The sequence below is a fragment of the Micromonospora sp. DT47 genome (assembly GCF_049844475.1).
In the GTDB taxonomy this organism is placed as follows: domain Bacteria; phylum Actinomycetota; class Actinomycetes; order Mycobacteriales; family Micromonosporaceae; genus Micromonospora.
In genome coordinates this window covers 1-55,565 of record NZ_JBNCLC010000027.1, presented here as the reverse complement: position 1 = coordinate 55,565, position 55,565 = coordinate 1, and the positions used below count along the sequence as shown (strand labels likewise).

Sequence of the window (55,565 nt, the reverse complement as noted above, 5' to 3'; positions counted from 1 at the left end):
CGTGGGTGGCCGGGTCGAGCCGGTGCACGGTGATCTTCCCTTCGCGGTCGGCCCGGTTCCATCCGCTCCGGCGGAACAGCCGCCACCGCTGCGGGAAGATCCAGGTGCCGACTCGCTCAATCTGGTCGCCGGCACTGGTGAGCCAGTAGAGGTGCTGGGCGTGGGTGATGTCGTTGGCGCCGTTGTGGAACCCGCCGAGAGCGATCAGCCAGAGCGGGGAGCGCAGCTGGGACCACAGTTCGTCCACCGCGCCGGTGGCGACCTGGGCGCCGCCGCTGTAACTGAGCAGTACCACGGGGATACCGCTGTCACGCCGGTAACCGGCGAGCCGGAGCTGAGTGGCGATCTGCGAGCCGACGGCGCGGTTGTACAGGGGACGGTACCGGTGGTCGGCGGCGACGAAGATCTGCATCACGTTGTGCAGGAACAGCACCAGCCCGATGTGGCGGCGCAGCCATGTCCACACCGGCCGGTCGGCGAGCGGAACGGCCAGCGGAGAGTAGGGCTGCACCTGGCCCAGCACCCTGAGCTCCGGCGCTCCGTCGATCAGGGACTTGACCAGTCGGCCGCCGTCACGGGTGTCGTGGAAGCGGCGTTTCCCGATGCCGTCCAGATAGACCAGGTAGGCGTCCGGAGGGCGGTCCGGGTCCGCGCCCCGGGCGTGGGGCATGCCCGTGGGGAGCGCGATGGTGGGAGTCCGCCAGCCTGCGGCATAGACCAGCACCTCGTAGCGGGCGAGCAGAGCTTCGGCGATCAGGACCAGTCCGAGCCCGCCGAGCAGCAGCAGGAGCGCAAGCTGGATCATGTGAGTGGCTCCGGTGCTCTTGGCTTGTTGAGCCTCGCGACCAGGCGGCGGACGCCCTCGACGGCGACGCCAAGCCCGACTCCCGCGACGGCTACGCAGCCGGCGGCAGGCCACCAGCCGAGCCCGGCCCCCGTGGCGAGCGCAGCGGCGAGGCCGGCCCCCACTCCCACCATGAGCACAAAGTGCAGCACCGGCCCGAGCAGCGGGAACGCGAGGACTGCGGCAAGCAGCAGCGGGGCGGCCAGGCCTGGTGTCCAGACCAGCGCGGCCTCGTCGGACGGTGAGGTGGGCAGCACCAGCTCGGCAAGGGTCCACGCGGACAGCGGCCAGAGCGCGAATACCGCGCCCTCGACCACGGCGCCGGCCAGCATCAACCCGACCACCCTGGTGTGCGACACGCCGGACAGGCGTGCCACCACGGGCAGGAGACGCCCGGCGGCCTCGGACAGCCCGGCGAACAGCAGCAGGATGACGACGGCGGGGGACATCGGTCAGCCCTGCGGTGGCAGACCGGCAGAGCCCGGCTGAGTGACGGGGCCGGTCTGCTGCACATAGCGCTCGAGTTCGTCGGCGGCGCGCGAATAGCCGCCTGCCTCACGCTGGGCGACCTGCAGGGTGCTCGCGGCGGCCTGGAATCGGGGCTCGTCGAGCAGGCGCTGGGCGAGGGCGCGCACGGCCTCCACGTTGACGTCCTCGGTGCGGATCGAGAGGCCGGCACCGAGTTCGACGATGCGGGCAGCCACCAACGGCTGGTCAGCGCCCTGCGGGACCACCAGCATCGGGACGCCGGCGTACAGGGCCTCGTTGACGCTGTTCACCCCGCCGTGGGTGATGAACAGCGCTGCGCGGGCCAGCACCTCCGGCTGCGGTACGGAGCGGTGGGCGATCACGTTGGCCGGCAGCGGACCGAGCGCGGCGGGATCGGTGTGTCCGGTGGAGACGATCACGGTGCCACCCAGCGGGGCGAGCGCGCCGGCGAAGCTGCGCAGCAGCCGCGGGCCGACGTCGAACAACGTGCCCATTGAGGCGTACAGCACCGGGTCCCGCAGCCGATCGACCGGGAACGACGAGTCGGCTGGGCGGGCACCGATGCTCGGTCCGACGAACCGGTAGGACTGGTCGAAACTGTCGGCCTCGGGGTGGAACGCCCGCGAGGTGTAGACCAGGTTGAGCGGCTGACGGATGTTCGCCAGGTCGATCAGGGGCACCGCACGCGTGTCGTACCGGCGGCGCAGCTCCCAGCGCGACCTCAGGTACCCCCCGGCGTGGCGGGGCCGGGCCGCCGCCGCGGCGAGCAGCTCCCAGGAGCCGTGGGTGGGGCTGGGCAGGTGCCGGTTGAACGCGAACGTGGTGAACGACGACGCTGCCGGCACGTCGAGTTCCCGGGCGGCCACCGGCCCCCACGGGCAGAGGGAGTCGTGCACGATCAGATCGGGCCGGGCGCCGCGCAGATCGGTGAGGACAGCGGGCAGCACGCGTACGGCGGTGCGCGCAAGCTGCTCCATCAGCGTGACCGGCGTGCCGGCGAGCGGTTGGTCATCCCCGGGGTAGAGGAGCACTCGCGCGCCGGTGGCCGCGATCTCCTCGGTGTAGGCGGGCGACGTGTGGTAGGTGACGGAGTGGCCACGACGAACAAGCTCGGCCACGACCGGCAGCGTCGGGTTGACGTGCCCGTGCATGGCGATGTTGAGGAATGCGACTGCGCTCATCGGCCGACCCCGGACAGGGAAGGAGTCAGTGCCCGGCAACATGTAGCGATCATGATCCGCCTTTCTCGCCCCGACGCAGAATCGCGTCCGTTTTCGGCAAGCGCAGCGCGGCCACCGCATGATGGCCTGTATGTTGTGGACAAACAGTCGAATGTTGCGGTAGCCGCTGGTCACAGCGTAGACGTTGCCGGATGGCAGCGCGTCGTGGACCCGGTACTCGCCTCGTTCGCGGGCAGGTTCGGGCGGGTCGAGCCGCGCCGCGACCGCGACCGGGTTCGTGACCGGCCTGCTCGCCGATCTTGAGGTCAAGACGTGCTGGCAGCTCGCCGAACAGGCCGGACATGCCCGCCCGGACGCGATGCAACGTCTGCTGTATCGGGCGGTGTGGGACGCCGACGCGGTCCGCGACGACCTGCGAACCCTGGTGGCCGAGCGGCTCGGCGACCCCGCTTCCTGCTGGTTCTCTGCCTTCCCTGCCGGTTGGTGGGGACGCATCCGCGCAGCGCTGCTGGTTCCACAAGATCGGCAACGTGTTGTCGGCGCTGCCGAAGTCCGCCCACCCGGGAGCGAAGAAGGCCCTGGCCGAGATCTGGAACGCCGAAGACCGTGACCACGCCCGCCGCGGTCGCGGCGTTTCAAGCTCGCCTACGGCGCGAACCCCCGCCGCCTGACACACCATCCCACTGCTGCCCGCCGCCCCTGGGAGGCTGAGGGGGTGGAACAGTCTGCGTGGTCCGAGATTTCGGCGGTGGTGGCAGCAGCTCCGTATCCGGTGGAGGTGCTGCCGGCCGACCCTGATCGGGCGGGAGCCTGCCTGACAGCCCTGGGGATCACGACCAGGTCGTGGCTGGGTGCGGTGGTCGCCAACAGTGGCGGGCTGGTGATCGACCGCGGTTGGCTTCGGGTGCTCGGCGGTGGGCACGAGGGGCTGCCGGATGTGGCTGCCGAGATGGATCCCAAGGCCGGTCGTCTAGTCGTCGCCTTCGACGTGATGGGCGGACAGTTTGCCTGGTTGCCAGCTCAGTCGGGCGCGAGGCCGACGGTGCATTATTTCGGCCCGGAGGACCTGGCTTGGCAGGATCTTGAGCTTGGGTATGGCGACTGGCTGGAGGCGATGCTCGCTGGTGCAGTGACTCAGTTTTATGAGGCGTTGCGCTGGCCGGGGTGGGAAGCCGAGGTGGCCAGCGTTGCCCTCGATCAGGGGATCAGCGCATTGCCACCGCCGTGGACCAGGGAGGCCAAGAATCTCTCGGCGGTGTCCCGGAAGCCGATCCGGCTTGCTGAGCTCGTTTCGGTTCATCAGGATGCGGCGCGTCAGCTCGGCTTCCTCTAGAAGGTCTGCTGCCTCTCCGGTCCTCAGGCGGTCGACCGCCCGGACACGCTGTCGTCGTTGCGCCCTTCGGGGAGGCTCGGGTTTACGGACTTCGAACCGCGCGATGTCCTTGGTGGTGGTGCGAGCGACCTCGGTGAGGAGCTGGTCGCCGTCGTGGATGCGGAAGGTGCTCCCGACGGCTTCGACGGTGAGGGTTGCTCCGGCGTGGGCGATGCCGACGTGGATGCGTTGACCGGCGATGACGAGGGCTCCTCGGCTGCTGACGCGACGTTCGACCCGCGCCGGTTCGGGCACCGGGGTGGGTGGTGGTCCGGCGGGGCGGGCGCCACGGATGCGGGCGATCTCAGCCGGTGTCAGGGGGTTGGGAGGGCTGCGCAGCAGGACGCCGTCGGCGGTGATCTGCATGAGGCCGCGGTCGAGGCGGACGGTGACCCGTTGTCCGGCGAATTGGTAGCCGACGGGGTGTTGCCGGCCGGCGAGGCTGATCAGACCGGTGGCGTTGACGAGGCGCTCGACCTCGATCGGGGCGCCGGCCTGGACGGGTCCGGTGGCGACTCGGCCGCCGCTACCCGGCCGCGGTCGCGACGTGGACCAACGCCTGGCAACGGTTCGTGCCGTTCCCAGCCTTCCCACCCGAACTCCGCAAGATCATCTACACGACCAACGCGATCGAGCCGCTGAACTTCCAACTCCGCAAAATCATCAAAAACCGGGGACACTTCCCGACCGACGACGCCGTGATCAAGCTGCTCTGGCTGGCCATCCGCGACATCGAAGACAGACGCGCCCGCGACCGGGCCAAGGAGAAAGGCCTACCCGCCGACCAACGCCGCGCCCCCGCCCGCCTCGTCGATGGCGCCGCCGTCCAAGGCTGGCGCCAAGCCCTCGGCGCCCTCGCCGTGGCCTACCCCGACCGCCTCGGCCCCTACCTGACCTGACAACCCATAGATCAACTTACACAGAAATCTCGACAGGCCCGACTTTGGCGGACCGCCTGGGCAGCTCAGGTCCGCTACTCGCCCAGCTCATCGAGTAGCGATCGTTCCATCACACGGAAGAGATCAACGTTTGGGCTTCGAGATTTGGCCGGCTTGTTGTAGGGGCGCCCAAGGTAGCGTGTCCCGCCAGCCAGGCAGATCGAAGGCCCAACACGTGATCACGGAGTGGACGAGCCGCTTGTCCTCGCTGAATGCCTGAAAATGATGGTCCGCGCCACCCTCGCGGTACTCGACCTGGTATTCACCAGCATGGGTGCGGGCAACCTGTGCGAACGTCTGCCCGGTGGCGTCGGCGAGACGATCCACGACGAGGAACTGTTCCTCGCCGCGCTCCATGTCCGACAGCAGCTCGAACAGCAGATCCTCTGAGGGGTCGTCCCAGGTCTCGCCGGACTCCATCGTGACGCGAAGCAGCGGAAGAGTCATGCCTCAATGATCCAGGAACCGAGGTCGCCGGGGCATGCCCGGTCCGTGCCCGTTGCGGCGGTCAACACCAGCCAACACCGTGCAGCCGACCGCCGAAATCTGGACGTTCGGTGCTTCTCTGTCAGCCCGGACAGCTACCCAGGGTGCGGATCAACACGATTCCCAAGCTGAGGTTAGGCACCGTCAGCCCTTGGGCTTCCACCAGGCCGCGAGGAGCTCTACGACGGCAATGAGGAAGAGGCAGCTAAGTCCCGCACAGATCAGCAGGCCGAAGCCGGCGAAGGTCCCGAGTTCCACCAGCCGACAGTAGGTGAACCAACCTCGATCCATAACGTCGGGAGACGGCCCGGCGGTGTGGGGCACACAGGGGGCACAAGACACCGTGAAGCGTCGTCAACCAGCGACCAACCATGGCAGCCCGAGACGCAGGGTGAGCACGGACGTCCGTGGACGGCGGTGGACCCTTGGGGCAGTTGAACGTGCTGCTCTGAATAACATGACCGATGGCGACCGGCAGCGCCCGGAGAAACAGCAGGCCAGCCGCTGTGACAGCGGCTGGCCTGGTTGGCGACGGACGGGTCGACCTGTACGCCGGATTCTGCGAGCATAAGGTGATGTCTCGACCGCGCCTCGCCCTGACGGCCGGCGCCCTGGCGCTCGTCTCGGCGACTCTGGCGGGGTGCTGCGCCCCCGTCTTCCTGGAGCCCCAACCGCCATTGGACGATCCAGTCGCCGACAGGGCGGCTTGGGATCGGACCATGCTGTGGCTCGTTGCGGTCGGCGGCGGCCTCCTCCTGGTCGCGTTTCCCCTCTTGGCCTACGGCTTCGTCGGGTGGCGGATGGAGCGGCGTAAGCGAGTTGCGGCGGGTCGTAGCTCTCGACAGCAACCGTGACAGCAACGGAGCCGGACGGAAGCGGCCAACGCGACGATGACCAGACCTCAGCAACAGGGATGGACACCACCGGACGGAGCGCCCAGAACTTACAAACGAGGGGTCAAGCCCGGCTCTACCATGCTCCTGCCGGCGTGGCGCCTATATTGTGCACCTCCGTCGACAGGTGACTCATGTTGGCGCGCTGTCGCGTCGGCTTGGAGGATCGAGCCGCTCAGCAATAGACACGACAACGGCCCTCTGTTCGTGTCTGATGCCGCGATAGTGAGTGCGCCCCGCATCCAGTCCCGGCGGAGACGATGAGCGCGACGCGACCCCTGGCGCTTGCCTCCGGTCCTGCTGAACCATCTCATGTGGGAGAACCCTGAGCGTTGAAGTGGACTTTAAGTCAAGACCGCGACGCGGTGCTCTGGGGGGCTGGAACGAGGCTGGGTGACCAATTGAGTGACGATCGGGGTGTACGCGGACGGACAACGGTGGACAGTGGGGGATCGCCTCCGCAGGTGAAGGCGGCGCTTGCCCCAGGTCAACGCCCCGACTTGGTTGCCTTGGGGTCAAGGGGTCGTCGGTTCGAATCCGGCCGTTCCGACAGCGAGAGGGTTTCCGCAGGTCAGAGCCTGTGGAGACGCTCTTTTCTTGATTGAGTTGGTCAAGGCGTTTGTGCGCTTGGTGCCGTAACGCTTCGACCATCGTCAACGCGCTGGTCAGGCTCGAGCTGCCCCAGTCAGCCCGTGACATGATTGCGCCCATGGGGAAGCAGCAGGACGTCGGCGGGCCCGACCGTCACAGCGGGTCAGGTACCACCGCTCACCGTGCGACCGGTGGCAGCGCCGACGCGCGGCTCGCCCTCGCGCGGGACCCCGCAACGCCACAGATGACCCTCTTCGACTTGGCGTCCGACCCTTCGGCCGTGGTCCGTAAGGCGGTCGCGGCCCGGACCGACGCACCCGCCCAGGCACTGCGACCGCTGACCCGGGACCATGATCGTGAGGTCCGGGAGGCTGTGGCGAGAAACCCTTCGGCCTCGGTCGCCAATCTCTTGCGTCTCGTCAAAGACGCCGACCGGTGGGTCCGCTGGGCGGTCGCTGGCAACCCGGCTTGCGACGAGTCGGTTCGCCGGGTGATGTCAGAGGCACCCGACAAGGAGCTTCGTGGTCTCCTCGCGGAGATGCGGGAGTTGGAGCCCGATCTGGCCGCCAGGCTGATCGACGACGTCTCACCCGAGGTACGGGAACGACTCGCCACCCACACCCACGACCCCGACGTGATCACCGCCCTGATGGCCGATCGCACCGTACGCGTACGCAAGGGGGTCGCCCGCAACCCGCGGACCACCGCCGAGCAGCGCAGGGCGCTTGCCCAGGACCCCGTGGTCGACGTCCGTGCCGCGCTGGTCCGCGCGGTCGAGCTGGACGAGGCGGATCTGGAACGCCTGGTTGACGACCGTTCGGTGCAGGTCCGACTGGCGATGGCAACATCCGAGGTCATCCCGCCGCACATCCGGCGGGCCCTCGGCCGCGATCCCGACGATATGGTGGCCGGCGCGGCGCGGGATTTCCGCCCGGCGTCTGGCAACTCCCCGGTGATAAGGGCTCCACGCGTCGGTCACCGGCGCTCCGGGACCGGCCCAGATCGACCGGGCGGCGCCGCGCGCTAAGGCCGGCGGCATGTCTGCCACGGCCCATACGGGGCGGGCACGTCCCGCCACGGCGAACCTACCCTGGTCCACCACCAGATTCCGTCGATCAACTGCCGTCGTCGACTTCGGCAGACGACCTGTCGACGCTCGTGGTTGGGCCACGGTTCAGGTGTGGTGGTCGGTGATCCGGATGACGCCAGCATGGCTGCGGCCCGCGACGCACAGGTTAAAGATCAAGCTATGCGCCCCATCGCTACACACCGAAGATGATCTCGGGTTCGTTCGGATCCGCATGTGGGGTTACGGTATCGATCGCCCCACCGACACAAACCCTCACGGCGGCGGGATGGTCCTGGCTGAAGGGGTGGGGGGCAAGCCCGATCCGCCGAGCAACGCCGACGTGCACACCGCGCCGCGGTTCACTGCCGCGGGACGGGGCCGGTCGAGTCGCGTACCACCAGCGCGTGCCCGGTCGAACGGCGCCGGGGACGCGTCGACCGGGGCTTGAGCGCGAGAGTGAGCGCCATGCGACCCATGTCGGTCATCGGCAGTCGTATGGTCGTGAGGCTGGGCGCGAGGTCGGCGGCCACGGACACGTCGTCGAAGCCGACGATCGACATCCGCTCGGGCACCGGGATGTGGTGCGCGCGCAGCGTCGACAGCACCCCGATCGCCATCGCGTCGTTGAGCGCGACGATCGCGGTGGTCTTCGGATGGTCGCGCAGGATCTGCTCGGCCGCCACCCGACCGCCGTCGCGGGTGAAGTCGCAGTGGACGACGGGGAGGCTGTCGAGGGAGAGCCCGCGCTGCTGCAGGGCCGACGACACGCCGGCGAGCCGGTCGGCGACCGTGGTGAGACCGGCGGTGCCCGCGGCGACCGCGATGTGCCGGTGCCCGAGCTCCAACAGGTGCTCGGCGAGCGCCCGGCCGCCGGCCTCGTTGTCGGGCAGGACCGCGTCGACGCCGAGCGCGTGCCGCCCGATGGCGGCTACCCGGCCGCCCTGGCTCTGGAACGCCGACAGCTCAGCCCGCGCCTCGGCCTCCACGCGCGGGTCGTTGTACCCCGACCCGGCGATCAGGATTATCCCGACCCGCTGCGCGATGAGGTTCCGGAGCTGGCGCAGCTCGTGGTCGGGGTCGCGGCCGGAGTGGCAGATCTGCACGAGGAGCCCCTCCTCGGCGGCGACCTGGATGACACCGCCGGCGATCTCCGAGAAGTAGGGGTCGTCGACCTGGTGGACGATCAGCCCGACGGTGGAGCTGGGGCCGCCGGCGAGAGTGCGGGCGTACGGGTTGGCGACGTACCCGAGTTCCTGCGACACCTGCCGGACGCGCCGGGCCACCTCTTCGCTGACGCCGTCGCGGCCGGCGAGGGCGCGGGAGGCGGTCGCCAGCGAGACGCCGGCGCGTTCCGCCACGTCGACGAGGCGCAGCCTCTGGCCAGGCTTGGGCATCCTCAACTCCCCGGAAACATCGATGTCATCTGGCTATTGCCAGTGACGTTGGGCACAGCTTAGAGTACGTAAGCGCTTTCGTAAGCGCTTCCGTTCCGACAAAGGAGCGTCACGGGATGACAACCCGTTTCAGGCGAATGCAGTGGATGACAGCCCTCGGCGCGACGATGACGCTTGCGCTGGGTGCCTGCAGTGGTGACGGCGGCGGATCGGCCGCCAGCGATGACCCGATTGTGATCGGGATCTCCCTCCCGCTGACCGGAGACTTCTCCGAACCGGGCAAGGGTGTCCAGCGCGGATACGAGGCCTGGGCCAAGATCACCAACGACAAGGGCGGCCTGCTAGGCCGGAAGGTCGAGCTGAAGATTCTCGACGACCAGTCCAACGCGGACCGTGTGGTCGCCGACTATGAGCAGCTCATCGGCAAGGACCAGGTCGACCTGGTGGTGGGTCCGTTCTCGACCCGCCTCGTCGTGCCGGCGGCCCGCGTCGCCGAGGAGTACGGCATGCTCTTCGTCGAGCCCGCGGGCGCGGCGAAGCAGGTCTTCGAGCAGGGCTTCAAGAACCTGTTCTACGCCGCTCCCGCTGTGGCGAACGACCACTACAACCACCTGGCCGAGTACCTGCTGGCGTTGCCGGCGGACCAGCGGCCGAAGACGGCGGCGTACGCGGCCATGGACGACCCGTTCGCGCAGGGCACGGCGTACGGGCTCAAGGAGAAGCTGGAGGCGGCCGGCATCCGCACGGTCGTCGACGAGGTCTACCCGCCGAACACCACCGACTTCGGCAGCATCGCCGCGAAGATCGCGGCCTCGAAGGCAGACCTCCTGGTGGGCGGCTCGCAGTACCAGGACGGCGTGAACCTGATCGTCGCCCTCCAGCAGCTCAAGTACCAGCCGAAGCTCGCCGCGTTCTCCACGGCGCCGACGAACCCGGAGTTCGCCGCGGCCATCGGCAACAAGACCGAGGGGATCATCGCGCCGACCGGCTACACGCAGAAGGCGCCTTACCCCAGCAACAAGGAGTTCGTCGAGAAGTACACGGCGCATGTCGGCTCGCCGCCCGAGGAGGACGAGGCCAACGCGTACACGACCGGCCAGGTCGTCGCCGCGGCGGTCAGCGCGGTGGGCTGTGCCGAGCAGGGCGAGTGCCAGCAGAAGCTGGTCGACTGGGTCCGCAAGAACACGGTGGAGACCGTCGTCGGCCCGCTGTCCTGGGACGAGACGGGCAAGCCGAAGGGCGCCCACATGATCCAGCAGTGGGTGGGCGGTGAGATCCAGATCGTGCTGCCCGCCGACGCCAAGGAGGCCGACCTGGTCTTCCCGAAGCCGGCCTGGTAGGTAGCGATGCCATCCGGTGCGCTGCTCTTCCAGAGCGTCATCCTGGGTCTGCTGCTGGGAGGGCTCTACGCCCTCCTGGCGGCCGGCCTGACCCTCTACTTCGGCATCATGCGGGTCGTGATGATCGCCCACTCGGCGTTCCTCATCCTCGCCGCCTATCTCGCCTGGTGGTTCCACTCCCGGCTGGGCGTCGACCCGCTGCTGTCGATGATCGTCACGGTGCCACTGTTCTTCGGCTGCGGTGTGGTGCTGCAACGGCTGCTCCTGGCCCGGCTGCGCCCGGTGACCCTCACGATGATGTCGGTGCTGCTGACGTTCGCGATCGCGGTCGGCATCGAGGGGTTGCTGGCCTACGCGTTCACCGGCACCCAGCGGCGCATCCAGCTCGGCTACAGCTCGGCGAGCTTCGGCCTCTTCGGGGCCCGCATCGCGGTCGTCAAGCTGATCGCGTTCGGCCTCGCCGCGGTCGCGCTGCTGACCCTCTACCTGCTGATGAAGAAGACGACTTTCGGCTGGGCCCTGCGCGCGACGATCCAGCACCGCGACGCCGCGCGGCTCATCGGCATCGAGACCGAACGGGTGGCCGGGTACGGCTTCGGGATCGGTCTGGCGACCGCCGCGGTCGGCGGCACCGCGCTGGCCCTCGACACCACCATCTACCCGTCGCTGCACTGGCACTGGATCGGCCCGCTGATGGCCATCATCGTGGTGGGCGGTCTCGGCAGCGTACCCGGGGCCGCCATGGCCGCGATGGTGCTCGGCCTGATGCAGAGCCTGCTCCAGATCCCGCTGGGTACGACCTGGGCGCAGACGATCTTCTACCTCGCCTTGTTCGCGACGCTGGCGTTCCGGCCACAGGGATTCTTCGGAGGTCGCCTTGCCCAGCGCTTCTGAGCCGGCGACGGTGACGGCGACCCCGGCGCCGCGGCGACCAGTCGGCCGGATCGTCCAGGCGATCGCGGTCCTCGTGCTCGCGGGTGCGGTGCTGCTGTCGTTCCCGTCCCTGGCGCCCAACCCCTACATCCTGTCGGCGGGCATCGTCGTGCTGAACTACGCGGTGCTCTCCACGTCGTGGAACTTCGTCGGCGGGTTCACCGGCTACATCTCGCTCGGCCACGGCGCCCTCGCCGGGCTGGGCGGCTACGGCACCGCCCTGCTCGTGACGAAGGCGGGCCTGCCCAGCTTCGTGGCCCTGGTGGTCGCGGCGCTTCTGGTGGCCGCGCTGGCCGTGCCGATCGGCTTCGCGGCGCTGCGGGTGCGCGGTGCCTCGTTCGTCATCGTCTCGATCGCGCTGGTGCTGATCCTGCTGCTGGTCTTCCAGAGCTGGGCCTCGGTCACCGGCGGATCGCGGGGGCTGGTCGTGCCGCGACCGTTCCCCGGGCTGCTGCGCCCGGAGCACCACCGCGTCTTCTACTTCCTCTTCGCCGGCCTGCTCGGGCTCGCGCTGCTGGCCTGGTGGCTCATCGACCGCTCGCGGTTCGGCCTCGGGCTCAAGGCGATCCGGGAGGATGAGGACAAGGCGGAGGCGCTGGGGACACCGACGTTCGCGTACAAGCTCGTGGCTTTCGTGGTCTCGGCGGGGTTCACCGCCCTGGCCGGCGGGCTCTACGCGCTCTGGTTCGGCGACCTCGACCCGGTCTTCCAGTTCTCGATCCTGACCGGCTCCTACATGGTGCTGATGGCGCTGCTCGGCGGCGTCCGGCACCTCTTCGGCCCGCTGGTCGGCGCCCTCGTGGTCGGCATCGCGCTCGAGTACTTCAAGGTGGAGTTCGGCAACACGCCGCTGCACCTGGTCGCTACCGCCCTGCTGCTCGCCCTCGTCGTGCTGTTCATGCCCGACGGCGTCCTGCCGGCGATCGGCGCGCTGCTCAACCGGGTGTTCCGGCCGGCGCAGAGCTCCATCCGCGAGGTCACGGCCGCGCAACTTCGCGACGAGCGCGCGGCGGCCGGGGGCGCGGCGGGGGCGCGGGAGCCGGTCGACGCCGCGGCGGCCACCACCGGTGGTCATCCACAGTCCACCGAGGAGCGGGCATGAGCGAGGTACGCAGCCTGGCGACCGCGGGCCTGACCAAGGCGTTCGGCGGCGTGGTGGCGCTCGACGGCGCCACCGTGACGTTCCGGCACGGCCAGGTCAACGCGCTGATCGGGCCCAACGGGTCGGGCAAGACGACCTTCTTCAACTGTGTCACCGGGATGATCCGGCCGGACAGCGGGCAGACGACCTACCGGGGGCAGGACATCACCCGCAAGGCGCCGCACGCCATCGTCCGCGCCGGCATCGGCCGCACCTTCCAGCTCTGCCGGGTGTTCCCCCGGATGTCGGCACTCGACAACCTGCTCGCGGCCGTCCGCCCCGCCGGCCTGACCGGCCAGCTGCGCGGGGCGCGCGCCCGTGCGCAGGTCGACCGGGCCCGGGGTTGGCTCACCCGCCTCGGCATCGAGCACCTCGCCGACGTGGAGGCTCGCAACATGTCGTGGGGCCAGCAGAAGCTGCTGGAACTCGCCGGCGTGCTGATGAGCGACCCGGAGACCGTGCTGCTCGACGAGCCGGCCGGCGGCGTCAACCCGGCGCTGCTGGATCGGATCGGCGCGCTGGTCCGTGAGCTCAACGCCGAGGGGAGGACGTTCGTGATCGTCGAGCACAACATGGACCTGGTGATGAGCGTCAGCGACCACATCGTGGTGTTCGACCGCGGCCGCCCGATCGCCGAGGGGCCGCCGTCGCTCATCCGTACCGACGAACGCGTGCTGGGGGCTTACCTTGGCGTCTGAAATCGAACTCGTCGACGTCCAGGCCGGGTACGGGCGCGCCGCCCCGGTGCTGCGTGGCCTCACCGTCTCCGTGCCCGCCGGCACGATCGTCTGTCTCGTCGGTCCCAACGGCGCCGGCAAGTCGACCGTCCTGAAGGTCGCCAGCGGGCTGCTCAAGCCGCGCTCCGGGCGGATCCTCGTCGGGGGTGTGGACGTGACCGGCCAGGGCCCGCAGCGGATGCTCGCCTCGGGCGTGGCGCACGTCCTGCAGGGCCACAGCGTCTTCCGCGAGATGACCGTGGCGGAGAACGTGCTCCTCGGCGGGTACACGCTCAAGGACAAGGCGGTCATCGCCGAGCGGATGGCGTTCGTCAAGGACGTCTTCCCGGTGGTCGCGCAGCGCTGGACCTCGCTCGCGGGTCTGCTCTCCGGCGGCCAGCAGAAGCAGGTGGAGTTCGCTCGATCGCTCATGGTCCACCCCAAGGTCGTGCTGCTCGACGAGCCGTCCATGGGCCTGGACCCGAAGGCGACCAGCACGGTGTTCGAACAGGTCGTGCGGATGCGCGACGCCGGCACGGCGGTGCTGCTGGTGGAGCAGAACGCCCGACGGGCGCTCGAGACCGCCGACCTCGGGTGCGTGCTCGACCTCGGGCGCGTGCACATCTCCGGGCCGGCGGCGCAGTTGCTGGCCGACCCCCAACTCGGCGAGCTCTACCTGGGCGGCCGGCCCGCCGAACCGTCGGTCTCGCCCAAGCGGTAGCAAACCCTCGATACAGCGGCACGACGAAATAGTTCAGGCGTAGGACGTAAGCGCTTGCGAAAGCGGTTACGCGTTACTCGGACGCGAAATGAGGTGTACGCGATGACCAGAGCCAGACGGGCCGCCGTCGCCACCGCCGCACTGCTGGCGGCCGGCGTCATGGCCGGCGCCGGAGCGCCCCCGGCACAGGCAGACCCGGACCACCCGCGCGATGTCCACCCCCACCTGCGATCGCACCTGGTCGCCCACTACGACTTCGACCACCCGGTGCAGGGCGACGTCGCGCTCGAGCGCGACCAGGGCCGATCCGGCACCGAGATCGAACTCGTCAACGGCGGCGCCGCCATGCGCGTGGCCGACCACGCCTACAAGGGCAGCGGCAACTCGCTGCAGACCCGGCAGGTCAACCCCGCCGAGGCCGGCAACGACGACTGGAAGGCCGGTATCTGGTCGGCCAGCGGCGTACGGACCCTGCGCGCGTTCAGCGGCGTCGAGGGCACCACGGTGATGGGCTGGTTCAAGCTGGAGATGGACAGCCCGGCGCTCAACTCCACCACTGCCAACCCGACTGACCGGTTCAACGCGATCGGGTTGGCCGGCGTGCTGACCGGCGACTCCGACGGCCACGGCGTCCGGGCCCTGCTCGAGCTCATCGACGTCAACGGGGAGCTGCGACTGGTCGCGCTCGGCCGGCGCCTCGACGGCGGCAACTCGCAGACGTTCGCCGCGAGCGAGGACTGGCGCACCCTGCTGCCGATGGGGGAGTGGGTGCACCTCGCCGCCACCTACGACTTCAGCACCGGCGCCATGGCGCTCTACCGCAACGGCGAGCCGCTGGACGGCTTCTACACCCGCACCGACGACCCGTGGCGCGTGTCGGGGCCCGGCCCGCACGTGACCACCGCCTCCGACCCCCGGGGCATCAAGATCGGCGGGAGCTTCCCGCAGGACACCCTGGAGCGGAACCCGTGCGACTGCCGCATGGACGGCCTGATGTTCCTCGACAGCGTGGTCTCGGCGAGCGACGTCGAGAAGCAGTACCGCTACATGGCTCGCTGAACACCCTCGGCACCGTCCCACCGAGAAGGAGACACGCGTGCTCATCTCCCATGGCAGTACCGGCAGCATCCGTAGATCCATGCTGACGGCCGGGCTCACCGCTGCCGCCGTCGTCCTGTCCACCCTGGTTGCGACGCCCGCCCAGGCCGCCGACCCGGTCTACGACCCCGTCCCCGAGATGCCGACCCAGTCCCGGCTCGGGCTGGTCCTCGAGGAGTACACCAGCTTCCCCCAGTCGTTCCCCAAGCCCGCACCCGTCGACCAGCGGCTCATGCGGACCGCCCGGATCAACACGATCATGGAGCTGCCCGACGGCTCCGGCCGCCGCGCCGTACCCGACCTCAACGGCAACCTCTACCTCGTCGAGGACGGCGTGCCGCACGTCTACCTCGACGTGGCCACGACGTTCGCGCCACAGTTCTTCTCCGGCCGCGGGCTCGGTCAGGGCTTCGGGTACGTCACGTTTCACCCGGAGTTCGGCACCAACGGCCGGTTCTACACCATCCACACCGAACAGGCGTCGGCGACGGCCAAGGTGCCGGACTACGCCCAGGCGGGCACCGTCTACCACGGCGTCATCACCGAGTGGACGGCGACCGATCCCGCCGCCGACACGTTCGCCGGCTCCCGGCGCGAGGTCCTGCGCATCGGCTTCGGCGGTCAGGTCCACGGCATCCAGGAGATCAACTTCAACCCGACGGCAAAGCGCCACGACAGCGACTACGGGCTGCTGTACCTCGCCGTCGGCGACGGTGGCCTCGGCGTCCGCAACACCGACCCGCAGAACCTGGGCATGCCGCACGGCAAGCTGCTGCGGATCGACCCTCGCGGCACCAACTCCGCCAACGGGCAGTACGGCATCCCGCCGTCGAACCCGTTCGTCGGGCAGGCCGGCGCGCTGGGCGAGGTCTACGCCGTGGGTTTCCGCGACCCGCACCGCTTCAGCTGGGACCGGGCCACCGGTCGGATGTACCTCGGGCACATTGGCGAGCACGCCATCGAGGCGATCTACGAGGTCCGCGCCGGCGACAACTTCGGCTGGAGTGAGCGGGAGGGGGCCTTCGCCTTCGACAAGGCGGCCACGAACCCCTGTAACCGCCTCTTCCCCCTGCCCGCCGCCGACGAGCGGTACGGCTACACGTACCCCGTGGCCGCGTACGACCACGACCCCGCTCCCGGGTGGAACTGCACCTCGGACGTCGGTGTCGCGGTGGCCGGCGGGTTCGTCTACCGTGGCCGCGACCTGCCCGCGCTGCGCGGCAAGTACGTCTTCGGTGACCTCGTCGACGGTCGCGTCCTCTACACCGAGGCGAACGAGATGCGTCGGGGTGAGGGCCTGGCCCCGATCCACCGGCTTGCCCTGTTCAACGCGGCGGGCAACCCGGTGCGGATGCAGGACCTCTCCGGCCCCGGCGCGCCCGGCAACCCGGAGCGGGTGGACCTGCGCTTCGGCACCGACGCCGCGGGCGAGCTCTACATCATCGCCAAGGCCAACGGGAAGATCTGGAAGGTCATCGACACCCGGGTCTTCGCCAGCGGCGAGGTCGGCGACACCCGATTCCACAAGACTGCGGGCGCCGAGAACTGGGCGCCGGTGACCCCGTCGAAGTGGCAGTTCACCAAGGACGAGGTCATCCTCGCCGAGGCCGGCGTCAGCCGGCCGGGTCCGCGCCGCCCGTTCGAGTACGCCGTCCTGACGGCGGGCCCGGCGTGGTCGTCGGCGGAGATCGAGGCGCGGGTGCGGCTGGACACGCCGGTGGAGGTCAGCAACCGGGACGTGATCATCGTCTTCGGCTGGCGCTCGGACACGGAGTTCTACTACGCGCACCTGTCCACCGACAACACGATCTACCCGCACAACGGCATCTTCAAGGTCAACAACGCCGACCGGCAACGCATCGACTACCAGTGGAACGGGCGGTCCCGCGGCGCCAACCCGGCCATCACCGACGCCGACTGGCACAAGGTGCGGGTGGTGCACCTGCCGGCCACCGGCGAGATCGCGGTCTACGTCGACGGCAGCAAGGACCCGCTGATGACCGCGAAGGACACCACGTTCGGCTCCGGGCGGGTCGGCTTCGGCTCGTTCGACAACATCGGCCGGCTGCGTCACCTGACGGTGACCGGAACGCCGGCCTGAACCGGCCCGGCGGGGACGCTGGCAACGCTGCTGCCGTCCCCGCCGGGAGCACCGGCACCCGGGGCGACCGGGATGAGATGTGCGGCACCCAGGGGAGGGTGCCCGTAGGAAGCGCTTACCTGGAGGATGGGGCGATGACGGCACGTATCCCGATCGGGATCGTCATGAACGGCGTGACCGGGCGGATGGGCTACCGGCAGCATCTGGTCCGGTCCCTGCTGGCGATCCGCGAGCAGGGCGGCGTCCCGCTGCGCGGCGGCGGCCGGCTGTGGCCGGAGCCCGTCCTGGTGGGGCGCAACGAGGCCAAGCTGCGCGACGTCGCGGCCCGGCACGGGCTGACCGAGTGGACCACCGACCTCGGCGCCGCGCTGGCCCGCCCGGACGTCTCGATCTACTTCGACGCCCAGGTGACCAGCGAGCGGGAGAAGGCGATCGGCCTCGCGATCGAGGCGGGCAAGCACGTCTACACCGAGAAGCCGACCGCCACCACCCTGTCCGGCGCGGTCGATCTGGCCCGCGCCGCCGACGCGGCCGGCGTGCGGCACGGCGTCGTGCAGGACAAGCTCTTCCTGCCCGGCCTGCGCAAGCTCGACCGGCTGGTGCGGAGCGGGTTCTTCGGCCGGATCCTGTCGGTGCGTGGTGAGTTCGGCTACTGGGTCTTCGAGGGTGACTGGCAGGAGGCCCAGCGCCCGAGCTGGAACTACCGAGCGGCCGACGGCGGCGGCATCGTGGTCGACATGTTCCCGCACTGGCACTACGTGCTGGAGCAGATCTTCGCGCCGGTGCGGGCGGTCACCGCACACGTCACGACCCACATCCCGCGGCGCTGGGACGAGGACGGCCAGCCCTACGAGGCGACCGCCGACGACGCCGCGTACGGCATCTTCGAGCTCGACGGCGGCATCGTCGCGCAGATCAACTCGTCCTGGGCCGTCCGGGTCAACCGCGACGAACTGGTCGAGTTCCAGGTCGACGGCACCGAGGGCAGCGCCGTCGCCGGCCTGCGCGGCTGCCGCATTCAGCACCGCGCCACGACCCCGAAGCCGGTCTGGAACCCCGACCTTTCGTCCACCGACGACTTCCGCGCCCAATGGCAGGAGGTGCCGGACAACGAGGTGTACGACAACGGCTTCAAGGCGCAGTGGGAGATGTTCCTGCGGCACGTCGCCGAGGACGCCCCGTACACCTGGGATCTGTGGTCCGGCGCGCGCGGCGTGCAACTGGCCGAGCTCGGCCTGCAGTCGGCGCGCGAGGGTCGGCGGGTTGAGGTCACGGAGTTGGCGCCGTGACCACCACCGTCACGCTGCCCGACGGGCCGTTCACCCCTTCCGGCCGGGGACGCGAGCACGCCGTGCCCGGCGCGCGCTTCACCAGCCGGATCGCCTACGCCGCCGCGCACGTGGTCGCCGACCCACGGGCGGAGAACGTCCCGGGCGCGCCGGCTGCCGTCGACTGGGACGCGACGCTCGCGTTCCGCCGGCACCTCTGGTCGCACGGGTTCGGCGTCGCCGAGGCGATGGACACCGCCCAGCGGGGCATGGGCCTCGATTACCCGACGGCCCGCGAGCTGGTGCGACGCTCGGCGCGGGCGGCCCGGGCCGAGGGCGGCGCGCTCTGCGCGGGTGTCGCGACCGATCATCTGCCGGCGGGTCCGGCCACGCTCGACGAGATCCGCAAGGCGTACGCCGAGCAGCTCGCCGACGTGCAGGACGCCGGCGCCCGGCCGGTGCTCATGTGCAGCCGCCACCTCGCCGCGACGGCCCGCTCGACCGAGGACTACCTCGACGTCTACGGCCGCTTGATCGATGAGGCGGACGAGCCCGTCGTGCTGCACTGGCTGGGCCCGGCGTTCGACCCGACACTCGCCGGCTACTGGGGCGATCCCGATCCGGCGCGAGCCGCGGACACGGTGGTCGCGCTGATCGGCGCGCACACCGGCAAGGTCGACGGCATCAAGCTGTCGCTGCTCGACGAGGACCTCGAGGTCGCGCTGCGCCGGCGCCTGCCGGCCGGGGTGCGGCTCTACACCGGCGACGACTTCAACTACCCGGCGTTGATCCGCGGCGACGGCGAGGGTCACTCCGACGCGCTGCTCGGCGTCCTGGCCGCCATCGCGCCGCCGGCCGCAGCCGCGCTACGCGCGCTCGACGTCGGCGACGTGACGACGTACGACCGGATCCTCGCGCCGACGCTGCCGTTGGCCCGGCACCTGTTCGGCAGGCCCACGTTCTACTACAAGACCGGCATCGTGTTCCTGGCGTGGCTCGCTGGCCACCAGGACCACTTCACCATGGTCGGCGGCCTCCAGTCCGGACGGTCGCCGGTCCACCTGGCACGGCTGCTCCGGCTCGCCGACGCGGCCGGGCTGCTGCCCGACGCCGAGCTGGCCGCCCGCCGGGCGCGGGCGTTCATGACGACCGTGGGGGTGGCGCAGTGAAGCGGTTCGCGCTCAATTCGGCCACCACCAAGCGGTGGCCGCTGCCGGACCTCGTCGCGGGCTGCGTCGACGCCGGGGTCTCCGGGGTGGGGCTGTGGCGCGAGGACCTGGCCGCGAACGGCATGAACGGCATCGAGGGGGCGGCGGCGCTCGTGCGCGACGCCGGCCTCACCGTCACGTCCCTGTGCAGGGGCGGGTTCTTCGACGCCCCAGGCTGGTTGGACGAGAACCGGCGGGCGATCGACGAGGCGGCAGCGGTCGGCGCACCGGTGCTGGTGCTCGTGTCCGGTGGGCTGCCGGCCGGCCGCCGCGACCTCGACGCCGCCCGCGCCCACGTCGGCGAGGCGCTCGGGAAGCTCGTGCCGCACGCGCTCGCCACAGGGGTGCGGCTTGCTGTCGAGCCGCTGCATCCGATGTTCTGCTCCGACCGGTGCGTGGTCGCGAGCCTCCGCCAAGCGCTGGACCTGGCCGGCCCGTACCCGCCGGAGGCGGTGGGCGTCGTCGTCGACACCTACCACCTCTGGTGGGACGACCAGGTGTGGGCGCAGATCGAGCGGGCTGGGCGGGAGAATCGGATCGCCTGCTTCCAGGTCGCCGACTGGGTGACGCCGCTGCCGGCCGGGGTGCTGCTGGGCCGGGGGCTGCCCGGTACCGGCTGCGTCGACCTGCGTCGCTTCCGGGAGGCCGTTGACGCCGCCGGGTACGTCGGCCCGATCGAGGTCGAGGTCTTCGCCGAGGAGGTGTGGTCACGCCCGGGCCGTGCGGTGCTCGACGAGGCGATCGCCGGCTACCTCGCACACGTGGCCTGATCGAGCAGGCGTGGTATCAGGGGTACGGTGAGGATGGCAGGAAGGGGTTGCCGGGCCACGCTTGCCCCTTCGGCCACCCCGCATAGACATGGATCCCGATTGTTGCTGTGTTGCGGTCGACCGCATCGACAGTGACGCAGTGTCCGCCCCAGTCGACGAAGCGGAGGACTCGCAGGAGACCGCCGACTGGCTCGCATTCCTTCGACCAGCCGTGGTCGTGGAGGTGTCGGCGTAGCTCGCCGACCGGATCGGCGCCAGCCCGATCAGGTGTCAGGGTCAGCGTCAGCCCATAGCAGCCGCCGCTTCCGCAACTCTGCTGCTCGTCGAGGACACTCCACCCGGCGGGCAGTGGCAGTACCTCACCACGGTAGGGCTCGACCTTCGCCTCGGGCTCGGCGCCGTCGCCGAGAGCGAGCTGGTAGGCCGCCCACGCGGAGAAGGCCGCTGTCGCCAGCACGGCGGCGGCACCAGGACGCGCAGCCCAGCGCCGGCTCCCCGCTTCTTCGTCAGCGGGCGCCGACCGGCTGTGTGCCGGCCGTAACGCACGCTCCTGCCACGCGCCGGCCACCAGGCACGTGGCGGCAGCGAGCGCCACGAACGGGATTCCCCAGTCGGCGATCGGCGGCCGGACCGGACCGGCGAGGAAGACCTGCGATGTCAGGTGCACCGCAGCCAGCATCCCGAGCAGCGCGGCTCCGACCGGTAGGCCCCACCGCCGTGTCTGTGCCAACAGCAGCCAGGCGAACAGCGGCCCACACAGCAGGGCCGCCGCTGCCAAGAGGCCGAAACAGGCTCCGGACCAACCCGTTCGATGCCAGGGTGCGACCGAGACGACCGCAGTGCAATCAGCGAGCAGTAGCCAGCCGCGCCACCGCAGCCGGGCGATCCCGCTCCCCATGCGCTCCTGGCCATCCCCTCCGCCGCCGGCGGACGAGTCGACCGGTACGCCGGATGGTAGTTGCCCTACCCGCGGCTCGATGACCGCACGTGCCGTCAGTCCCGCTCAAGACGGTGGCCCAGAGACTCTCCGAGTGCCTCGCCCAAGGCCTCGTGCGCGGGACCGACCGTCAGCCACAGCAGCTTGCGGGCTGTCGTCACGCATCGTCAGCGCCAGCCGGTCGTTTAGGAATCCGCGGTGCAGCCGGGCCTTGGCCCACGTCGTCCAGCGCCAGGACCCGTTGGCATGGATCTCCTGGAGACCCGGTCGACGTCGCACCAGCAGGTTCGGCAGCAACCACAGCTCGCCATGCTTTCATCCCGTACCGCAGCGAGGTGCCGCAGTCACTCGGGATCCTCTCCGACAACCCCGTCGACCGACTCCCGGATGAGGTCGGCATGACCGACGTGGCGTGCGTACTCCTCGATCATGTCCATGAGGAGCCTTCGCAGGCTCGGGGTCCGACCGTCGGGCCAGGTGTAGGAGGCGAGCCGGTCCAGGCCGCCGTCGGCGACCGCCTCGGCCACCCGGGTGCGGGAGCGGGCAACCGCCTCCCACCACAGCGACATGAGCTGCTCGGGGTCGTCCTCGGCAGCCGAGTGCCACTCCCAGTACCGGTCGGCGTCCCAGTCGACGGTGTTCCAGGTTGGGTGGGGAGCTCGGCCGTGCAGCTTGACGGAGAACATGTCGTCCTCGACGGCGGCCAGATGTTTGAGTAGACCACCCAAGGTCATGGTGGACGGTCCGAGGGTCGCCCGTAGCCCGGCCCGGTCCAGGTTCCCGCACTTCCATGCCACATACCTGCGCTGCCGTTCCAGGGCGCCCAGGAGCGTGTCAAGCTCACCTCCGGCCACCGGCGGTTCGCGCAGGATGGCATCGCTGTCGCTGTGCATGGGCGGCACGCTAACGTCGGTTCCGGACGATCTGGCTCCGGGTTGGGAGAGGGCGTGGCGCACGACGTGAGCCCCACCGCGAGGGCGTTGCTGGCCCTGGAGGTGATCCAGAACTGCCCCGGCATCACGGCGCACCGGCTGGGGGAGAGGCTCGGGGTGACGGAACGGGCAGCCCGTCGCTACGTCGCGATCCTGCGCGGGGCGGACCTGCCGATCGAGTCGGTCAGCGGCCCCCACGGGGGCTACCGGGTGGGACGCGGCCTGCGGCTCCCGCCATTGATGTTCACTGCCGCTCAGGCGATGGGTCTGGTCATGGCCGTACTGGAAGGCCACCGGGACGCGGCTGACCCCACGGACCTGGTGGGCAGCGCGCTGGCCAAGATCGTCAGGGTCCTGCCGGAGCGGGTCGCAGGCCCGGTCCGGGCCTTCCGTGAGGTCTCCGCTCCTCGTCCGACCCAGGAGATCTGGGCCAGCCCGGAGTTGACGACTCGGCTGATCGAGGCCTGCAACGCGGCGCGGCGAGTGCGCCTCGGGTATCGGAGGGGCAAGGCCGCGGACCGGGTGATGGAGGTCGACCCGTGGGCCGTTGTGCTGCGACACAGCCGGTGGTACCTGCTGGGCTGGTCCCACACCAGGCAGGCGCGGCGCGTGCTGCGCGTGGATCGGATCGTCACGATCGAGGCCTTGCTGGACAGGTTCACGCCCCCAGGGGAGCTCGACGCGCTGCGCACCCTTGAGGAGCACCTGTCCCAGGGCTGGACCCACCCGGTCGATGTCCTCGTCGACGCCACCATCGAACAGACATCACGATGGGTGCCGAGAAGTCTGGGAAGCCTGGAACCGGACGACGAGGGTCGAACACGCCTTCGGGCGACGACTGACGACCCGGACTGGTACGCCCGACAGCTCGCCGCCATCACGGCGCCCTTCCGCGTCATCGGGTCACCCGAACTCCAACGCGCCACCGTGGCCCTCGGTCAGCGGTTGGTGCAGGCCGGCCGGGCCGAGGTTTCCACGTGATGGTGATCCCTCGCCGCCCTGACCGGCGTCGGGCCCCGCGGTGCTCTCGATAGGATCGCTGCCCATAGACGTGGGTGCGGGAAACGAGATGACGGCGATCCCGCCAGGGCGGGTGACGCTGTCGGACCGGCGGACGCAGCGCAGCTGGTCGGTCGAGGTCGCGCCGTACCAGCTTGCGACGTTTCCGACCACCCAGGCGCGGTACGCACAGGTCGCCGGGCGACGGCCGGGCACCGCGCACGGCGACCAGGTGCCCGTCGAGGGTGTTTCCTGGTGGGACGCGGTCGGGTTCTGCAACGCCTTGTCCCGCCGCGAGGGGTTGACGCCCGCATATCGCCTCCGGGCCGAACTCGAGGATGTCGAGTGGGACGTGTCCGCTGACGGGTACCGGCTACCGACCGAGGCCGAGTGGGAGCACGCGTGTCGCGCCGGTACGACGGGCCCACGATACGGGCGGCTCGACGAGATCGCGTGGTACCGCGGCAACTCGCACGGGCGGACTCATGACGTGGGCGGCAAGCGGCCCAACGCGTGGGGCCTGTACGACATGCTGGGCAACGTCTGGGAGTGGTGCTGGGACGTCTACGACGCCGAGGTCTACGGCACCTACCGGGTGCTGCGCGGGGGTGGGTGGTTCGATGAGCACTGGAGCTGCCGGGCCTCGGTGCGGCGTCGCAGCCACCCGACCTTCCAGATCGACGACGTGGGATTCCGCGTGGCGCGGTCCATCGTGCACTGACCCACGTCCCGTCGGGCACCCGGGCGGGAGAACCGATGATCAGGATCGGCGTCGGCGGTCAGAGCGCGGCGATCGTCCGTGGTGCGCGTTCCTGGCGGGCGAGTGCCCGCACCACGGCCAGCGGCCCGTGCCGCCAGGCGGCCACCCGGGCGAGGAGCGCGATGGTGGCCTCGGTGGCCGCCGGCGGCACGTCAGGTGTCGGCACACCCAGGCTGACCGCCAGGTCGTCGCCGTGCACGACGAGCTCCATCACCCGGGTGTGCAGGAAGTCCTCCAGGGTGAGCCCCCAGTCGCCGAGGTCGATGACGCGGTCCGCCGGTGCGCCGGGCAGCACCTGCCGCAGGGTCTCGATCGCGGCGTCCACCTCGTCAGCCAGGGTGCCCGGGGTGAGTTCAGCCGCTGCGGCCTCGCCGCGTGAACGGATCCCCACGTTCGCGTCGCTGTCGATGCCCGAGGCCACCCACGTGCTCCGCGTGTAGTGCTGCAGGACGGGAACGGCCGCCGCGCCCGGGGCGCCGGCGAGGTGGGCGGGGGTGACGGTGACCTGGTTGGCGAGGTGGCGCGCCAGGCCGCCGATGGAGAAGCCGGGCAGCGCACTGGGTTCGCGCCACCGGGCGGCCAACGCGGGTTGGCGCAGCAGAGCGGCGGCCGTCAGCGCGGTGTCGAGGTAGGTCTCACGGATCATGCCGGTCACGCTAACCGGATCCCCCACGTGGAAGCGAGCAACGGACCGGTGGTCCGGGCGTCCGCGGCTGTTCTTCACGGGTTGCAACCGGTACCCGGGTACAGGCTTACCGTCGTGGCATGAGCATCGACCAGGGATGGGTGCCGCAGGCGTGCACCCTGCCCACCAGAGAACAGCCGCTGCGACTCGCCGAGTTCGACGAGCTGTTCACCACCGCCCTGCGCGAACAGCGGCGGCGGGGACCCACCCGGCTGCGCTGGCGCCTGGACCCGGCGGCCGAGGACACCGTGCGGGACCTGACCGCCCGGGAGAGTGAATGCTGCTCCTTCTTCACCTTCGCGGTGACCCGAACCGGCAGCGCGGTGGAGGTCGACGTCCGGGTCCCGGACGCCCACGTCGAGGTCCTCGACGCGCTCGTCGCCCGCGCCGCCGCACGGATGCCGGCATGAGCGGCCTGCGCAGCAGCCAGGTCGCCGCAGCGGCCGGGCTGAACCCGCAGACCCTGCGCTACTACGAGCGGCGGGGGCTGCTCGCCGAACCGCGCCGTAGCCTCGGCGGACATCGCCTCTACCCGGCCGAGACGGTCACCGTGCTGCGGGTGATCAAGGCCGCCCAGCGGCTCGGCTTCACCCTCGACGAGGTCGCCGACCTGCTGGACACCGCCCGGCATCGGCACCGTCGTCCCGCCGACGCCGGCCTGCAGGCCCGCGCGCAGGCCAAGCTCGCCGAGGTCGAGGCGAAGATCGCCGACCTGCGGGTCATCGCCGGGACGCTGCGCGCGGCGGTCGACGCCGGCTGTGACGACCTAATGGCCTGCGCCGGCAGCGCGTGCTGCCCGATCCCGTTCGCCACCCTCGGCCAGGGAGTCCCCGATGCCGAAGCTGACTGACCTGGCGCGCCGTCTTCTCCCGCCCGGTCTGACCGGCCTGGCCGGGGCGGCATGCCTGGGCTGCTGCGCCATTCCGCTGCTGCTGGCCGCGGGCGTCCTGTCCGGCACCGGTTGGGCCGTGCTCGGCCGGTGGATGCCCGGCCTCACCGTCGCCCTCGCCGCTGCGGCCGGCGCCGCCTGGTGGTGGTGGGCCCGCAGCCGACCCGGCCACGGCTGCGCCGAGGGCGCCGACTGCGCGTGTGGCGCCGGCTGATCGCCGGCCCGGGCCTCGCTCCGGTACGGTCCGGCGGACCGCGCCGGGCGGGGCGGCGGGTTGCGCGTTGTCGCTGATCGTCAACGACGCTTCCGCATGGCCGGGCTATGGTCAGGTCGGGACGTGGCCAGCCGCGAATCGAGCCAGGGGATCTGGATGGTCGGCATCGCGTACGTGATCGGCGCCCCAGCCGGCCGGTCGGCCGCGCCGGCCGCGAGCGCCCGCCCTCGACGGGTCGTCGCCAAATGAGCGCGGCCGAGGTGCTGGTGGTCGGGGCGGGGCCGACCGGGCTCGCCATGGCCGGGCAACTGGCCGCCTTCGGTGTGCGGGTCCGGCTGGTCGATCGGGCGATGGACCGGGTCCACGAGTCCCGGGCCCTGGCGATCCAGCCCCGCACCTTGGAGGTCCTCGCCGGTCTCGGGGTCACGGACGAGCTGGTGGCCTGCGGCAACCGCGCGGTCCGGCTGTGCCTGCACGTACGCGGGCGGGAGCGGGCCGTGCCGTTGTTCGACCTGGGTCTGCCGGACACCGCGTACCCGTATCTGTTGTTCCTGTCGCAGGCGGAGACCGAACGCATCCTGGGCGCGCACCTGGCGTCGGTCGGGCTCGACGTCGAGCGTGGTGTCGAGCTGGTCGGGTTGCACCGTACCGCCGACGGCGCGGAGGCGACGCTGCGGCACCGCGACGGCCGCGAGGAACAGGTGTCGGCCCGGTACGTGGTGGGCTGCGACGGCGCGCACAGCACCGTGCGCCACCTCGCCGGGATCGGGTTCGAGGGCGGCGCGTACCCGCAGACGTTCGTCCTGGCCGATCTCGAGGCCGACGGCGTCGCGCCCGGGGCGGCGCACGCGTTCCTGTCCGGGCGGGGGATGCTGTTCCTCTTCCCGCTCGGCCACCCGGCCAGCTGGCGACTGCTGGCCATGCGCCCACCCGCCGAGACGCCGTCGCCGGACGCCCCGGTCACCCTCGACGAGGTGCAGGCCCTCGCCGACGTCTACACCGGTGCCGCCGTGCGGCTGCGCGACCCGGTGTGGATGACCAACTTCCGGCTGCACCACCGCGCCGCCGCCCACTACCGGTCCGGTCCGATGTTCCTGGCCGGCGACGCCGCGCACATCCACAGCCCGGCCGGGGCACAGGGGATGAACACCGGCATCCAGGACGCCGTCAACCTCGGCTGGAAGCTCGGCCGGGCGGTGCGGGGCGACGCCGACCCGACGCTGCTGGACACCTACGAGTCGGAGCGGGCGCCGGTCGGCCGGCTGGTGCTGCGCTTCACCGACCGCGCGTTCACCGTCGCCACCTCCACCAACCCGGTCGTCCGGTTCGCCCGTGCCCGGCTCGCCCCCGCCCTCATCCCGGTCGTGCTCGCACCCCGGTTCGTGCGGGCCGCCGCCTTCCGCACGGTGTCCGAGCTGGGCATCGGCTACCGGCGCAGCCCGTTGTCCAGGGAGGGGCCGCATCCGCCGCGCACCGGACCCCGAGCCGGCGACCGGCTGCCCGACGCCCCACTGCCCGGCAGCGGGAACGCCGGCACGCTGCACCGGCTGACGGCCACACCCGGGTGGCACCTGCTGCTCTGCGGGCCACCCGCCGCGTGGCAGGACGTTGCCACCGCGCCGCTGGGTCGCTACCCGCTCACCGCGCACCGGCTGACCGAACCCGACGCCACCGGCTCGTCGCCCACGTCCGCCGCCCCCGCGCTGCACCGGCTCGGCCTCACCCCCGGCGCCAGCGGCCTGTATCTGGTCCGCCCCGACGGGTACATCGGCTACCGGGCCGGCGGCACCGACCTGACCGGGCTGCTGGCCTACCTGGACCGCTGGCTCCGCCCCGGCGCGCGCCGTGGGGCCGGCACCTGATCGACGGAGCTCACCGTCGTCGGCTCAGACCTGGCGGGCCGTCTCGGCGGCGTGGTGGCCGCGGTCGACCACCACGAGGTAGCCCGCGCCGAAGACGACGCCGGAGCCGGCGAAGGCCCGCGGCACCCCCACCGCCGCGATGAGGAATCCCGCCATCCCCACGAACAGCAGCAGCTTCTGCGCGGGCAGCCGCGGCGGCACGTGGTTGGCCAGCCAGACGTACCCGTCGAACATCCACCACAGGATCCCGAACAGCAGCAGGACGCGGCCGAATCCGGCCAGGGACAGGTCCGCTTCGAGGATCCGGGTGAGCTGGGTGAGGGTGAAGACGAAGACGACGTCGAAGAAGACCTCGACCGGGGTCACCCGGTCGGCCGGAGCCCCGCTCGCGTCGCGCCACCGCGGGGATCTCATGAGCGCCGGCCCGGGTCGCGCAGCCGGTCGGCCAGGTCGCGGACCGCGGTGGCGAACCGTTCGTCCGACTCGCAGGGCCAGTGCCCTCTGATGGGCGGCGGGACGCTGTCGCCCGCGGATGCCACCACGTCCTCCGGGTCGCGCAGGCGCCGGTCGACGGCTGCGGTCGGGTCGTCGCGCGCCGGCGGGTCGCCGGGCCGGTGCGCGGCGAACATCCATCCGCCGATCTGGTCGGTGTCCCGCCACAGGTTCAGCCAGCGCCAGCCGATCCGGTCGCCCACCTCGTGCAGCACATCGCGACCGAGGTACGCCGGAAAGAGCCGGGCGTACAGGCGGTCCAGCGGGGACCCGTACGTCAGCAGTGCGACCCGCCGCCGCACCTGCGGTGGCAGTTGCAGCACGGTCGCGGCCAGCAGGACCGAGCCGTGACTGTGGCCGGTGAGCAGGACGCCGGCATGCCGGTCGGCCAGGTAGCAGATCCGCTTCGCCAGCTCCGGTACCGCCCGCTCGGCGTAGCAGGGCGGCGCGAACGGGTGGGCCGCCCGGGGCCAGAACGTGCCCAGGTCCCACAGCACGCCGACGTACCGGCGGAACTCCGCCGTCCGGTAGGCGAACAGTCCCCCCATGATTAGCGCGACGACGACGCCGGCGATGAGGTAGCTGCCCATGGTGAGCACGAAGCTCACGAACCCGCTCGGCACGCCGAGGAAGCGCTCCGCCAACGGGCCGGGCTGCAGACCGGACAGCCCCAGCACGCTCGCCGCCAGACCGAGCGCGGCCAGGCAGGCGTACCCGATGGCCATCGGGCCGAGCTGTTCGGTGAACCGCGCCCGGGCGATGGTCCGCTCCACGCGCTCCATCCGGGCCGCCGCGCCCGCCGGGGCGGCCGGAAAGTCCTTGGCGACGATCGCCGCGGCGGCCCGTCGGCGGCCTCGCCGGGAGAGCAGGGTCATCGCGCCGACGACCAGAATCGCCGCGATCGTGGTGAAGAAGAAGATGAAGATCGCCCACTTGTAGGCCAGCGGCGGAGGCGCCAGATCACCCGGGCGGCCCGTGATCGCGCGCCGGTTCAGGAAGTACGCCGTGCGGTAGACCAGCTCGGCCGAGAGCGCGCCCGCCAGGCCCACCGCGCCGGCCGAGAGAACCGGCGCGCCGAGGCCGCGCAGCAGCGCCGGTCGGGGGGCCCGGCCGGCCAGCGCCAGCACGGCCAGCACGACCAGCAGCACCATCTGGGTGAAGTACACCAATCCGACGACGCGGCCGTACCCGGGCAACCCGTCCGACGCCGGCCATCGGGTCCGGTCCAGGGCCACCATGGCGAGGGTCGCCACGGTCAGCCCGCACGCGACGGCGCACAACGCCGAGGTCACCCCGTCCGTCCTCCGGGCGGTCCCCGGCCGCTCCACCAGGGTGGGGGGGACGAGCAGGGCCGCACAGGCCAGCAGCACCGCCGCGGCGAGCGCGGCCAACGCGACCGTACCGACGGACGGATCGGTGGCGCCGCGCGCGGCGAGGAGGGTGAGGTCCAGCATCGCGAAGGCGGCGGCGACGTGGATCGCCCGCAACCGGCTCACCATCGGCATCGCGTCCCAGTGGCTGACGGCGCTGAGCCGGTCGCCCTCGGGATCGCCGCCGGGCACCTGGAAGGCGTCGTACGAGCGGCCGGGGCGGGCGCCCAGCAGCCAGACCAGTGCGACCGCGGCGACCGGCAGCAGGGCCAGCACCGCCAGGCGCAGCCCGACGGGGCGGCCGCCCAGCCAGGACAGCCAGGCGCGGCCGGCGAGGCACTGGGACGAGGCCATGCACTTCCAGGCGATCAGGTCCAGGGCGACGCCGGCCGCGGAGAGTACGTACAGCAGGGTGAGGTTGAGGGCGACGAGCCGGCACAGCACCTTGACGCCGGAACCGGACCGCCGCCCCGCCGGCCGCATCCAGATCGCCACGTTGCTCAGCATGAACGGCAGCAGGAACACCAGAGACAGCGTCCGGGCGGCGGCCCGAGGGCAGATCGCTCCACCGGTACGCCTCCAGCACCACCCCGCCCGGGCCGGTGGAGTCCGGGTAGCCCGGTCGAGGGCGGTAGAAGCCGCCGCTGCGGTCACCGGCCACCTGGTGGACGTGCGGCCGGTCGAGCACCTGCCCGGCCGAGGCGCCCGAGACTCCGTGGACCCGCAGCTCCACCACGTCGCTCGGCACTTCCTTGTCTCCGGACGGTGCTGACACATCCGACATCGGCCCGTGACCCCCGGAAGCGCGGCCAGCATTCGTGACGGGTCGCGGACCGACGGCGAGCGCCCGCCACCCGGCTGGCGCGGGTGACTACCCGCGCAGTCGCCCGTCAACCACCGCCCGGCGCGCCACGGCCCGGCGCTCCCGCTCGACGCGGGGCCTTCCCGGTGTGGAACCCGGGAAATTGGGAAGGCCGGGTCGTTGCACGACCGGATCGCGTGCGCCGACGGCTGGAGGGACATGGGCGCCAGGACCTTCGTGGTGGTCGGCGGGACCAGCGGACTCGGGCTGGCGGTGGCCCGCCTGCTGGTGGAGGAACACCGGGTGGCCGTCGTCGGCGACGTGCCGGACGAGGTGGCCGCGGTGACCGACGAGCTGCGCTGTGCCGGCGTCGTCTGCGACATCTCCTCCGACGACCAGGTCCGGGATGCCTTCGCTGGAGTGGTGGAGGCGTACGGGGTGATCGACGGGGTGGCGGACTGCGCGTCGATGTGGGCCGGCGGGGACCTGGCGGACCTCAGCCCGGAGCGGATCCGGCGGGCCGTCGAGGTCAACGTCCTCGGCACCACCTACGTGCTGAAGGAGGCGCTGTACCACCTGCACCGGCAGGGCTACGGCAACGTGGTGTACGTCGGCGCGATGGCGGTGACGAAGTCCCGACCCGGCATCCCGGTCTACCGGGCCACCAAGAGCTACGGCAGCAGCCTGGTCGAGTCGGTGGCCGAGGCGCAGCACAGCAACCGGATCAAGGTGATGCAGCTGCATCCCGGACCGATGCCGACCCGGTTGCAGGAGCGGGTCGGCGACCATTTCCTGGACGAGGTGTACGCCCAGCCCGACCAGGTCGCCGCGGAGGTCATCCGGCTGCTCCTGCTCGCCCCCGACGACCTCTACGTCTCCGGCGAGCGTGTGCTGCGCGCGGACGGGCGGTGGTGACGCCCGAAGGCGTCACCGCCGAGCGTCCCGTCTCGGCGTTCGCGCCGTTGAAGACGGCGGTCTACCGCAACCTATGGCTGGCCCTGCTCACCGCCAACATCGGCACCTGGATGCAGACCGTCGGCGCCCAGTGGCTGCTGATCGACGAGCCGAACGCCTCGACGCTGGTCGCCCTGGTCCAGACCGCGACCCTGTTGCCGGTGCTGCTGCTGGCGCTGCCGGCGGGAGCGCTGGCCGACACCTTCGACCGCCGGCACCTGCTCATCTCGGTGCAGCTCTTCCTGGTCACGGTGGCGGTGGCGTTGACCCTGCTCACCGCGACCGGCCGGATGCCGCCCGCGTTGCTGCTCACCCTCACCTTCGCGTTCGGCGTCGGGCAGGCACTCACCCTGCCGGCCTGGGCGGCGGTGATCCCCGAGCTGGTGCCGCGGGCCCAGCTGCGGTCGGCCTCCGCGCTCGGCTCGATCAGCGTCAACGTCGCCCGGGCCGTCGGGCCGGCCGTGGCCGGTCTGCTGATCGCCCGGGTGGGTGTCGCCCCGGTCTTCGCCCTCAACGCCGTGGCCTTCCTGGTCTTCGCGCTGGCGCTGGTCCGGTGGCGGCCGGAAAACGCGCGCGCGGTCGAGGTGCCCGAGCGGTTCACCGCCGCGCTGCGCGCTGGTGGCCGGTACGTGCGGCACTCGCCGATCGTGCGCCGGCTGCTGCGCCGCGCACTGGTCTTCGTGATACCGGCCAGCGCGCTGTGGGCACTGCTGCCGCTGGTGGCCAGCCGCCGCCTCGGCATGAACTCCAGCGGGTACGGCCTGCTTCTGGCCGCCCTCGGGGTAGGCGCCATCCTGGGCGGCCTGCTGCTGCCCTGGATCCGGACCCGGATCACGGCCAACCAGTTCCTGCTGGTGGCCGGGGCGCTCTACGGCGCGACGCTGATCGTGGTGGGATCGGTCAGGTCCGTCCCGGTGGTGCTGATCGCCCTGCTGCCGGCCGGGGTGGCCTGGGTGACCGTCCTCGCCAATGTCAACGCCGAGATCCAGCTGTTCCTGCCCGGCTGGGTACGCGCCCGCGGCCTGGCCGTCTACCAGGTGGTCCAGGGGGGTGGGCAGGCCGTCGGTGCGCTCGTCTGGGGTGTGGTCGCCGACAACACCGGGTTGGTCACCGCGTTCCTCGCCGCGGGTGCGCTGATGCTGCTCGGCGCGGTGACGTCCCAGATCTGGCCGCTGCCTGACATGCGCGGGGTGAACAAGGACCCCGCCACCTACCGGCCCCCCCTTCTCGCACTCGAGCCGGATCCCCGGGTCGGCCCGGTGCTGGTGCTGGTGACCTACACCGTCCGCCCCGACCGGGAGCAGGAGTTCCTCAACGCGATGGACCTGGTCCGTGGCTCGCGGCAGCGCACCGGAGCGATGCGCTGGGGACTGTTCCGCGTAGGCGAGACCACGAACCGCCTCGTCGAGGTCTTCCTGGTGCCCTCCTGGGACGAACACCTACGCCAACACGGCGGCCGGCTCACCGGAGCCGACCACGAGGCCGAAGAACGAGCCAAACAGTTGGCTGACGGTGAACCGGAGGTGCGTCACCTGCTGCCGGCGGCTGCCGGCCGGTCGATGGACGACGACCGGGAGAATTCCTGATCGCTCCTGCTCAGGCCGGAGTTGTCCGATCACGCACCGGCCGGCACGGTGGCGGGCCTGACGGAGAGGGAGAGTTCGCCGTCGACGACGTTGACCTTGATGGCGTCGCCCGGATTCGCGCGGTCCTCGAGCAGGTTCGACAGCCGGTCCTCCAGTTCTGGATGCTGCGTCGCAGCGGCCGAGCACCGTACCGGGCTGGTAGCCCTGGTTGGCCAGCCATTCCACGGCCTCATGGCTGACGTCCAGGTCGATGTCCTGGGCGCGCACGCGGCGGCTGGGACCACCCGACCGCCGGCCGAACCGGTAGTGGGGGGAGAGGGCGGGCCCGGGAAACCTGAGCGCCCGGGGCTCCCCACCCGCGTCGGTCGCACGTGACGACCAGTCGGGAGTGGATGTCGCCGCCCGCCTGTCGCCGGGCCCACGGGCAGCACGGACGTGGGCCCGGCGGGAACCTCCCGCGTTACTCGTACGGGTGCTCGGGAGCCGGCACCAGCGACCCTTGGCGGATCACCCGTCGGCGTTGTCGATGGCGGCCCAGACGGTCTTGCCGTCGCCGAAGGCGAAGAATCCCCAGTCGGCCGCCAGCGCGGCGACGATCGGCAGGCCGCGACCGCCCTCCGAGACCGGACCGGGGTCGCTCGCGACGGCGGGCCGTGGGGCCTCGGCGCCCCGGTCCCGGACGCTGATCCGCACCGAGCCCGCAGCGGCGGCGACGGCGATGTCGACATCGGTCCCGGCGTGCTGGACGGCGTTGCTGATCAGCTCGGAGGCGACGACCATTGCCCGGTCGACCGCCGCGTGCATGCCCCAGGCTCGGCAGTGTCCGGCGACGAGCCGACGGGCTGCGGCGGGTGACTGCCGGTCGGCGGGCAGGCACAGGTGCGCCCGCCGGGGATCGGCTGGGGTGGGCCCGGTGAGGTCGTCGACCACACCGAGGACCGCGTGCCGGCTGAGGGTGGCGCGGAGCAACCGGCCGGTGGGGGTCAGGGGGTTCGCCGAGATCATCAGTTCCGGTCCGTCGCCCCGGGCGGTGGCCCACCTGGCCAGGAACGCGGCGACGGGCGCGGCGTCCGATGTCGTCAGAGCGTCGAGGTCGACCGTGAGGGTCAGCGGAGCGTCGAGGCTGGCGCCGGTCAGCAGGGTGGCGAGGTGCGGCTCCGCCTCCGCGGTGAGGCCGCCCCCGATCGTGATCCGGGTGCTGCCGCTGCGGAAGTCGCGAAGGACCGTCCAGGTCGCTGCCACCGGGCGTCAGCCGCCGTTCAACGAGCCGTAGATCGTGCCGGTCGGTCTGGTGCCGGGACGGCCGAGTGTGGTCGCCACCCCGGTGATCCGGAGCACGTCGGCGACGATCCCGCGGGCGTTGCGCAGGATCAGCACCCGCCCCTGCCGGGCGGCGGACCGATGGACGTCGACCAGCTCCTTGACCGCGCTCGAATCGATCAGGGTGGTGTCCCGCAGGTCAACGATCACCCACTCGGTGGTGGTCGCCGCGAGAGTAGCCTCCACGACCTCGTGCAGGTGACCGGAGAAGGACATGTCCAGTTCCCCGGAGAGGAAGAGCGTCCGGGGAGCGGGCCCCTCACCGGAGGACCGGATGTCGAACATGAGGCCCTCCTTCCGACCTGGGCCTGACGGATACCTGCACTCTTGCAGGTACCTTTTGTCGGGCAACGGTACCCGCCCCGGCGATTCCGACGAGCAGAGGGATTCGTCACCCTGGCGCAGGGATTGGCCCAGCTGAGGATCGGGTATCAGGTGGGGTTTGCCGTGCACTGCTCCCAGCGCTGCCACCACTCCCGTTCGGTCGGCTCCCCGGCGGCGACCACGACGGCGTTGATCAGTTCGGTGGGGGAGTGCGGGCGGTCCGAGTCGGCGGTGCGGAGCAGGCGGCGGAGCTCCTCGGTGCGGCGTCGCATGACGTCGCCGACCAGGGCCCTGCCAGCCTCGGTGAGCATCAGCCAGGCGACCCGCCGGTCGGTGGGTCGATGGTGTCGGGCCACCAGTCCCCGTCGCACCAGGCGGTCGCAGGTCCGGGTGGCCGTGGACGGATGCACGCGCAGGGCGGCTGCCAGGTCCACCGTGCGCAGGGGTGCGCGATCGGCCAGAATGACCAGCGTCCGGAGCTGCGGCAGAGTGATCTCGACGTCCAGCGACATCAGCGTCCGGGCGGTGATCGCCACCACCGCGCGGCTGAGCGCCGAGAGGCCGTCCACCAGGTCGTCGTCACCGAGGGGCGACGGCTCGCCGTGCAGTTCCACCACGCAATGATTGCATGGATGCAAGCTAAATCTCGGCAGTGGCTGGCCCGGCTGCCCAAGCGGGCCGCGTGGCGCTCTGCTCCGCGATGAGCGCTGGCCGGGGAGCCGGGGAGCGCCCGGCCGGGCACCACGCGGGTGTGATCCGGCGCACCGCCCAGTACCCTGACGCCCGGCCGTCTCGTTGCACGGGTGCAGGTTCCGGCGGCGGGTCGCATGACGGACGGAGGGCGGGCGTGGAGTTGACGATCGACACGGCTCATGCTGGTTCCGCTGTGCGGATCCGGGTGCACGGGGAGATGGACGTCGCCACGGCCGGGCTCGTGCATGACGCCGTCATCGCGGCGTTGACCTCCGACTCGGTACGACGGGTCGTCCTCGACGTCGCCGACCTGACCTTCATCGACTCCTCCGGCATGGGCACCCTGGTGGCCTGCCAACGGGCCGTCGAGGTGCGCGGCGGCGCGCTGCGGTTGGAGAATCTCACCCCGCCGGTGCGGCGGCAGCTCTTCGCCGCGGGCCTGCTCGGCCTGCTCGGCGGCATCGACGCCGGTCCGGACGGCGCGCCCGGCTGACCGCTCTGCCGCTCGGGGCCGGGCCGACCCGACCGCCAGGCTTCGGTCAGCCCGGCGCGCGGTGGGCGCTCACGGCGTCGCCGACGGTTCGGCGGCCGGGGCGTCCCCGGTGGAGCTGGTCGGGGCGGGTTCGCCGCCGGTCTCCGTCGACTCGACGGGACCCGGGGTGTCCGGCGGTGCGGTGGTCCCGGTCGGCGAGGGCTCCCCGGCGGTCCGCGAACGCTGCGGCGCGGCCGTCGCGGCGCTCTGGGAGGACGCCGGGCCCGCCGTCGGTGCGGAGGGGACGTCGACGGGCCGGGACGGGTCGCCGGCGTAGGGGCCGTCCGCGTCCCGGCCGTCGGCCCCGGGAGCGGTGCCCCCTGATCCGCCGCCCGACACCCCGCCCGGGCCGTTCACGCCGCCCTGGTCGTCGGCCGGCAGGGAGCCCGTGGTGGTCGAGGTGATCGACGTGGACGCCCGCCCGCAGGGCAGGCCGTTGAGCGCGAAGCCCGTGGGTTCGCCCCCGGCGGCGGTGGTGTCGTAGGTGCCGCGCAGGCCGATCGTCGCGGTGCCCGCGGGAGCCGCCCGGCCGACGTCGACCGTGACGGTGCCGGCCCGCTGCCGAAGCCGGACGTCCCCGCTGCTGCCGGTCAGCCGCTGCCCGGCGGGGAGCGCGAACGAGAGGATCCACGCCTGGGGGGCCTGCGGTCCCGTGCTGGTGACGGTGAGGTCCGCCCGGAACGTGGCGTCCGGGGCCCGGTCCGCGGTGTAGCGCGCGGTGCAGCCCGCGGCCGGCGAGGCGACTCCCGTGCCCGCGCCCTCGGCGGCGTCGTTCGCGGAGGTCAGTCCGGGCAGCTGGGCCGCGAGCACCGCGGTCAGCGCGGTCAGCGCGGTGGCCGGCGCGGCCGCCAGCAGCAGTCCCCGGCGTACGCTCCGTCGCGGCGGTCCGTCGCCCGCCGCCGGTCCAATGGCGGGAACCCGGACCGGCTGGGTGGAGCGGCTCGCCGGCGCAGCGAGCCGGGTGGTGAGGACCTGCTCGGGCGCGGCGGCCCGCGGGACGGCCGGCCCGACGATTGTCGCCGGCCGCCTCCCCACCGTCTCGGCCAGGAGCGCGGCAACCTCGGCGCTGGTGGGCCGATCCACGGGCTCCGGCGCCAGGCACCGTCGGCGCAGCCGGCTGACCGGCTCCGGCAGGCCCGGCACGTCGGGCTCCGACGCGGCGTGGGCCAGGTGGTCCCGGGCGACCAGTTCCGCGACGGTGGCGCCCCTGTGCAGCGGCGCGCCCGTGAGACATTCGTGCAGCAGCAGGCCGAGGGCGTACACGTCGCTGGCGGGCACCGCCGGGTCCCCGTTCACCTGCTCGGGCGCCATGTAGCGCGGGGTGCCCAGCACCTCGCCCTGCTCGCCGACGGACCGCTGGCCGACGGCCAGGGCGATGCCGAGGTCGACCAGCTTGACGCCGGTCGGGGAGAGCAGCACGTTGTCGGGCTTCACGTCCCGGTGCACCAGGCCCTCGGCGTGCGCGGCGGCGAGTGCCGCCGCCACGTCCGCGCAGACCCGCACCGCCTCCGGCCAGTCCAGCGCACCGCCGGCGCGCAGCCGGGCGGCGAGGGTGTCGCCCCGGACGAACTCCATCACCAGGTACGGGACCCGCCGGAATCCGCGCTGGCGCGCCTCGCCGTAGTCGTAGACGTTGGCGATGTGGGGGTGGTTGAGCTGGGCCGCGGCGTACGCCTCGGCGCGGATCAGCTCCCGGGAGCGGCGATCGCTGGCCAGCTGCGGGGCGAGCAGCTTCACCGCGACGGTACGGTGCAGCAGCTCGTCGTCGGCGCGCCAGACGACCGCCATGCCACCCTGGCCGACCGGCTCGACCAGCCGGTAGCGTCCGCCCAGCAGCGGCATGTGCCCACCCCCCTCGGCGCCTCGTCGCGACGGCCCCTCGTCCCCGGGCTCAGGTACCCCGCACCTCATCAGCGGAAACGACCACCGGCCGACCACCGGCCGGGACGTTCCTGGGCCACCAGGAGGCGCCTGGGACGCCCTGACCGTGACGTTCGCCGACACCGCGGTCGTCGACACCGCCATGAGCGGGCGGGGAACCGGAGACCCTCACCGGCCGCGAGCAGGTGCAGCGGTGGCAGCGGGAGCTCGGCATGCTGGACGGGACGCACACGTGGTCACCGGCGTGCTCGTGCGGGCATCGTCGACCTGCGTCCGATGTGTCTGCCCTGTTCAGGTGCCCTACCCGCCGGTGGGCAACACCCCCGGCCTCACCAGGCGTCCGGGTCCGGCCGGGCCCGGCGCCAGGCCTGTTCGAACTCCTCCGCGTCGATCTCCCTGGCGGCCTGGTCGGGGTCGAGCAGGTCGACCGGCGGGTTGAACGGCCAGTCGTCAGTCCGCAGCGCGTCGCCGTCCGGCAGCAACTCCACCTGCCGCAGGCGTCGGCCGTCCGGACCGTGCTCGGCGAGGAAGACCACCCCCTCGTTCTCCGGCTCGTCGTCGCGCAGGTAGACGCGCTGCCGGCCGGCCAGCGCGCCGAAACCCGGCCGGTCCCGGTGTGCCGCCCGCCGGTCGCGCAACGCCACCAGGACGTCGTCGGTCAGGGCGTCCAGATCGGCCTCGTCCAGGGACCATCCCTCCGCCTGGCGGACCGTCGACCCGTCGGTCACCACCTCGACCTCGGCGAGGGTCTGGACGATCTCCTCGGGCGAGGTGGCCCGGACCCACCACCAGACGCCGCCCATCCCGTAGTCGTTCACCACCAGGTACAGGTTCCGGGACGCGGAGGTCATGCGCGACAGTATCGCCGCCGCCGCCGGGTCCCACCTCGCCGGAACCCGGGCGGTGGCCGCCCGGCAGCCCCGACGGGACGCGCGCCGGCGCGTCGCGGTCAGCGCGAGGCCAGGGTCTTCTCGGCGTACGCCCAGAGCCGGTCCGCGACGGCCGGGTCGACGGCGTGGGCCACCCCGCCGGTGGCCTCCGGGCCTCCCGGCACGACCTCCGCCTCCTGGTTGTCGTCGAAGTAGCGGCCACTCACCCCCTCGACCCAGTGATCCCTCCTCCGCCCACCGCCGGGTGATGCCGACCACGAGGAGCGCGTCCGCGGTCTTCGACTGGCCGTGGGCCGCCCACGGGTCGTACGGGCGGCGCGCGAACTGCGGGTCGTCGACGTCGAACGGCCAGGCCAGGTAGGCCCGGGCTGACCACGACGACCCGTGCCGACCCGGACGCCCGGAGGATGTCGTGCAGGCCGGTGGCGAGGGCGAAGTGGCCGGTGGTTGGTGGCGCGCTGGAGTTCCCAGCCCTCCCGGGTGAGGATCGTCATGATGTCGGCGTTGACGACGAGCGCGTCGAGCGGGCCGTGCCACGCCGCGACGAACGCGTCCACCGACGGCAGGTCGGCCAGGTCGAGCGCGGCCGCCCGGACGGTGCCCCGGCCGGCAGCGCACCTCGGGGTGGCTGCATCGCCCACGCCGTCGGCTACGGCTCGGAGAGCGCGCTGAGCGTCGCCTTCAGCCGCACCGCCGGCGTCTCACCCCGCGTCTACCGCGCGCAGGCGCCCCGCGCCGACCTGGCCGGACGCCTACCCTCCGGCTGATGACCATGCGGTCGACCGCGAGTGGCTCGAGTGCTACGGGTCCCGCGGCGCCGCTGCGGCGCTGACCGGCCGGCATCCGGTCGATGTCCGGCCGGTCCGGGCGAGGTGGCCGGCCACGCTGTGAGACAGTAGCCCGACCATGAGCCGCTACGGACTGCTGATCCTGCCCGCCACCAACCGGGTGTACGCCCAGTCCGCCGTCGACCTCACCCGGGCCGAGTTGGAGATCTTCAGCCGGTCGGTGCTCGGCGGTCGGATCGGTGGCCTCGGGACCGCCACCGTCGGCGGCGCCCGCTACGTGACGTTCGAGGCGGACGGGCTGGACGCCCGGGACGCGGCGCTGCTGGGCAACCTCTCCGCGGCCTACGCCCTCTTCGAGTTCGCCGGCGAGCTGATGCGCCCGGTGGACCTGCGCCGGCTGGACCGCTACGACGACGACCTGATCACCATCCAGAAGTACGTGGGCAAGACCAACGAGCAGTTCACCAAGCTGCTGCTCAACGTGACCCTGCTCGGCTCGGCATGGGCCGGCGAGCTGCTGGAGCGGCGATTCCGGGTGCTCGACCCGTTGTGCGGTCGCGGCACCACCCTCAACCAGGCGTTGATGTACGGCTTCGACGCGGCCGGTGTGGACCGCGACCAGAAGGACTTCGAGGCGTACCGGGCGTTCATCACGACCTGGCTCAAGCAGAAGCGGATCAAGCACCGGGTGCTGGAGTCGGGGCCGGTGCGGCGGGAGCGGAAGGTGGTCGGTCGCCGGCTGCGGGCCGAGCTCGCGCCGTCGAAGGACGCGCACAAGGCCGGCGACGTGCAGCTGCTGGACGTGGTGAACGCCGACACCACCCGGACCGGCGACTTCTTCCGGCCCGGCAGCGTCGACCTGGTGGTGGCCGACGCGCCGTACGGCGTGCAGCACGGCAGCCGGACCGCCGACGCCGGGCTGACCCGCGATCCGCTGGCGCTGCTGGAGGCCGCCGCACCGGTCTGGGCGACGGTGCTGCGACCCGGAGGCGCGCTGGGCATCTCGTGGAACACCAACGTGGCCCGCCGGGAGGACGCGGCGACGGTCCTGGCCGACACCGGCCTGACGGTCCTCGACGCCGAGCCGTACCTGGCGCTGCGGCACCGGGTGGACCAGGCGATCGTCCGCGACATCCTGGTCGCCCGCAAGCCCGACTGACCACTCAGGGCCGCGCGTCGCGGTGCCGCACCCCAGCGGGCGCCGGGTGCGCGGGTTCTGTCATAGGCCGGTGTCAGGCTCTGCGGTGTGCAGCTTCGTTACCGCTACCGCGTTTATCCGACCCGGGAGCAGCAGGTGTCGTTGGCGCAGGCGTTCGGGTGTGCCCGGGTGGTGTGGTGCGTGCTGATACTGGCCCGGTGGAACGTGTCCCGAAGGGCCAGCGACCTGCTCCCCCAGAACGGGGCCCGGCGAAGCCATAGCAGCCGGAACTGACCGGAGAGGGCGAAAGCCAGCAATAGAGGGGCGTGAGTGCGCTGCGGTCACGAGTTCGCCCTGAATCCGGCCTTCTCGGCTTTAGGCCTTCGCATACCGTCGAGGAATGACGGAAGACGCAGAGTCGTCAGATGAGGAGTTCAGAGGGTCCAAGATCGACGAGTATCTCGCGGACCTCCGGGAGCAACTGCTGGCGAACAGCTACGTGGAACCCGAAAAATACGGACTCCGCCATGCTCCATGAGAATTGCGGCGCTCTCGACGACGTTCGAGCCGGCCTTGCTGAAGAGGGTGAAGAACTTCTCGTTCCGCGGCTGCATCCGTAGGCCCATGAGAGATCCTCCTAGGCCGACGGTACGCCGTACGCGGCGCGCCGTCGCTTCGCGGGGAGGTTGTCCGTCAAGCCGACGATCAAGGGAAAGGGAAGTACCCACTCCCTTCCACTCTCAACATATACCGCACCGGGGGACTTGCGGCAAGACCCGGGTCGTGCCGCAGAATTGCCGGCCGAGGCCAGAACCTGCAGAAATGGAAGTCACGAAATGCGTGTGTTGTTGTCGACGTATGACTCGCGCGGGGGCGTCGAACCGCTGGTGGGACTCGCGGTGCGGTTGCGGGCACTCGGCGCGGAGGTGCGGGTGTGCGCGCCGCCGGACGAGGAGTTCGCGGAGCGGCTGGCCGGTGTCGGCGTGCCGCTGGTGCCATTCGGCCAATCGGTGCGCGCGATGGTGACCGGGGCGACGCCGCCGTCGGCGGCGGACGTGCCCCGGCGCGCGGCCGAGTTGATCGCCGCGCAGTTCGACGCGGTCGCCGCGGCGGCCGAGGGGTGTGATGCGCTGGTGGCGACCGGCCTGTTGCCGGCCGCGGCCGGCGCGCGGTCGGTGACCGAGAAACTGGGCATCCGCTACGTGTACGCGAGCTACCAGCCGACCACCCTGCCGTCGCCGCACCACCCGCCGCACCCGCGGCCGGGCCGGCCGTTCCCACCGGACGTGACCGACAACCGGGTGCTGTGGGACCTGGACGCCCAGAGCGCGAACGCGCTGTTCGGCGAGGCGCTCAACACCCACCGGGCGGCGATCGGCCTGCCACCGGTGGACAACGTCCGCGACTACGCCTTCACCGACCAGCCGTGGCTGGCGGCGGACTCGACCCTAGGCCCGTGGCAGGAGCCGGCGGACCTCAACGTCGTGCAGACCGGCGCGTGGATCCTGCCGGACGAACGCCCACTCCCGGCCGAGTTGGTGGCGTTCCTGGACGCCGGCACACCACCGGTGTACGTGGGCTTCGGCAGCATGCCCATGGGCGCCTCGACGGACGCCGCCCAGGTGGCCATCGAGGCGATCCGCGCGCAGGGCCGCCGCGCACTCGTCGCCCACGGCTGGGCCGACCTGGCCCTGATCGACGACCGGGACGACTGCTTTGTCGTCGGCGAGGTCAACCAGCAGGCACTGTTCGGGCGGATCGCCGCCGTCGTGCACCACGGCGGCGCGGGTACCACGACGACCGCCGCCCGGGCCGGCGCTCCGCAGGTGGTGGTACCCCAGCAGGCAGTGGACCAGACATACTGGGCCGGCCGGGTCGCCGACCTGGGCATCGGCACGGCACACGATGGTCCGACTCCGACCACCGAGTCCCTGTCAGCCGCGCTCAGGACGACCCTGACCCCCGAGACCCGCGCACGAGCGACCGCCGTGGCCGGCACGATCCGCACCGACGGGGCGACGGTGGCCGCGACGCTGCTGCTCGACGCGGTCAGCCGGGAAAGGCCGCCAGTGTCCGCGTGAACCACGCGGGATCGTCGAGCCAGGACCCGGAACGCGAGACCCTGCAAACCCTGGTGACCTGAATCGACAGCGGCAACGGGGTCCACGTCAGGCGGAGCGTTGCTCGTCATGGCCACCAGGTTCGTCACGCCGCGGTGCAGACGCCTTGCTGCGCGCAATGGTTGCAAGCGACCTCAGATCGGAACTGATGAATTGAATCCCCTTACTACCAGCGCGTTTGACCTTCCCGGCCACCTCTCTCCCAAGGCCGACCCGATGCTGATCGCCGGCGACGGGCGGCACTTCGCGGCCATCGCGGCAAGCCTGGAGCAACAGCTCGCCGACCTGTCCGACCGCCTCGACGCCGCCCGCAAGGCGCCCGGCGGCAAGGGCCGGCAGGCGGTGGACCGCGACCAGGAGGTCCGCCGGCTGGCCGCTCGCCTGCGACAACTGCGTCGCTTCGGCTTGGACCTGTGCCTGGGACGCATGGTCAGCGCGGACAACCCCGAGCCGGTGTACGTCGGACGACAGGGCCTCACGGACAGCGCTGGTCGTCGGCTGCTGGTCGACTGGCGCTCCCCGGCGGCTGAGCCGTTCTTCGGAGCGACCCACGCCAACCCGATGGGTCTGGCCAGCCGCCGCCGCTATCGCTGGACCCGCGGCCGGATCAGCGACTACTGGGACGAGGTGTTCACCGCGGACGGGTTCGAAGGGCACGCCGCCGCGCTCGACGACCAGTCGGCCTTCATCGCCAGTCTGGGCGGCAACCGGTCGAACCGCATGCGGGACGTGCTCGGCACGATCCAGGCCGACCAGGACGCCATCATCCGAGCGGGATCCCGCGGCGCTCTCGTCGTCGACGGCGGTCCGGGTACGGGGAAGACGGTCGTCGCGCTGCACCGCACCGCCTACCTCCTCTATTCCGACCCTCGCCTCGGTCACCGCCGGGGCGGCGTGCTGTTCGTCGGTCCGCACCAGCCGTACCTGGCCTACGTCGGCGACGTCCTGCCCAGCCTCGGAGAGGAGGACGTGCAGATCTGCACCCTGCGGGACCTCGTCGCCGAGGGAGCCGCCGCCGCGATCGAGACCGACCCGGAGGTGGCCCGCCTGAAGTCGTCCGCGGACCTGGTGAAGGCGATCGAGACGGCCGTCCGGTTCTACGAGGAGCCGCCGACCAAGGGGATGACGGTCACGACCGACTCGTCCGACATCCGGTTGAGCGCCGACGATTGGGCCGAGGCGTTCGAAGCACGAGAACCCGGAACCCCGCACAACGAGGCACGCGACCAGATCTGGGAGGAACTGCTCACGATCCTGGTGGACAAGCACGACGGCGAGGAACCGGCCGACCTGGTCCGCATGTCGCTGCTGCGGAACAAGGAGCTGCGCACGGCCTTCAACCGCGCGTGGCCGCTGCTCGAAGCGGCCGACCTTGTCGGAGACCTGTGGTCGGTACCCGCCTATCTGCGCAAGTGCGCTCCCTGGCTCAGCCCCGACGACGTTCGGACGTTGCAGCGCGCCGACGCCCAGGCCTGGACGGTGCCCGACCTGCCGCTCCTGGACGCGGCCCGGCAGCGGCTCGGCGACCCGGAGGCCTCCCGACGTCAGCGTCGGCACGACGCCGCGGTCGCCGCCGAACGCGAGCGCATGGCCAGGGTCGTCGACGACCTGATCGAGGCCGATGTCTATGACGACGGCGAAGGCCTGCTGACGATGCTGCGCCAGCAGGATCTGCGGGACGCCCTGGTCGACGAGTCCGGACTATCGGGCGCCGACCCGGACCTGCTCGCCGGCCCGTTCGCGCACATCGTCGTGGACGAGGCTCAGGAACTGACCGACGCGGAGTGGCAGATGTTGTTGCTCCGCTGCCCGTCGCGGAGCTTCACCATCGTCGGGGACCGCGCCCAGGCCCGGCACGGGTTCACGGAGTCGTGGTCGGAACGGCTCGAGCGGATCGGGCTCGGCCGGATCAACCTGGCCTCCCTGAGCATCAACTACCGGACGCCGGAAGAGGTCATGGCGGAAGCCGAGCCGGTCATCCGGGCCGTGCTCCCGGACGCCAACGTGCCGACCTCCATCCGCAGCGGCGGCGTCCCCGTCGTACACGGATCTGCTTCTGATCTGAGCTCGATCCTCGACACCTGGCGCGCCGCGCACGCCGACGGGATCGCCTGCGTCATCGGCGATCCCACATTCCGGACGACGTCCCGCGTCCGGTCGCTGACCCCGGAGCTGTCGAAGGGGCTCGAGTTCGACCTGGTCGTCCTCATCGACCCAGAGGCATTCGGCAAAGGCATCGAAGGAGCGGTCGACCGCTATGTCGCGATGACCCGAGCGACCCAGCAACTCGTCATCCTCACGAGCTCCTGATCCCGGCGTACTACGCGTACATGGGGGTGGCCAACGCCGCCGGTCCCGCACCGGTCGACCTCCCCCCGGTGACCCGGGCCGACGCGACGCAGCTGCGGCAGCGGATCGCCGCCGGCCAGTGGGTGGTCGACCTTCGCAACCGCAAGGCGTACGCCGCGTCCCACCTCGCCGGCACGGTCAGCCTGCCGTCTGGGTGCACTGCGGCTCCGGCTACCGCGCCACAGCGGCCGCGTCGCTGCTGGTCAACGCCGGGCGTGAGGTGGTCGTCATCGACGACATGTTCGCCCACGCCGCGGCCGCCGGGGTCGCCATGACCGGCGCCTCCTGACCCGTACGTACCCTTCCGGGCGGGCCGCCTCCGGCCGCGCCCCGATGCCTCCAGGCCCCGTGCCCAGTACAGGAATGAGAAGAGATGACCACCATCGACGCCACCAGCCTCCGCGCGCTGATCGACTCCGGCCGGGGGCCGCGCCTGCTCGACGTGCGCACCCCCGGTGAGTTCGAGACCGCGCACATCCCCGGCGCGTACAACGTCCCGCTGGACCTGCTCCGCGAGCACCGCGAGGAGCTGCGCCACCACCTCGACGAGGATGTCGTGCTGATCTGCCACTCCGGCGGACGCGCCGCCCAGGCCGGGCAGGCACTCGCCGGGGTCGGCCTGCCCCGGCTGAAGGTGCTCGACGGCGGGATGACGGCCTGGCGGGCCGTCGGGGCGCCGGTCAGGCTGGGCCGGCCGCGCTGGGACCTGGAGCGACAGGTCCGGCTGGTCGCCGGTTCCATCGTGCTGGCCAGCGTCCTCGGCTCGGTGTTCGTCCCCGGTCTGAAGTGGGTCGCCGGCGTCATCGGCGCCGGGCTCACGTTCGCCGCCGTCACCAACACCTGCGCGATGGGGATGCTCCTCGGCCGGCTGCCCTACAACCGGGGCGTCCGCTGCGACCTCGACACGATCGTCGGCCAGCTGCGCGAGGCGCCGACAAGGGGAACCCGGTCATGAGCGCGAGCCTCGTCCTCACCCTCGGGCTCGCCGTGCTGATCGGCGTCACCCGGTGGTCCCGGCCCGTCCCGACGGGGAATGATCGTGGTCATGAGCCGGCGACCGGCGGTGGACCGGCCGGCCCGCGGGTGGCGGGCCGGACGGTCCACCGGTCAGTACGCGTAGGTGACCGAGATGGTGCTGTTCGGGCAGGAGTTGGCCCAGCTGCTCAGGGCGCTCTTCTCGGCGCTGTCCACGGTGAGCCGCCAGCGGATCTTGGTGGCGACCCACTCGTTGACGTAGCGGCAGCGGGCGGAGCTGTACGACGGCATCCAGGTGGCCGGGTCCTGGTCGCCCTTGGCCTGGTTGACGTTGTCGGTGACGGCGACCAGCGGGCGGTGGTCGCCGAGGTCGTTGGCGTACGCCTGGCGTCGGCTGGTGGTCCAGTTGCGCGCGCCGGAGTCCCAGGCCTCGGCGAGCGGGACCATGTGGTCGATGTCGAGGTCGCTGGTGATGGTCCAGTAGGCATTGTCGTAGTAGGAGTACCAGCGTCCGCCGGAGAGCGTGCAGGTGCCGCTGACGGTGGGGGATGAGACGGCCTCGGCGAGCAGCACCTCGTTGCGGGTGTGGCAGCCGTCGCCGTCGGCGTCGATCCAGTGCGGGAAGAGGTCCCGGTTGTAGCCGGTGCGGACCTCCGTGGCGACCGGCAGGCCGGCGACCGCGGTCTGCAGGGAGGCCGAGTAGCTGGCGGCCCAGGCGGGCTGGACCAGGCCGAGGGTGGCGGACAGGGTCGCGGCGAGGGTGATCGCCGTCGCGCGCAGCGTACGGGTCATGGTGCTCCGTCCAGGTGAGGAGGGCTGGGCGACTGCCCGCTCCCATATAGACAGAGTTGAAACTCGTTCACAAGGTCGGATTTGTGAACGACGGGGGACGGAGTGTCTCCGAAATTCCGAACGGGGGATCAGCCCAGGTCGAGGCGAGGCGCCGGGTCGACGGCCTTCGCCAGGGCGAACGCCCGGCGCAGGCCGTTGCGGAGTTCCTCGTGCGCCGGCTGGTCCAGGCGCAGCCGGACGACCAGCCCGGTCGCCCGCAGCCCCAGGTCGGCGGCCGCCGCCGGGGTCAGCCGCAGGCGCAGCGCCCGGTCGGTCAGGCGCAGGGCGACGACTCCGCCGTAGCTCGGCGCGTGCCGCTCGGTGACCAGGCAGAGCCCCTCGTCGTCGTCCGGGTCGTAGTAGTCGTGCCCCGGGTCGACGGCCTGGAACTCCAGGCTCCGCGGCGCGTCGTCGAGCTCCCGGCCGGCCAGCGTCACGCAGAACACGCCGTTCTCCTCGACGGTGCGTACCTCGGTCGCGGTGAAGGCGGTGCGGACCCGGCGCACCAGCCCGGCGGCCGCCCGGCGCACCGGGCCCGGCGCCTCGCCGGGACCGTACAACGGGCCGGCCTCGGCCAGGATCGTGTGCCGGACCAGGTCGACGGCCAGGTCGGGGCGGCAGTAGGTGATCTCGTTGACGCCGTGCAGCCCGACGAACCGCAGGACGACCTGGCCGCCGTCCGCCGCCGTCCCGTGCCCCTGCCACCAGGCGGTGAGCGGTTCCGCCAGCACGGCGAGCGCGGCCGGGTCCTCGGCCTTGAAGAAGAGCAGCCGACCGTTGCGGTCCACCTCGATGCCGTGCGGGCCGAGCAGCGGAGCGGCCGACGCCAACATCCCGGCCGGGTCGGCCTGACCGTCGCCGACCCGCACGCTCACCAGGAAGCCCACCGGCATGTGCGTACCCTCCCCGTCGCGCCGTCGACCGCTCCGACCCGGTCGGCGGTTCCGCGCAGGATACGGGGTGGCGGACGGGTCACTCCTGCGGGAGGAAGGCCAGCGCCAGGGTCAGGTCGAGCACCGTCCCCGGGTCGTTGAGCCGGTCGCCGTACAGCTCCCGCAGCCGGCCCATCCGGTAACGGACCGTCTGCGGGTGTACGAAGAGGTCCGCGGCGACGTCGTCGCGCCGGCCCTGGTGCAGCAGCCAGGAGCGCAGCGTCTCGGCGAGCCGCTGCGCGGTCGCCGGGGGCAGCGCCGACAGCGGCTGGAGCACCTGGGCGCGCAGGTCGGCCAGAGCCTCCGGGTCGGTGCTGAGGACGAGCCGGGCCAGGTGCTGCTCGGTGTCCAGCGGCACGTCCCCCTCCGGCCGGGCCAGCCCGAGCGCCAGCGCGCGCGCCACCCGCTGGTACGACTGGGCGACCCGGGTCCACACCCGGGCCGGCCCGAGCACCGCCCGGTGCCCGTGCAGCACCCCGGCGAGCTGCCGGCGGCGACCGCCGTGCATGTCCGGGACCAGCAGCACGGCCGGCTCCTCGGCCAGCTCCACGCCGGGCAGGTCCTCGCCGCTCTCCAGGGTGTACGGGCTCAGCACGGCGAGCACACCGCGCAGGTTGCTGCGGGGGAGCACGGCGACGGTCAGCGTCTGCGGCGTCGGCCACTCCGCCCGCTCGGCGCTGCGGCGCAGCACGTCCTCCGGCTCGCCGGCGAGCAGCTGCTGGGTCAGCCGTTCCAGGTAGCGGTGGCGGACCCGGCCCGCGCTGGCCAGCTCGTCGGCGTGCCCGGCCACGCTGGCCGCCGACAGCTCGTCGATGTACGCGAACATCAGCTCGGCGAACTCGGCCACCGTCTCCGCGGAGAGCCCGCTCTGCACCGTGGTGGTCGAGACCTCCCGCCAGGCGACCCGGGCCCCCACCCGGTACGCGGCCAGCAGCGCGTCCATGCTCCGTCCGGAGCGGGCCTCGCCGCTGCCCAGGGCGTACGCTGCCTCCAGCGCCCGGCTCAGCGGCGTGCTCGGGTCGGCGGCCTCCGCCCGCTCGATGAGCTGGAGGAACGTGCCGAGCGCGATACGTACCGCGTTCTCGATCTTGTCGCGCATCTGGCCGGTGAGGGTGCCGGAGTAGTCGGGCACCTCGCCGGTGATCGCGGAGACCGTCCGCTCGGCGACCACGGGCAGCCGGACCCGCAACCGGTCGGCCACCCGCTCGTCCAGCTTCAGGTGGGCCGCGCGGTGGCTGGCGGCCCCGGAGCCGTCCGACATGTTGTTCCCTCCGAACAAAAACCTATGCTCAATTCACCTTCGCTGGTCAAGATGTTATGCGAACGGGCGGCCAGGCTGGTCATATGACCACCACCGTCCCGCGTCCCCCGGCAAAGGTGACCGTCCGGGACCGGCTCCTCAGGCTGGCCGAGACGGTCACCACCCCGCTGCTGCCGGGGGACTACCTCGACCTGGTCGCGCCGCTGCGCTCCGGCACCGCCCTGCGCGGCCGGATCATCGCCGTCGACCCGGAGACCCCCGACGCCGCCACGCTGACCATCCAGCCCGGCCGGGACTGGCGCGGCCACGTCCCTGGGCAGTACGTCCGCGTCGGCGTCGACGTCGACGGGGTCCGGCAGTGGCGGGCGTACTCCGTCACCTCGGCGCCGGACCGCGCCGACGGCCGCTTCTCGGTCACCGTGAAGGCGATCCCCGACGGCAAGGTGAGCAATCACCTGGTCCGGCGGGTCCGGCCCGGCACCATCGTCCAGCTCGACCAGGCGCAGGGGGACTTCGTCCTGCCCGACCCGGCCTCGGACCGGATCCTGTTCCTCACCGCCGGCAGCGGCGTCACCCCGGTCATGGGGATGCTGCGCGCCGGCGCGCACACCCGCTCGGACGTCGTGGTGGTGCACTCCGCGCCCACCCCGGCCGACGTGGTCTTCGGCGCCGAGCTGCGGGCACTGGCCGCTCAGGGCGCGATCCGGCTGGTCGAGCGGCACACCGACACCGCGGGGCTGCTCGGCGTCGACGAGCTCGGCGGGCTGGTCCCCGACCACCTGGAGCGGCAGACCTGGGCCTGCGGCCCGATCGGCATGCTGGACGCGGTGGAGGAGCACTGGCGGTCGGCCGACGTCGCGGACCGGCTGCACACCGAGCGGTTCCGGCCGACCGTGATCTCGCCCGGCGAGGGCGGCACCGTCACCTTCACCCGCGCCGGCCTCAGCGTGCGGGCCGACGGCGCCACCCCCATCCTGGACGCGGGGGAGGCGGCCGGGGCGCTGATGCCGTCCGGCTGCCGGATGGGCATCTGCTACGGCTGCGTCCTGCCGCTGCGCCAGGGCGCCGTCCGGGACCTGCGCAACGGGGAGATCACCACCGCCGTCCCCGGTGACGGCGTACTCATCCAGACCTGCGTGTCGGCGGCGGCCGGTACCTGCGACATCGATCTCTGACAGGAGGCCGGACGTGACCGTGATCCAGAAGAAGTCCGACAACCCGATCGCCCACCTGAGCGCCGAGGACATCGAGATCATCGGCAAGGAGCTCGACGCCATCCGCGACCGGGTGATCGCCGACCGGGGCGAGCGCGACGCGAAGTACATCCGCAGGGTGATCAAGACCCAGCGGACGCTGGAGCTGAGCAGCCGCGCCGTGCTGCTCTTCTCGCTCTTCCCGCCCGCCTGGGTGATCGGCACCGCCGGCCTGTCGGTGGCCAAGATCCTGGACAACATGGAGATCGGCCACAACATCCTGCACGGCCAGTGGGACTGGATGCGCGACCCGAAGATCCACTCCACCACCTGGGAGTGGGACCACGTCTCCCCGGCCGAGCAGTGGAAGCACTCGCACAACCAGCTGCACCACACGTACACCAACGTGGTCGGCAAGGACAACGACCTCGGGTACGGCATCATGCGCGTCGACGAGGACCAGCCGTGGCACCCGATCTACCTTGGACAGCCGCTGTGGAACCTCCTCAACGCCTGCTTCTTCGAGTACGGCATCGCCGCGTACGACCTGGATCTGGGACGCAATCTGCGCAATGGCCGGCACAAGGCCCCGGAGTTCCGGGCCCGCGCCCGGGCCGTCGGCCGCAAGATCCGCCGTCAGGTGCTCAAGGACTACGTCGTGCACCCGCTGCTGTCCGGCCCGTCGTTCCTCAGCACCCTGGCCGCCACCTTCACCGCCAACCTGGTCCGCAACCTGTGGAGCCACTCGGTGATCATGTGTGGGCACTTCCCGGAGGGCGTGGAGACCTTCGAGAAGTCGTCCATCGAGGGCGAGACCCGCGGCGAGTGGTACCTGCGGCAGATGCTCGGCTCGGCCAACATCAGCGGCAGCAAGCTGATGCACATCATGACCGGCAACCTGTCCTTCCAGATCGAGCACCACCTCTTCCCCGACCTGCCCAGCAACCGTTACCAGGAGATCGCCCCGCAGGTGCGGGCGCTGTTCGACCGGTACGGGCTGAAGTACACCACCGGCCCGCTGCCCAAGCAGGTCGCCTCCGCCTGGTGGAAGGTCATCCGGCTCTCTCTGCCCACCCGGGACTCGGCGCGGTCGGCGCCGGCCGAGGACCTGTCCACCCGTACCCTGGCCCCGTCCGGAGCCTGACCGGCGACGACGGCGACCGCCGCCCCCACCACGGGTAAAGCGGTGGGCGGCGGCGCCGCGCCCCGGGTACTGTCGGGACATGCAGATCTGGCGCACCACCGCCGCCGCCGCGCGAGCTTCCCGCTCGCCGGCCGCCGCCGCCTGATCTCCCGACCCACGCCGGCGACCGGAAACGGTCCGCCGGCGTCCTGTCATCCCGCGACGCCGCGCTCGCGGCGGACCCTTTCCCGGTCGCACCGACCCGGAAGGCCACCGCCATGACACCCGACCAGATCGTCCACACCTTCGTCGACCACTACCGCCGTCGCGGCCACCGGTACGCGCCGGAGAGCTCACTCGTCCCGCCACCGGGTGACCCGGTGCTCTTCACCACCTCCGGGATGCACCCGCTCACCCCCTACCTGGCGGGCCACCCCCACCCCGCCGGCCGGCGCCTGGCCAACGTGCAGCGCTGCCTGCGCACCACCGACCTGGACGAGGTCGGCGACCGCACCCACCTGACCGTCTTCGACATGCTCGGCTCCTGGTCGCTCGGCGACTACGACATCGCGCAGAGCATCCGCTGGGGCCACGAGCTGCTCTGCGACGGCTTCGGCGTCGACCCCGGCCGGCTGTACGCGACGGTCTTCGGCGGCGACGACCAGCTCGGACCGGACGAGACCGCGTGGCGGACCTGGACCGCGCTGGGCGTGCCGGTCGAGGCGAACCGGGAGGAGAACTGGTGGTCCAACGGCCCGACCGGGCCGTGCGGGCCGGACTCGGAGATCTTCGTCTGGACGGGCGACGGGCCGCCCACCGGGACGCCCGGCACCGACCACCGGTGGACCGAGGTCTGGAACCACGTACGGATGGGCTGGCACCGGCACGACGACGGCCGGCTGGAGCCGCTGCCGCAGCCCAACATCGACACCGGGATGGGCCTGGAACGGCTGGAGATGGTCCTGCGCGGTGACCGCTCGGTGTTCACCGGCGACGGCCTGCGGCCCTGGGTCGAGAGCGTCTCGGACCGCTGGCGGCTGGACGAGGAGCCGCTGCGCCGGGTCTGCGACCACCTGCGGTCCGCGGTCGTGGTCGTCGGTGACGGGACCCGACCGTCGAACACCGGACGGGGGTACGTGCTGCGCCGGCTGGTCCGTCGGGCGCTGACCGACCTGTGGCGGGACGACCCGACGCGGACCCTCTCCGAGCTGCCCACCGCGCCGTACCGGGACACCGTCCACCGGTTCCGGCAGGGCACCGACGTCGGACTGGTCCGCGAGGTGCTCGCCGACGAGGAACGCCGGTTCCGTGGCCTGCTGCGCCGGGGACGCCCGGTGGTCGACCGCCGCCGCTCCCGGGGACCGTTGACCGACGAGGACTACCGCTGGCTGCACGACACCCACGGCCTGCCGCGCGACCTGGTCGACGCGCTGCTCGGGGCGCCGGACCGGCCGGGACTGTCATCGCCGGAGGTTGATTGATCTCGACGCCGGCCGGGTGTCCGCTGTGGACCGCCGCCGGAGCGCCGGCGCCGGACCACCCTCGGGGGAGGTGTCCGGTGACCAGCCGTGCCGGAGCGACGGGTCAGGTGAGCAGCAGCCAGGTCGGCACGGCCAGCAGCACTCCGGCCGCCGACCCGGCCAGCACCTGGCCGGTGGTGTGGTCGCCGAGCCGCACCCGGGACCAGCAGATCAGCGCCACCAGCCCGAACGCCACCAGCAGGGCCGGTCCGAAGACGACCACCAGCACCGCGACCGCCCCGGCCGAGACCGCGGCGTGCGCGCTGAGCTTCCACACCTGGTTGACCGCGGTGACCACGAGCAGCACCCCGAACATCACCACCACCATCGCCACCAGCGGTCGGGGCGCCCCGAGCAGCACCAGCGCCGCGAGGCCGGCCAGCACCGACAGCAGCCCGCCGACGAGCGGGCCGCGCCGCTGCTCGCGTACCCCGATGTGGTGGTCGGTGAGCCGGCCGCGCCGCACCCCGAACAAGACGATCCCGTACGGCACGACGGCGCTGAACAGCACCGTCAACAACCCCCAGCCGAGGCCGTCCAGCCACGCCGGCGCGGTGGCGTGCAGCGCGATGACCAGCGGCATCGTCGCGGCCCACACCGCCGGCGCGAACACCTCGGTGACCACCCGCGCCGGCCTCGCCGGCGCGGCGACCCTGGTTCCACCCGACACACTGCCACCTCTCCCCGTCCCGCCCGCAGGGTGGTTCTCCCGGAAACGGTAGGCCCCGGCCTCCCCGACGGCCCCGGCGGCCTCCACCCGCCGCCGTCCGCCGGCGGTGGCAGCGCGGGTGGGCGGGTGTCAGACTGGCCACCGGGGCACCCCAGCGGCGAGGGACGTGGGCGCATGACGGAACACGGGTACGCACTCCGGCCGGACACCGAGACCCGGGACCTGCTCGGCGCCCGGGTCACCGTGGTCGACGCCGCCGGCCTGCTGGCCGCAGCCGGCACCGGCCCGGTCGAGCTGCTGGCCGACGCCACCTTCCCCGCACCGGTCCGCCAGCTGCGCCTGCGCCTGCACACCGCCACGCGGGACGGGCGGCGGGTGCACCGGTTCGAGGCGCACCTGCGGGCCGGCCCGCCGCCGGCCGCGGTGGGGCTGCTCGCGTTGGGCCTGGCCGGCCCGGCCGGGCTGCTGCTCGCCCACCGGTTCGCCGCCGGTGACCCGTTCGCCGGCCGGGTGGTCGCCGGCGCCGGTCGGCGGGCCGCCGAGGCGTCCCGGCAGCTCGGGCTACGCTCACCCGCCGCCACCGCGCTCGCCGAGCCCACCCGGGACGCGGTCGGCGCGGCGGTGCTGCGCGAGGCCGAGGCGCGGGACCTGCGCCCCGAGATCGACCACGACGCCGCACCGGGCGGCCGGGCGGTGACCGTCCGCGGCGCGGTGCCCAGCGAGGACGTCACCCCGGCGCACCTGTGGGCGATGGTCGCCCTGGTGCTCCAGGTGGTCCGGGAGCTGACCGGCGACACCCCGGAGCCCCGGGTGCTGCGCGGCCGGTCGTACACGGTCGACCGGCGGCCCGAGCCGGCCGGCACGCCGTCGGGCACCGCGACGGTCACCCTCGACCAGGTCGGCGGCCTGGACGAGGTCGTCGCCCGGTTCCGGGAGATCGCCGTGTCGTTCCGGCACCCGCAGGTGATGGCCCGCTGGGGCGCCCGCCGCCCGCAGGGCATCCTGATGTACGGCCCGCCGGGCACCGGCAAGACCATGCTGGCCCGGGCCCTCGCGAACGAGATCGGCGCCGACTTCCGCGAGATCCGCACCCCGGAGATCCTGGACAAGTACCTCGGCGGGTCGGAGCGCAACATCAAGCAGATCTTCCGCGAGGCCCGCGGCTACCGGCAGCCCACGGTGATGCTCTTCGACGAGTTCGACAGCATCATCAGCTACGCCGGCGCCGGCGGGGACGCGGCCAGTCAGGCGGTCAACGCGGTCGCCGGCATCTTCAAGCAGGAGATGAACACGCTGTTCGAGGAGAACCCGGACGTCATCGTGGTGGCCACCACCAACTTCCCGCAGCGGGTCGACGCGTCGCTGATCCGCTCCGGCCGCTTCGACGTCAAGCTGGCCATCCCGCTGCCCGACGAGGAAGGCCGCGCGGAGATCATCGCCAAGATGATCCGCGAGCTGATCGACCGGCACGAACGGCCCGGCTTCCGGATGTTCGCCGACCACGTCGACCCGCGCGGGCTGGCCGCCCTCACCCCCGGCCTCTGCGGCGCGGACATCCGGGAGGTGCTGCGCCGGGTGCAGCTTGCCAAGGCGATGCGGGAGGCGACGGAAGGTGCGCCGGCCGGCCCGATCAGTCAGGATGACCTCCGAGAGGCCGTCGCCGGGCTGCGCCGCGGCTGACGACGGTACGGCTGTCGACTTCGACCTCGGGCCACGACGGCGGGGCCCGGTGTGGTGTCCGGGCCCCGCCGTCGTGTTTGACGAGTTCAGATGCCGTAGATGAACTGTTCGTCGACTCCGCCACCGCTGTTGGCGTTGCGCAGGTAGACGGTGTTGTTGCTCGGCCGGCGTACACCGGGGGTGTCGCTGCCGTCCTTGTTCCAGTCGCCGGGGACGGCGACGTCACCCGACGGGCCGTGGCCGAAGATGAACTCGTGGTCGGTGCTGGTGGTGCCGTTGGTCAGGTACCAGGTGGAGTTGCCGGGGCGGA

52 protein-coding genes and 5 pseudogenes (1 of these 57 running past the window's edge) are annotated in these 55,565 nt (G+C 71.9%); 35 read left to right on the top strand and 22 right to left on the bottom strand.

The window, feature by feature from the left end:
• The 3 genes in view from ACLQ2U_RS28395 to ACLQ2U_RS28385 are tightly spaced (at most 3 nt apart) and all read right to left on the bottom strand, a layout consistent with a single transcriptional unit that may run on beyond the window.
• Nucleotides 1–805 carry the 5' portion of a hypothetical protein gene (locus tag ACLQ2U_RS28395; protein WP_425753967.1) on the bottom strand. 140 nt of this gene lie to the left of the window's left edge, so 805 of the gene's 945 nt are visible here — the first part of the coding sequence; its start codon is at nt 803–805; the stop codon falls past the left edge of the window.
• A complete protein-coding gene (locus tag ACLQ2U_RS28390) occupies nt 802–1,293 on the bottom strand; it encodes a hypothetical protein (RefSeq protein ID WP_425753966.1) in 492 nt (163 codons plus the stop codon). The genes ACLQ2U_RS28395 and ACLQ2U_RS28390 overlap by 4 nt, the downstream gene beginning before the upstream one ends.
• A gap of 3 nt (nt 1,294–1,296) precedes the next feature.
• Nucleotides 1,297–2,484, bottom strand: coding sequence for a macrolide family glycosyltransferase (locus ACLQ2U_RS28385; RefSeq protein WP_425753993.1), 1,188 nt, complete (start codon nt 2,482–2,484; stop codon nt 1,297–1,299).
• Between the two features lie 234 nt (nt 2,485–2,718).
• On the opposite strand from ACLQ2U_RS28385, the pseudogene ACLQ2U_RS28380 reads away from it, so the two are divergent.
• From ACLQ2U_RS28380 to ACLQ2U_RS28370, 3 genes and pseudogenes are all read left to right on the top strand, one after another.
• Nucleotides 2,719–2,962 (top strand): annotated as a pseudogene (locus tag ACLQ2U_RS28380) (transposase); the annotation flags it as partial.
• A gap of 267 nt (nt 2,963–3,229) precedes the next feature.
• Nucleotides 3,230–3,847 (top strand): DUF2625 family protein, encoded by a 618-nt coding sequence (locus ACLQ2U_RS28375; protein ID WP_425753965.1) that lies wholly within the window; start codon nt 3,230–3,232, stop codon nt 3,845–3,847.
• Nucleotides 3,848–4,401: 554 nt separating this feature from the next.
• Nucleotides 4,402–4,785, top strand: a pseudogene (locus ACLQ2U_RS28370) (transposase); the annotation flags it as partial.
• Nucleotides 4,786–4,908: 123 nt separating this feature from the next.
• On the opposite strand, the gene ACLQ2U_RS28365 reads toward ACLQ2U_RS28370, so the two are convergent.
• Nucleotides 4,909–5,271, bottom strand: a complete 363-nt coding sequence (locus ACLQ2U_RS28365; protein WP_425753964.1) for a hypothetical protein — start codon at nt 5,269–5,271, stop codon at nt 4,909–4,911.
• 2,061 nt (nt 5,272–7,332) lie between these two features.
• On the opposite strand from ACLQ2U_RS28365, the gene ACLQ2U_RS28360 reads away from it, so the two are divergent.
• A complete protein-coding gene (locus ACLQ2U_RS28360; RefSeq protein ID WP_425753963.1) occupies nt 7,333–7,821 on the top strand; it encodes a hypothetical protein in 489 nt (162 codons plus the stop codon).
• 11 nt (nt 7,822–7,832) lie between these two features.
• On the opposite strand, the pseudogene ACLQ2U_RS28355 reads toward ACLQ2U_RS28360, so the two are convergent.
• Both ACLQ2U_RS28355 and ACLQ2U_RS28350 read right to left on the bottom strand, forming a co-directional pair.
• A pseudogene (locus ACLQ2U_RS28355) lies at nt 7,833–7,922 on the bottom strand (transposase); the annotation flags it as partial.
• Nucleotides 7,923–8,222: 300 nt separating this feature from the next.
• A complete protein-coding gene (locus ACLQ2U_RS28350; RefSeq protein ID WP_425753962.1) occupies nt 8,223–9,257 on the bottom strand; it encodes a LacI family DNA-binding transcriptional regulator in 1,035 nt (344 codons plus the stop codon).
• A 233-nt stretch (nt 9,258–9,490) separates the two neighbouring features.
• Between ACLQ2U_RS28350 and ACLQ2U_RS28345 the strand changes: the two genes are divergently transcribed.
• The 10 genes from ACLQ2U_RS28345 (at nt 9,491) to ACLQ2U_RS28300 (ending at nt 20,553) form a co-directional block, all read left to right on the top strand.
• A complete protein-coding gene (locus tag ACLQ2U_RS28345; RefSeq protein ID WP_425753961.1) occupies nt 9,491–10,597 on the top strand; it encodes an amino acid ABC transporter substrate-binding protein in 1,107 nt (368 codons plus the stop codon).
• A 6-nt stretch (nt 10,598–10,603) separates the two neighbouring features.
• Complete coding sequence (locus ACLQ2U_RS28340; protein ID WP_425753960.1) at nt 10,604–11,491, top strand: branched-chain amino acid ABC transporter permease; 888 nt, start codon at nt 10,604–10,606, stop codon at nt 11,489–11,491.
• Entirely contained in the window at nt 11,475–12,632 is a 1,158-nt protein-coding gene (locus ACLQ2U_RS28335) for a branched-chain amino acid ABC transporter permease (protein ID WP_425753959.1), read from the top strand. The genes ACLQ2U_RS28340 and ACLQ2U_RS28335 overlap by 17 nt, the downstream gene beginning before the upstream one ends.
• Nucleotides 12,629–13,369: an ABC transporter ATP-binding protein gene (locus ACLQ2U_RS28330; protein ID WP_425753958.1), complete on the top strand. Its 741-nt coding sequence runs from the start codon at nt 12,629–12,631 to the stop codon at nt 13,367–13,369. Before ACLQ2U_RS28335 ends, ACLQ2U_RS28330 begins: the two co-directional genes overlap by 4 nt.
• Nucleotides 13,359–14,108 carry an ABC transporter ATP-binding protein gene (locus ACLQ2U_RS28325; protein ID WP_425753957.1) on the top strand — a complete coding sequence of 250 codons (750 nt, stop codon included), beginning with the start codon at nt 13,359–13,361 and terminating at the stop codon, nt 14,106–14,108. The genes ACLQ2U_RS28330 and ACLQ2U_RS28325 overlap by 11 nt, the downstream gene beginning before the upstream one ends.
• 102 nt (nt 14,109–14,210) lie before the next feature.
• Nucleotides 14,211–15,167 carry a LamG-like jellyroll fold domain-containing protein gene (locus ACLQ2U_RS28320; RefSeq protein WP_425753956.1) on the top strand — a complete coding sequence of 319 codons (957 nt, stop codon included), beginning with the start codon at nt 14,211–14,213 and terminating at the stop codon, nt 15,165–15,167.
• A 37-nt stretch (nt 15,168–15,204) separates the two neighbouring features.
• Complete coding sequence (locus tag ACLQ2U_RS28315) at nt 15,205–17,307, top strand: PQQ-dependent sugar dehydrogenase (RefSeq protein ID WP_425753955.1); 2,103 nt, start codon at nt 15,205–15,207, stop codon at nt 17,305–17,307.
• A 134-nt stretch (nt 17,308–17,441) separates the two neighbouring features.
• A complete protein-coding gene (locus tag ACLQ2U_RS28310) occupies nt 17,442–18,596 on the top strand; it encodes a Gfo/Idh/MocA family protein (protein ID WP_425753954.1) in 1,155 nt (384 codons plus the stop codon).
• Nucleotides 18,593–19,744, top strand: a complete 1,152-nt coding sequence (locus tag ACLQ2U_RS28305; RefSeq protein WP_425753953.1) for a dihydrodipicolinate synthase family protein — start codon at nt 18,593–18,595, stop codon at nt 19,742–19,744. Before ACLQ2U_RS28310 ends, ACLQ2U_RS28305 begins: the two co-directional genes overlap by 4 nt.
• Nucleotides 19,741–20,553 carry a sugar phosphate isomerase/epimerase family protein gene (locus tag ACLQ2U_RS28300; RefSeq protein ID WP_425753952.1) on the top strand — a complete coding sequence of 271 codons (813 nt, stop codon included), beginning with the start codon at nt 19,741–19,743 and terminating at the stop codon, nt 20,551–20,553. Before ACLQ2U_RS28305 ends, ACLQ2U_RS28300 begins: the two co-directional genes overlap by 4 nt.
• Before the next feature lie 16 nt (nt 20,554–20,569).
• Here the strand turns inward: ACLQ2U_RS28300 and ACLQ2U_RS28295 are convergent, their stop codons facing one another.
• Both ACLQ2U_RS28295 and ACLQ2U_RS28290 read right to left on the bottom strand, forming a co-directional pair.
• The gene (locus tag ACLQ2U_RS28295; protein ID WP_425753951.1) at nt 20,570–21,451 is read right to left on the bottom strand and encodes a hypothetical protein; all 882 of its coding nucleotides are present in this window, start codon (nt 21,449–21,451) and stop codon (nt 20,570–20,572) included.
• Nucleotides 21,452–21,834: 383 nt separating this feature from the next.
• On the bottom strand, nt 21,835–22,383 hold the full coding sequence (locus tag ACLQ2U_RS28290; RefSeq protein WP_425753950.1) for a DUF664 domain-containing protein: 549 nt from the start codon (nt 22,381–22,383) through the stop codon (nt 21,835–21,837).
• 54 nt (nt 22,384–22,437) lie between these two features.
• On the opposite strand from ACLQ2U_RS28290, the gene ACLQ2U_RS28285 reads away from it, so the two are divergent.
• The gene (locus ACLQ2U_RS28285; protein ID WP_425753949.1) at nt 22,438–23,403 is read left to right on the top strand and encodes a helix-turn-helix transcriptional regulator; all 966 of its coding nucleotides are present in this window, start codon (nt 22,438–22,440) and stop codon (nt 23,401–23,403) included.
• 88 nt (nt 23,404–23,491) lie between these two features.
• A complete protein-coding gene (locus ACLQ2U_RS28280) occupies nt 23,492–24,142 on the top strand; it encodes a formylglycine-generating enzyme family protein (protein ID WP_425753992.1) in 651 nt (216 codons plus the stop codon).
• A gap of 58 nt (nt 24,143–24,200) precedes the next feature.
• Here the strand turns inward: ACLQ2U_RS28280 and ACLQ2U_RS28275 are convergent, their stop codons facing one another.
• Nucleotides 24,201–24,827 (bottom strand): maleylpyruvate isomerase N-terminal domain-containing protein, encoded by a 627-nt coding sequence (locus ACLQ2U_RS28275; RefSeq protein ID WP_425753948.1) that lies wholly within the window; start codon nt 24,825–24,827, stop codon nt 24,201–24,203.
• Between the two features lie 119 nt (nt 24,828–24,946).
• Between ACLQ2U_RS28275 and ACLQ2U_RS28270 the strand changes: the two genes are divergently transcribed.
• From ACLQ2U_RS28270 to ACLQ2U_RS28255, 4 genes are all read left to right on the top strand, one after another.
• Nucleotides 24,947–25,276: a hypothetical protein gene (locus ACLQ2U_RS28270; RefSeq protein WP_425753947.1), complete on the top strand. Its 330-nt coding sequence runs from the start codon at nt 24,947–24,949 to the stop codon at nt 25,274–25,276.
• Nucleotides 25,273–25,716: a MerR family transcriptional regulator gene (locus tag ACLQ2U_RS28265; RefSeq protein ID WP_425753946.1), complete on the top strand. Its 444-nt coding sequence runs from the start codon at nt 25,273–25,275 to the stop codon at nt 25,714–25,716. Before ACLQ2U_RS28270 ends, ACLQ2U_RS28265 begins: the two co-directional genes overlap by 4 nt.
• Nucleotides 25,700–25,969 carry a hypothetical protein gene (locus ACLQ2U_RS28260; RefSeq protein ID WP_425753945.1) on the top strand — a complete coding sequence of 90 codons (270 nt, stop codon included), beginning with the start codon at nt 25,700–25,702 and terminating at the stop codon, nt 25,967–25,969. Before ACLQ2U_RS28265 ends, ACLQ2U_RS28260 begins: the two co-directional genes overlap by 17 nt.
• Before the next feature lie 245 nt (nt 25,970–26,214).
• Nucleotides 26,215–27,831 carry an FAD-dependent monooxygenase gene (locus tag ACLQ2U_RS28255; RefSeq protein WP_425753944.1) on the top strand — a complete coding sequence of 539 codons (1,617 nt, stop codon included), beginning with the start codon at nt 26,215–26,217 and terminating at the stop codon, nt 27,829–27,831.
• A 24-nt stretch (nt 27,832–27,855) separates the two neighbouring features.
• Here the strand turns inward: ACLQ2U_RS28255 and ACLQ2U_RS28250 are convergent, their stop codons facing one another.
• Nucleotides 27,856–28,245, bottom strand: coding sequence for a low temperature requirement protein A (locus ACLQ2U_RS28250; RefSeq protein WP_425753943.1), 390 nt, complete (start codon nt 28,243–28,245; stop codon nt 27,856–27,858).
• Nucleotides 28,242–30,218, bottom strand: coding sequence for a hypothetical protein (locus ACLQ2U_RS28245; protein WP_425753942.1), 1,977 nt, complete (start codon nt 30,216–30,218; stop codon nt 28,242–28,244). Before ACLQ2U_RS28245 ends, ACLQ2U_RS28250 begins: the two co-directional genes overlap by 4 nt.
• Before the next feature lie 496 nt (nt 30,219–30,714).
• Between ACLQ2U_RS28245 and ACLQ2U_RS28240 the strand changes: the two genes are divergently transcribed.
• On the top strand, nt 30,715–31,410 hold the full coding sequence (locus tag ACLQ2U_RS28240; protein WP_425753941.1) for an SDR family NAD(P)-dependent oxidoreductase: 696 nt from the start codon (nt 30,715–30,717) through the stop codon (nt 31,408–31,410).
• Complete coding sequence (locus ACLQ2U_RS28235; RefSeq protein ID WP_425753940.1) at nt 31,404–33,035, top strand: MFS transporter; 1,632 nt, start codon at nt 31,404–31,406, stop codon at nt 33,033–33,035. The genes ACLQ2U_RS28240 and ACLQ2U_RS28235 overlap by 7 nt, the downstream gene beginning before the upstream one ends.
• Before the next feature lie 507 nt (nt 33,036–33,542).
• Here the strand turns inward: ACLQ2U_RS28235 and ACLQ2U_RS28230 are convergent.
• The 3 genes from ACLQ2U_RS28230 to ACLQ2U_RS28220 form a co-directional block, all read right to left on the bottom strand.
• Complete coding sequence (locus tag ACLQ2U_RS28230; protein ID WP_425753939.1) at nt 33,543–34,277, bottom strand: ATP-binding protein; 735 nt, start codon at nt 34,275–34,277, stop codon at nt 33,543–33,545.
• A gap of 6 nt (nt 34,278–34,283) precedes the next feature.
• Nucleotides 34,284–34,640 carry an STAS domain-containing protein gene (locus ACLQ2U_RS28225; protein ID WP_425753938.1) on the bottom strand — a complete coding sequence of 119 codons (357 nt, stop codon included), beginning with the start codon at nt 34,638–34,640 and terminating at the stop codon, nt 34,284–34,286.
• A 146-nt stretch (nt 34,641–34,786) separates the two neighbouring features.
• Nucleotides 34,787–35,293, bottom strand: coding sequence for a MarR family winged helix-turn-helix transcriptional regulator (locus tag ACLQ2U_RS28220; RefSeq protein ID WP_425753991.1), 507 nt, complete (start codon nt 35,291–35,293; stop codon nt 34,787–34,789).
• 233 nt (nt 35,294–35,526) lie between these two features.
• On the opposite strand from ACLQ2U_RS28220, the gene ACLQ2U_RS28215 reads away from it, so the two are divergent.
• Nucleotides 35,527–35,865, top strand: coding sequence for an STAS domain-containing protein (locus ACLQ2U_RS28215; RefSeq protein WP_425753937.1), 339 nt, complete (start codon nt 35,527–35,529; stop codon nt 35,863–35,865).
• Between the two features lie 69 nt (nt 35,866–35,934).
• Here the strand turns inward: ACLQ2U_RS28215 and ACLQ2U_RS28210 are convergent, their stop codons facing one another.
• From ACLQ2U_RS28210 to ACLQ2U_RS28200, 3 genes are all read right to left on the bottom strand, one after another.
• A complete protein-coding gene (locus ACLQ2U_RS28210) occupies nt 35,935–37,746 on the bottom strand; it encodes a protein kinase domain-containing protein (RefSeq protein ID WP_425753936.1) in 1,812 nt (603 codons plus the stop codon).
• 368 nt (nt 37,747–38,114) lie between these two features.
• Nucleotides 38,115–38,636, bottom strand: coding sequence for a hypothetical protein (locus ACLQ2U_RS28205; protein ID WP_425753935.1), 522 nt, complete (start codon nt 38,634–38,636; stop codon nt 38,115–38,117).
• A gap of 98 nt (nt 38,637–38,734) precedes the next feature.
• A complete protein-coding gene (locus tag ACLQ2U_RS28200) occupies nt 38,735–38,881 on the bottom strand; it encodes a hypothetical protein (RefSeq protein WP_425753934.1) in 147 nt (48 codons plus the stop codon).
• A 216-nt stretch (nt 38,882–39,097) separates the two neighbouring features.
• Between ACLQ2U_RS28200 and ACLQ2U_RS28195 the strand changes: the two genes are divergently transcribed.
• From ACLQ2U_RS28195 to ACLQ2U_RS28160, 8 genes and pseudogenes are all read left to right on the top strand, one after another.
• Entirely contained in the window at nt 39,098–39,442 is a 345-nt protein-coding gene (locus ACLQ2U_RS28195) for a hypothetical protein (protein ID WP_425753994.1), read from the top strand.
• A 139-nt stretch (nt 39,443–39,581) separates the two neighbouring features.
• Nucleotides 39,582–40,622, top strand: coding sequence for a TRM11 family SAM-dependent methyltransferase (locus ACLQ2U_RS28190; RefSeq protein WP_425753933.1), 1,041 nt, complete (start codon nt 39,582–39,584; stop codon nt 40,620–40,622).
• Nucleotides 40,623–40,709: 87 nt separating this feature from the next.
• Complete coding sequence (locus ACLQ2U_RS28185; RefSeq protein WP_425753932.1) at nt 40,710–40,895, top strand: helix-turn-helix domain-containing protein; 186 nt, start codon at nt 40,710–40,712, stop codon at nt 40,893–40,895.
• Nucleotides 40,896–41,001: 106 nt separating this feature from the next.
• The gene (locus ACLQ2U_RS28180; RefSeq protein WP_425753931.1) at nt 41,002–41,139 is read left to right on the top strand and encodes a hypothetical protein; all 138 of its coding nucleotides are present in this window, start codon (nt 41,002–41,004) and stop codon (nt 41,137–41,139) included.
• Nucleotides 41,140–41,437: 298 nt separating this feature from the next.
• The gene (locus ACLQ2U_RS28175) at nt 41,438–42,682 is read left to right on the top strand and encodes a glycosyltransferase (RefSeq protein ID WP_425753930.1); all 1,245 of its coding nucleotides are present in this window, start codon (nt 41,438–41,440) and stop codon (nt 42,680–42,682) included.
• 255 nt (nt 42,683–42,937) lie between these two features.
• A complete protein-coding gene (helR, locus tag ACLQ2U_RS28170; protein WP_425753929.1) occupies nt 42,938–45,031 on the top strand; it encodes an RNA polymerase recycling motor ATPase HelR in 2,094 nt (697 codons plus the stop codon).
• Between the two features lie 2 nt (nt 45,032–45,033).
• A pseudogene (locus ACLQ2U_RS28165) lies at nt 45,034–45,359 on the top strand (rhodanese-like domain-containing protein); the annotation flags it as partial.
• Between the two features lie 84 nt (nt 45,360–45,443).
• Nucleotides 45,444–46,025, top strand: a complete 582-nt coding sequence (locus ACLQ2U_RS28160) for a rhodanese-like domain-containing protein (protein ID WP_425753928.1) — start codon at nt 45,444–45,446, stop codon at nt 46,023–46,025.
• 152 nt (nt 46,026–46,177) lie between these two features.
• Here ACLQ2U_RS28160 and ACLQ2U_RS28155 read toward each other — a convergent pair whose 3' ends face one another.
• From ACLQ2U_RS28155 to ACLQ2U_RS28145, 3 genes are all read right to left on the bottom strand, one after another.
• Complete coding sequence (locus ACLQ2U_RS28155; RefSeq protein WP_425753927.1) at nt 46,178–46,837, bottom strand: HNH endonuclease family protein; 660 nt, start codon at nt 46,835–46,837, stop codon at nt 46,178–46,180.
• 128 nt (nt 46,838–46,965) lie between these two features.
• The gene (locus ACLQ2U_RS28150; RefSeq protein ID WP_425753926.1) at nt 46,966–47,769 is read right to left on the bottom strand and encodes an Imm10 family immunity protein; all 804 of its coding nucleotides are present in this window, start codon (nt 47,767–47,769) and stop codon (nt 46,966–46,968) included.
• Between the two features lie 79 nt (nt 47,770–47,848).
• Nucleotides 47,849–49,069 carry a PucR family transcriptional regulator gene (locus tag ACLQ2U_RS28145; protein ID WP_425753925.1) on the bottom strand — a complete coding sequence of 407 codons (1,221 nt, stop codon included), beginning with the start codon at nt 49,067–49,069 and terminating at the stop codon, nt 47,849–47,851.
• An 83-nt stretch (nt 49,070–49,152) separates the two neighbouring features.
• Here ACLQ2U_RS28145 and ACLQ2U_RS28140 point away from each other — a divergent pair, with 83 nt between their 5' ends.
• From ACLQ2U_RS28140 to ACLQ2U_RS28130, 3 genes are all read left to right on the top strand, one after another.
• Nucleotides 49,153–50,244 (top strand): ferredoxin reductase, encoded by a 1,092-nt coding sequence (locus ACLQ2U_RS28140; protein WP_425753924.1) that lies wholly within the window; start codon nt 49,153–49,155, stop codon nt 50,242–50,244.
• 13 nt (nt 50,245–50,257) lie between these two features.
• Nucleotides 50,258–51,406, top strand: a complete 1,149-nt coding sequence (locus ACLQ2U_RS28135; RefSeq protein ID WP_425753923.1) for a fatty acid desaturase family protein — start codon at nt 50,258–50,260, stop codon at nt 51,404–51,406.
• A gap of 257 nt (nt 51,407–51,663) precedes the next feature.
• Entirely contained in the window at nt 51,664–52,866 is a 1,203-nt protein-coding gene (locus ACLQ2U_RS28130; RefSeq protein ID WP_425753922.1) for an alanine--tRNA ligase-related protein, read from the top strand.
• 103 nt (nt 52,867–52,969) lie between these two features.
• On the opposite strand, the gene ACLQ2U_RS28125 is transcribed toward ACLQ2U_RS28130, so the two are convergent.
• A complete protein-coding gene (locus ACLQ2U_RS28125) occupies nt 52,970–53,488 on the bottom strand; it encodes a hypothetical protein (protein ID WP_425753990.1) in 519 nt (172 codons plus the stop codon).
• Nucleotides 53,489–53,749: 261 nt separating this feature from the next.
• On the opposite strand from ACLQ2U_RS28125, the gene ACLQ2U_RS28120 reads away from it, so the two are divergent.
• On the top strand, nt 53,750–55,255 hold the full coding sequence (locus ACLQ2U_RS28120) for an ATP-binding protein (protein WP_425753921.1): 1,506 nt from the start codon (nt 53,750–53,752) through the stop codon (nt 55,253–55,255).
• A gap of 86 nt (nt 55,256–55,341) precedes the next feature.
• On the opposite strand, the pseudogene ACLQ2U_RS28115 reads toward ACLQ2U_RS28120, so the two are convergent.
• Nucleotides 55,342–55,565: pseudogene (locus ACLQ2U_RS28115) on the bottom strand (hypothetical protein); the annotation flags it as partial.

Bases quoted from the DNA above. Each gene is read 5' to 3' on its own strand.
- ACLQ2U_RS28240 (WP_425753941.1), top strand. From the start codon at position 30,715: ATGGGCGCCAGGACCTTCGTGGTGGTCGGCGGGACCAGCGGACTCGGG.
- ACLQ2U_RS28155 (WP_425753927.1), bottom strand. From the start codon at position 46,837: ATGACCCGTACGCTGCGCGCGACGGCGATCACCCTCGCCGCGACCCTG.
- ACLQ2U_RS28260 (WP_425753945.1), top strand. From the start codon at position 25,700: ATGCCGAAGCTGACTGACCTGGCGCGCCGTCTTCTCCCGCCCGGTCTG.
- ACLQ2U_RS28125 (WP_425753990.1), bottom strand. From the start codon at position 53,488: ATGCCGCTGGTCATCGCGCTGCACGCCACCGCGCCGGCGTGGCTGGAC.
- ACLQ2U_RS28190 (WP_425753933.1), top strand. From the start codon at position 39,582: ATGAGCCGCTACGGACTGCTGATCCTGCCCGCCACCAACCGGGTGTAC.
- ACLQ2U_RS28265 (WP_425753946.1), top strand. From the start codon at position 25,273: ATGAGCGGCCTGCGCAGCAGCCAGGTCGCCGCAGCGGCCGGGCTGAAC.
- ACLQ2U_RS28210 (WP_425753936.1), bottom strand. From the start codon at position 37,746: ATGCCGCTGCTGGGCGGACGCTACCGGCTGGTCGAGCCGGTCGGCCAG.
- ACLQ2U_RS28160 (WP_425753928.1), top strand. From the start codon at position 45,444: ATGACCACCATCGACGCCACCAGCCTCCGCGCGCTGATCGACTCCGGC.
- ACLQ2U_RS28385 (WP_425753993.1), bottom strand. From the start codon at position 2,484: ATGCACGGGCACGTCAACCCGACGCTGCCGGTCGTGGCCGAGCTTGTT.
- ACLQ2U_RS28130 (WP_425753922.1), top strand. From the start codon at position 51,664: ATGACACCCGACCAGATCGTCCACACCTTCGTCGACCACTACCGCCGT.
- ACLQ2U_RS28390 (WP_425753966.1), bottom strand. From the start codon at position 1,293: ATGTCCCCCGCCGTCGTCATCCTGCTGCTGTTCGCCGGGCTGTCCGAG.
- ACLQ2U_RS28290 (WP_425753950.1), bottom strand. From the start codon at position 22,383: ATGCACAGCGACAGCGATGCCATCCTGCGCGAACCGCCGGTGGCCGGA.
- ACLQ2U_RS28205 (WP_425753935.1), bottom strand. From the start codon at position 38,636: ATGACCTCCGCGTCCCGGAACCTGTACCTGGTGGTGAACGACTACGGG.
- ACLQ2U_RS28365 (WP_425753964.1), bottom strand. From the start codon at position 5,271: ATGACTCTTCCGCTGCTTCGCGTCACGATGGAGTCCGGCGAGACCTGG.
- ACLQ2U_RS28275 (WP_425753948.1), bottom strand. From the start codon at position 24,827: ATGATCCGTGAGACCTACCTCGACACCGCGCTGACGGCCGCCGCTCTG.
- ACLQ2U_RS28180 (WP_425753931.1), top strand. From the start codon at position 41,002: ATGACGGAAGACGCAGAGTCGTCAGATGAGGAGTTCAGAGGGTCCAAG.
- ACLQ2U_RS28140 (WP_425753924.1), top strand. From the start codon at position 49,153: ATGACCACCACCGTCCCGCGTCCCCCGGCAAAGGTGACCGTCCGGGAC.
- ACLQ2U_RS28270 (WP_425753947.1), top strand. From the start codon at position 24,947: ATGAGCATCGACCAGGGATGGGTGCCGCAGGCGTGCACCCTGCCCACC.
- ACLQ2U_RS28280 (WP_425753992.1), top strand. From the start codon at position 23,492: ATGACGGCGATCCCGCCAGGGCGGGTGACGCTGTCGGACCGGCGGACG.
- ACLQ2U_RS28295 (WP_425753951.1), bottom strand. From the start codon at position 21,451: ATGGGGAGCGGGATCGCCCGGCTGCGGTGGCGCGGCTGGCTACTGCTC.
- helR (WP_425753929.1), top strand. From the start codon at position 42,938: ATGCTGATCGCCGGCGACGGGCGGCACTTCGCGGCCATCGCGGCAAGC.
- ACLQ2U_RS28340 (WP_425753960.1), top strand. From the start codon at position 10,604: ATGCCATCCGGTGCGCTGCTCTTCCAGAGCGTCATCCTGGGTCTGCTG.
- ACLQ2U_RS28350 (WP_425753962.1), bottom strand. From the start codon at position 9,257: ATGCCCAAGCCTGGCCAGAGGCTGCGCCTCGTCGACGTGGCGGAACGC.
- ACLQ2U_RS28360 (WP_425753963.1), top strand. From the start codon at position 7,333: ATGCGGGAGTTGGAGCCCGATCTGGCCGCCAGGCTGATCGACGACGTC.
- ACLQ2U_RS28120 (WP_425753921.1), top strand. From the start codon at position 53,750: ATGACGGAACACGGGTACGCACTCCGGCCGGACACCGAGACCCGGGAC.
- ACLQ2U_RS28310 (WP_425753954.1), top strand. From the start codon at position 17,442: ATGACGGCACGTATCCCGATCGGGATCGTCATGAACGGCGTGACCGGG.
- ACLQ2U_RS28175 (WP_425753930.1), top strand. From the start codon at position 41,438: ATGCGTGTGTTGTTGTCGACGTATGACTCGCGCGGGGGCGTCGAACCG.
- ACLQ2U_RS28255 (WP_425753944.1), top strand. From the start codon at position 26,215: ATGAGCGCGGCCGAGGTGCTGGTGGTCGGGGCGGGGCCGACCGGGCTC.
- ACLQ2U_RS28250 (WP_425753943.1), bottom strand. From the start codon at position 28,245: ATGAGATCCCCGCGGTGGCGCGACGCGAGCGGGGCTCCGGCCGACCGG.
- ACLQ2U_RS28145 (WP_425753925.1), bottom strand. From the start codon at position 49,069: ATGTCGGACGGCTCCGGGGCCGCCAGCCACCGCGCGGCCCACCTGAAG.
- ACLQ2U_RS28150 (WP_425753926.1), bottom strand. From the start codon at position 47,769: ATGCCGGTGGGCTTCCTGGTGAGCGTGCGGGTCGGCGACGGTCAGGCC.
- ACLQ2U_RS28225 (WP_425753938.1), bottom strand. From the start codon at position 34,640: ATGTTCGACATCCGGTCCTCCGGTGAGGGGCCCGCTCCCCGGACGCTC.
- ACLQ2U_RS28320 (WP_425753956.1), top strand. From the start codon at position 14,211: ATGACCAGAGCCAGACGGGCCGCCGTCGCCACCGCCGCACTGCTGGCG.
- ACLQ2U_RS28330 (WP_425753958.1), top strand. From the start codon at position 12,629: ATGAGCGAGGTACGCAGCCTGGCGACCGCGGGCCTGACCAAGGCGTTC.